Origin of the sequence: Pseudoalteromonas rhizosphaerae, assembly GCF_902498845.1 — a bacterium.
Classification (GTDB): domain Bacteria; phylum Pseudomonadota; class Gammaproteobacteria; order Enterobacterales; family Alteromonadaceae; genus Pseudoalteromonas; species Pseudoalteromonas rhizosphaerae.
Genome location: NZ_CABVLM010000001.1, coordinates 634,383 through 692,053 on the forward strand (window position 1 = coordinate 634,383; position 57,671 = coordinate 692,053).

Below are 57,671 nucleotides of genomic sequence, written 5' to 3' on the forward strand. Positions count from 1 at the left end.
AGCGAGCAAGTGTGGCGCTCTCGCAGCCGTGGTGATTTTTGGCTCTTAAACCTTGAAACCAATAAATTACAGCAACTCGGCGGTGAGCAACCAGAACCTAAAAAACTGATGTTTGCTAAATTCTCACCAGACAGCTCAAAAGTAGCTTACGTGCGTGATAACAACATTTATATGCAAGCGGTTGGCAGCAACAAAGTAACAGCGCTTACAACCGATGGCAGCGCTAAAATCGTTAATGGTAACTTTGATTGGGTTTACGAAGAAGAATTCAGCATTGCTGATGGCTTTCGTTGGAGCCCAGATAACAAATCAATCGCCTATTGGCAGCTTGATACCAACGGCGTTAAGTTTTTCACCATGATCAACAACACCGACGAGCTTTACCCTACTTTAAAAGAGTTTCCTTACCCAAAAGCCGGTGAAACTAACTCGGCAGTACGCGTGGGGGTTGTTAGCCTTGCTGATAAGAAAACCCGCTGGGCCAAACTTGAAGGCGATAATCGCGACCGCTATATTCCTCGTATTAGCTGGGCAGGCACCGGTAAGGAATTAATGATCCAAGACTTAAACCGCCCGCAAAACCACAACAAGGTTTGGCTGTTCGATTGGCAAAAACAGCAATTGACCAAAATTTTAGAAGATAAAGACGATGCTTTTATCGAGTGGTTTTACAAAGCCAACTGGTCAAAAGATGGTAAGTTCTTTATTTGGCACAGCGAGCGCGACGGCTGGCGTCACCTTTATCGTGTATCTCGCGATGGTAAAACCATTATCGATTTAACCCCAGGTGATTACGATATTGTTGATATGCTGGCGCTAAACGAAGATAAGAACGTGATGTATTTTACCGCTTCGCCAGACGATGCAGGTCAACGTTATTTATTTAGTACGTCTTTGGATGGTAGTAGTAAACCTGTACGCGTAACGCCTGCTGAATTTCAAGGTTCAAACAGCTATTACATGTCTAAAGATACCTCATGGGCAATGCACACTTACTCACAATTTGGCACGCCGCCAACTAAAGAGATCATTAAAGTAAGCGATCACAGTAATGTTAAAACCTTAGTTGAAAATAAAGAGCTGAAAGAAAAACTCGCAGAGCAAAGCTTACCAAATCACGAGTTCTTTAAAGTGAATGCGAGCGATGGCACTGAGCTTGACGGCTACATTATGTTCCCTAAAAACATGGATAACAGTAAAAAATACCCAATCGTTTTTTACGTGTATGGCGAACCGTGGGGCTCAACAGTGCAAGACCGCTTTGAAGGTGACAGCTACTTGTATAAATCACTATTAACGCAAAAAGGCTTTATTGTGGCATCGGTTGATAACCGTGGCACGCGAGCACCAAAAGGCCGTGATTGGCGTAAATCGATTTATAAAAAAATCGGCTCAGTCACTGTACAAGACCAAGTTGATGCGCTTGATGCCATGGCAAAACGCTGGGATGTAATAGACACCGACCGTGTTGGTGTATGGGGTCACTCAGGCGGTGGCAGCTCAACCCTTAATTTATTGTTCCGCCATGGCGATAAGTTTAAAGTAGGTATTGCCTCAGCACCGGTGCCAGATATTCGCTTGTACGACACTATTTACCAAGAGCGTTATGCGGGTAACCCAAAGACCGATCCTGAAAGTTACGACAACACCTCGCCAATTACCTTTGCCAAAAACCTAACCGGTAAGCTATTGCTTATTCACGGCACAGGGGATGATAACGTTCATTACCAGGGCTCAGAGCGTTTAATTAACGAGCTTGTTAAGTACAACAAACAGTTTGAGTTTTTCTCATATCCAAATCGCTCACATAGCTTACGAGAAGGCAAAGGTACCACCTTGCACTATCACACTATGATGGCCGATTTTTTTGAAAAGAACTTATTGAATCAATAACTCAATAAGTTAGTTTAGAGACTAAAAAGCCACATACTAATAAATAGTATGTGGCTTTTTTAATCAAAATGTAACGAGGGTTTACAAATTAAATCGAGAGGAAAAACTATCTAGCTTTCCAGTCTTCGACTATTTTCTTAGGGCTACAAATGGAATACACCCATTCTCTTCCATGTTTTTGTTTTGTAAATAATTTTAGTTCGACCAAACCGTTTAAAACATTTGCAGCAGTATTATATGCACATCCTAAATTTTCTTTTACATTCACAGCTGTAAAACTTTGCGCTACACCTCCTCTTGCTACTTGGAACACCGTTTGTTGTTTATCATTTAATTTTTTATATAGGCCTGATTCCCATAACCATTTATTAAATAACTCAGTTTCTTTTAAGGTCTTTTCATAAGACTCTTTAAACTGACTTATTGCTCTGATGATTATATTGCATTGATAATCAAGGAAGTATGTTAGGTCCATTTCATCTGTTTCTGTATATAAATAACTTTTACCATACTGAATTGGTGCAGTTTTTAATAAAACGCTGATAGCAATATATCTAAATGCTGCAAAATCATTTTTAAACATATACCAATAAAATAAGGCCCTAGCTACACGACCATTCCCATCCCTAAAAGGGTGCTCATAGCCGATTGCAAAGTGTAGCGCTATCGCTTTGACTAAAGGATGAAAATAGTTTCTATTATCAATGTCGTGATGGCATATATTTATCCATTTCGATAACTCTTTTATCCTTTTTGTTAACCCTTTTGCTGGGGGAGGTGTATGGACTGTATTTCCTTCAGCATCAACGACTTCAACATCATCATCTTTTCTAAATACGCCTGGTGTGTAATTGTCATTATTAATATTATCCACACCTATTTTGTGTAGTTCTAGGATTAACTCGATAGAAAGCTGTTCATTTCTATTTTCCCAAGCGAATTTCATCATTTTAAAGTTTCCTACGATCATTTTCTCGTCAGGGGAGCGTGGCTTTCTTTTTCTTTTTAGTAAGTCCTTAGCTACTTTTGTGGTTGTTGCTGCGCCTTCTAGTTGACTGCTACTGATCGCTTCATCTTCAACAAGGTCATTTAATAAATATTCTAAGTGCTTTTCTTCTCCAACTTTACTACACATCCACTCTAAAGAGGCATTGGTTGTGTTTCTGTCGGTTTCTGAGATCGCTTTTTGAATTGTTGGGGAGAGATAAAATTTACAAAGCTTTTTTGGATCTCCAACTTCAAATACATCCTGAAGTTGTCTTTCCCTTGCCATTTTTAAAACTGACCAAGATACACTCGAGTCAAGACCTTTAGGAAGACGGTATTTAAATTCATCGAAATGTAGATAACGACCTTTAGAATCAGTTGGTGAAAATAAACTCATATATTCATCTATTTTAGATGGTTCATTTTCTGCAATATACTGAAAAGGACTGGTTTTTAGTCGACTAGGTGGTCTAGTTATCATTTCTATCTCAAAATTGAATACAATTGAAATAGTTATATATCATTAAAGTAGTATTATTTCAAAATCTTTATTTGTTGAAATAAGAAAGTTAGAAAGGACACGGCTAATTTTTATTTTAAAATTACTTCGAACATCCTAACTACATCAATCCAACAACCCTTCTACCCATTCCAAAACTAGGCGAGTATCTCGGGTTTGAAAGCGCTGTTTATTGGGTATGTAGTAGCAAAACTCTGATGCAACTGCCTGAGTATCATAGCTTTTAAGTAACTCGGTATTTAATAGCCGTTGCACAAGTTAATCGCTTTTCTAAACGTCATTTTACTTCGCGCTTGCCTTCATCTTTTGATTTACTTGTATATCTCAAGTTTTAACCATTGTATTTTATACAAGCTTGTTTATCATATGGGGTCTATTTACAAAGGCATGTGAATAATTGAGCTTGATAGGGAATCATGTAGCAATCCTCCACAAAAAGTTCACTGCCTATTTTTAAGGCTTCTTGTTTATGTCATTTTTAACGACACTTAAAAAGTTTGGTAATCATATTGGTGCTTACAAAGTGCACTTGTGCCCTGAGGTGAAAGGCCAAGTTAGTGAAAAGGGCGAGCCTTTATCTAATGTGAGAATAGACAGAGTATTAAATTTTTCTGATGGCAAATGTTATGAAGATTTCACTTACACGGATAAGAACGGAAGTTTCTTACTACCTGAAATTAATATTCGCTCTAATCAACCAGCAGTTCCATTAGCTGAGATTTTTACTTCTCAAGCTATTTATTTATCCTACAATCATGAAGAATATTGCCTTTGGGGTTCTAGATTGTCAGGCGCTAAATACCGAGAGGAATATGCAAAAAAATTAAGGCAATTAATAGCCGATACCACTGATGAAAAGGTTCTTTTTAAATTTGAGAATAAGATAACTGAAGGCTATAAATTTGAAGCTTTAAGTATTTGTCGTTGGTCTGATGATTTTGAAGTAGTGGAAAAAAATGCTTATTTTGACCTTTCAGAAATTGAAACGGATGGTAATTAATAAAACAAAACCTAAATTATAAGGAAATATTGATGAATGTTTTAAGCCCTGCAATAGCTGCTAACTTTGCTGCTATCTCATACGAAAGCCTTGATAAAAGAGGTTTGAGAGCTAACCCATATTTTGAAAGGATTAGCTCTTTATTTTCATTCGAATCAGAATCTATAAAAGGTGTAAGTGGTTCTATTCTTGAGCGAGTTTTTAATCACTCGACCAATTTTGGCTGTATTGCAAAAGGTAAGAAGGGTGCATATGAAGATGATTATGTTTTAGCTTTACGTGGCACGGCTAAAATCCGTGATGTTGTTACTGATTTACATTGTGGTTTAAGTACTTGTAGTAATGACCAACCTGTACATGCAGGCTTCAACCATACATTTAACTCCTTTAAAAATCAGTTAGAGCTATACTTTAAACACAGGACTAAGAAAAAATTAAACATTCATGTTGTAGGTCATAGTTTAGGTGGTGCTTTAGCAAACTTAGCTGCTAACTGGTTAAAGCACCGCTTTGATGCCAATGTAAAATTATATACTTTTGGCGCGCCGCGAGTAGGTTATAATAGTTTTGCAGTAAAAACTGAGTCCGCAACAGATAACAGCATTTATCGTTGTGTACATGCAGCCGACCCTGTTCCTTTAGTGCCTGTGTGGCCATTTATGCATACGGAGCAAGAATATATTTTACACGGTGCTGCCACCATTACTCCAAAAGCACATAGTATGACTAAGGAGACGCCAGGATATTTGCATACAGCAAGCAACTTTAAAAGTTATTCTGCTATTAACAAGGGAATGGAAAAACGGATTCAAGAAGAGGTAAGGCTTGATTATGAGAGACGACTCGAATGTAGCCGCACCTCTAAATGGGCTCGGAAAATTGGTGCAGCTTTAATTACTCATTTACGTGAGACTGGTAAATTATATGCGATACAAAATCATTTTTCGAACGCTCTCACAGTATACGATCAGATAGCTAAAGCATTAGCTGATAGCATCGATTTCTCTAAAAATTGTACCAAAGATGTAAAAGGGATTTTAGGGCATATGCTAACATTCTGTGGCTATCCATTTCAGGTGATTTCTTTTACTTACGCTTCTATTAGGCATATTTTGCAATTAATGCTTAAAAATATTTTTGCACTTGCTGGTGAAGCGATAGCGTTAACCAAATAGATCTAAAAAATCGCCGTCAGGCTAATGCGAACAGTTAAGAGTTTTTTACTGATCATTTGGCTGACCTTCTACAGATATGAAAATCCGATGAGTATTTATCTCATTGGATTTTTTATGGAACTGTCAAGAACTCTGAGATAAAGTGGGAAAATCGTAAAAAACAGAGAACAGAAGAGGTTAAATCTTGACTTCAGACATCACTCTTTTGCCTGAACAGTTATCCTCATTTTTACTATCGAGCAAAGTCTAAAGCAATCGATAGGCCAGTAACCCCTTGCTTTTAACTAATCAGCACTTTAAATCCAACAACCCTTCTACCCATTCTAAAACTAGGCGTGTATCTCGGGTTTGAAAACGCTGTTTATTGGGTATGTAATAACAAAACTCAGATTCAACTGCTTGAGTATTAAAGTTTTTAAGTAACTCGGTGTTTAATAATCGTTGTACTAGCGTGGTTGAGCAAAATACCAGTGCAGAGCCTGTCATGGCTTCTTGAATGCCAAATAGCTCTTGATCAAAGGTTTTAATAATAAATAACGCAGGATCTAAGTTGTTTTGAGTAAGCCATTGTTTAAGTGGTGGCTCACTCAGGGCGGTGTTTTTCCATTTTGTGGTATACAGCGTAACAGGGCCATTTTGCCATGGGGTATTTGCTGCTTTGTATGAGCCAAATAGATTAAATTGTTCGGTTTTAATAATGTCATCAGCGTTTGTATTGTGCTGCTGGCCAAAGCGAATGGGCAAGGTGTGTAATTGTTTATCAACAGCTTCACTGGTTGATATATCAACCTCAAGATTAGGCTGGTTTATAGATAATTCCTGCAATGCGGGAATTAAGCGCAGTGCGGCCAGTGATGAGGTGGTGGTTATTTTAACGGCGGTGCCTTTAGCTTTTACGGTAGCCAGCGCTTGCTCGATGCGGTTAAAGCCGTCACTCGTGGCCGCACTTAAATATTCCCCGGTTGGTGTGAGGGTTATTTTTCTAACTTGGCGGTAAAATAAATCCACATTTAATCGGCTTTCAAGGTTATTTATATGATGCGAAATTGCAGTTGGCGTGAGCGATAGTTCATCAGCTGCGGCTTTAAAGCTGCCTAAACGTGCTGCTGATTCAAAGGCTTTAAGCGCTTGTAGTGAGACTTGCATAATAAATGTTGGCAAATGATAAAATAAATTATAGATGAGTATAACTTATTTATAGCTGAGGTTAACTCGTTTGTGAATCGCCGCTGTTCGTTAGATGATTACATCATATTCACTACGAGGATAAACAGTATGACTACCCTACTACACATTGATGCAAGCGTAAGAGCCGCTAAAAATTACAACCCAGCTCATGATTCAATCTCTAAAAATATTGCTAAGCGTTTTATTGATAGCTTTGCACAGCACCAAGCTATAGATGAGTATATTTATCGTGATGTAGGTGTGAATCCGCCGCCTTTTATTACCCAAGGCTGGATAGGTGCGGTATTTACTCCTGATGATAAAAAGACTACTGAGCAAAAGCAGTTACTGGCGTTGTCTGACTTACTCATTGCAGAAATTGCTGGTGCTGACATTATTGTGATCTCCTCGCCTATGTATAACTACGGTATGCCAGCGCAGCTAAAGGCGTGGTTTGATCTAGTTGTTAGGATCAACAAAACTTTTGATTTTGATCTGGCCCGTGGCGACTTTCCGCTGCTGCCTTTACTTGGCGGTAAGATTTTGGTTGTGATCACCTCAACTGGTGAGTTTGGTTTTGAGCAAGGTGGTATACGTGAGCATATGAGCCATTTAGTGCCGCACTTACGTACGTTGAGCAAATATTTAGGTGTGAGCACCATTCATGAAATTGCCTCTGAGTATCAAGAGTTTGCCGATACTCGTCATCAGCAGTCACTCGATAATGCTTATAGCCAAGCAGCAGCGCTAGGAATACAGTTAAGTAGTAAATAATATAAAAATACCGCATTTGCTATGCGGTGCAATTAAATATTGTTTAGATTTTTTCGGGCTAGTTTTTAAAGCGCAAACGCATCTTAGTATGTCAAATCCTTCAGCTTTATTACGGTAGTCGTGAATAATGGAGGCAAGTCCATTTTACTGATACTAATTATGTTGATGAAAGCGTAATATCTGGGATGTAAGTATCTGTATAAAGGAATTCGCGAGATTGAAAATAACTCTCTAAGCTTTAGATAAGCGGGCTACTTTTAACCTTATTTTGGATTGCCGACATTTTATGTAAAGTCATTACCTTGATATTTATCAATTAGCTTTTGGATAAATTGTTTAACCTTTGCAGGTAAATACGTTTTAGATACGTACAATGCATGCACTGGAAAGCTGGTGAGCGCTAACTCAGGGAGTAATTGAATTACTTCGCCTTTTAAAAGCTCTTCTTTAAAGGCCCATTTTGGACCTATGTGAATTCCTTTATCATCTAAGACGAGTCGTTTAACAGCGCTAACACTATTTACTGTGAAGTTTCCATGCAATTCAGTTTTTAATTCATCTGTAGAGATCGGCGTATCATATTGTGTTTTTTTATAAAGAATAAAATTATGAGTTGCAAGCGATTGTACGTCTAGTGGCGCACCAAATTGGTTTATATAGCCTGTTGAAGCAACTGCAACTCGTGGCACTTCACCTATTTTTCTACAGATAAGACTTGAGTTGGGCAGCTTTCCAATTCTGATGGCAACATCAATGCTTTGTGATTTTAAATCTTCAAATTGGCTCCCTAATACTATCTCAATAGATAAGTCAGGGTAATCCGTAGTCATTTCTTCAAGCACAGGAACAATAAACTTACAACCAAAGTCATGGGGAGCAGCAATTTTTAATAGGCCTGAAGGTTTATTAACCGTGTTTTTAATTAAGTTTTCTAGAGACTCTTGTTCACTCAGTAACCTTTTTAGCCCAGAGTAGTATTGTTGTCCTGACTCTGTTGGAGTGGAATGTTTAGTTGAACGCTCAACAAGCTTTACACCGAGGCGCTTTTCTAAATTAGCTATCCTGCGACTGACCGAAGAAGGATCGGTATTGAGAAGTTCAGCGGCTCTTTTAAAGCTACCCGCTTCAGTAACTCTGATAAACAGCTGTTCATTTGTTATCTCTTTCATATTTACTTATTGTAATTTTCGCATGTATTAAATGAATTATTAGCGGGTTCTTTCTTTATGTACATTAAGGTTATAGTTGTCTGGTGATTAATTCAACAAATAAGGGCAAAATCATGACATCACAAAAACAAGGTAAAGTGGCGGTTATCACGGGGGCAGCACGAAATATGGGACGGGCGTTTGCTGAGGCATTAGCAAAAGATGGCTGTGATATTGTTATTCATTACAACAGTGATGCTTCAGCAAGTGATGCTAAAGTGACTGCTAGTTTAGTTGAGCAAGCAGGTCAAAGAGCTATACTAGTGCAAGGCGAGCTTTCCGAGCCAAGCAATGTCACTGATTTATTTACTCAAGCTAAAGAGGCTTTTGGTCGTATCGATATAGTAATTAATAACGCAGGTAAAGTGATCAAACGACCATTCATAGAGTATACAGAAGATGATTATAATGAAATGTTTAATGTAAATACTAAAGCTGCCTTTTTTGTGATGCAAGAGGCTGCTAAGCATATTGAAGACAATGGTCGAATCATTAGTATGGGCACGTCATTGCTGGCTGCTTTTACAGGAAACTATGCTCTATATGCAGGTTCAAAGGCACCGTTAGAAGACTTTACCAAAGCGTTGGCTAAAGAAATTGGTAGTCGCGGGGTCACTGTTAACACTGTTTGCCCTGGACCAATAGATACAGCGTTTTTCCATGGAGAAGAAAACGAACAATCAACTGCCTATATGTGTGCAGCGAGTGTAGCTAATAGATTAGGTACGATTACTGACATTGTACCGCATATTCAGTTTTTAGCTTCAGCTCAATCACAATGGATGACGGGGCAGACTTTATTTATTAATGGTGGCTTTGTTGCGCGTTAATGTAAGTCAGTGGCTGCATAGCCACTCACTTTTATTAATTATAAAAGTTTCCGTTGTTACTACTTTATCGGCACAAGTCACTGATAGTAAAAATGTAGATAAAATTTATTCGCCAAAGCAAGTTGTTTTAGCATTGATAAGCGCGATGGATGCCAATAAAGGGTCTCTTATCCGCTCATTGTTTGCCAATGATGCAACTCAGAATTATGGGCACTGGTACGCTATTCAAAAAAGAGCTGAAAAGTTTAAGGCATGGCTTGAATCCGACACTATTGAAAGTGCATGGACAAGTAGTTGAGCCTAAGCTAAATGCCAGTGGTGAGCGTGTCATTGTGACTGGTACGTACATTAACAATAATAATTACAAAATAGCTGCTGATTTTCTATTTATAGTAAAAGACGGATAAATTACTAGTTGGACAATGAGGTATGGCTGATATCTACATGCAACGTCGTGAAAACTTTATCTAATCAATGAGATTTTTTAGGTTTTTATTTTTTCTAGTTGCTCTAAGCTATAGAGCTTAGCTTCATTAACAGAGTTAAAATATACGGGCGGGTTAGACTTGTATTTTTTTTCAACTAACTGTTTGTGGGTACTTGTGATATTGCAGTAACAACGTAAAATACATCCACGGCTTTCTTCAATATCGATTACCTTCATAAGCTCTTCTATCGCATCAAATGTACACAACTGATATTCACTCATATCCATTATACGACACCATTTACCTGGATTCTCCAGTTCGGATATTTCCTTAAGTAAATGTTTATTAAATTCTTCAGCCATTTGCAGGTTCCAAGCACCAATTATTTTGTAAATCAATATATTTTTTGCCCGGCTGAACTCGAAATGGCCATGTGATACAAATATAGAACCTAGATGCTGAACCATAATTAGCCTTTTTCTGTTGTTGAGAAGTACGATGAGAGTTTTTGCCCCTGCTGATAAGCATAGATGATATTGCTATATCTCGATAGGCGAGGAAAATATTTTAATGCATGCAAGCGATTTTTACTTTAAAAATCAATCATCAATAAACCTGTTTTTCTTGTGTTACTATCTTCACCATAACACACATTATTAATTCAACGGCCCTTCTACCAGTGCTAAATCTAACTTTGTTACGGCTATATCTTCTTTATTAATTGCGTAGCTTATCCATAAGCTGTTTTGCCAAAGATAACTTTTTGGGTAGCTGTAACCAATGCGTTTGTATTTACCTTGATACTGTATGGTCGGTAGAGTTTGTTGATCACGAAAAGCCATAACCACGTTGTTTGCTTTATTGATAAACCAGCTAGGCTCTAGCTCATCGCTAACATATTTACTAAAAGGTCGGTTGTAAGGCTTTTAAATCCTGTTCAATAACGCCATTTAGTGGCGTGCCTGCTTTATTTAATACCGATTAAAACTCACCCCAATTTATGCCACCTTCACTTTGGCTATATAAAACATGTATATTTGGGCCATCTTCGTCTTTTTTGAGGATTGCCTGAGGTAATTATCGTTATGTATCATTTCGATACTAGCAAGCCATTAACTCAGCGGCTACTGGGTTTGCATAAGCTAGCTTTAAACATTAGTTGCTTGTATTATTTTTATTCAAAACGTAATGGGGGTTTACAAAAGCGATCTTTGTTTACGTGTGGTAAATTCAAAAACTTATATTCTTAATGACAAGCTAACTACCACGCGGCGGCCAAATTCTTCTGCTTTCATTAATGAACTCGCATAGTCGGTTTTAGCTGTGCGGGTGAGTGTTTCATTGGTGGCGTTAAACATGTCTAAGCGCAGGCTGGCATTGGCTGAGTAAAACCAGCTAAAGCTTAAATCTGTGCTGGTGTAGTCTTCAACATAACTACTGGCATTATTACTAATGTCGCGTTGCTCCAAAAAGTCACTACGGTAATTAATATTAAATGCAGCTTGCCATTTTTTATCACTGACTAAAAAGCGCAGGTTACCTGTCCAGTCAGAGACTCCTTCTACTTTAAAGTGATTACCAGCTGAGGTGCTTACATCTGCTTTGTTGATATGGGTGATGCTTGCTGATAATTGGCTTTGTAAGAACCACTGGCTATATTGCGGTAATTGCCACTGGCTACTTGCTTGTAAGCCATTGACTTGAGCTTGGCCATCGTTAGTACGTTGCAAAGAGTTGTAATGCTGGCCTTGATAATTAAAGCTTGCTGCTTGCTCAACAATAAAGTTATTCATGTGGTGATTAAAGCCCAGCAATTGTGCGCTTACGCTTTGTTGTTGCCAGTTAACAGAGAGCGTACTGGTGTTGGCTATAACCGGTTGCAAATTGGGGTTACCAAGTTCTGCATATGGTAGGCCTCCTGAGTTTACATGCAGTTTTGGGTTTAAATCTGAGTAATTTGGCCGATTTAAAGCGCGGTTAAAGCCCGCCCGCCATTGCCAATATTGCGAAGGCTGCCATTTTAAATTAACTGACGGTAACCACGCGCTATCATTATTGCTGCTATTGATAGGCGCCACCCCCCCAGTTTTTGTTAGTTGCGATCCTTGTGTTTCACTTAATGTATTACTGTATCGTAAGCCAGTGCTTAGCGTTACTTGCTCAAATTGCCACTGTGAAGAGATATAACCTTCTTTTGATGCAAAGCTTACTTTGTAACTATTTAATCGGTCACTCTCATTCATTTCTGCGAACGGCAAATCAATATCATAAAGTTGCAACAGGTCACTTTTTGGGATTAACCAAGGTTGTACTTCAGCGTTCATAAATCCTGCTGAAAACTGATTGGCAATTGGCTCAAGCCAACGGCCATCTAAATTAGGTAGTTGCTCTAAAGCTGAGGGCGATAAACTGATATCTTTGCGGGCGTAGTGATAGCTTTGTGTTGAATGTAAAAAGCCGATATCCAGCGCTTGCAGGCCCCAACTATTTTCAGCACTGAAATGACTATCTATGCCCCACTCTTGTACTTCATTAAGCACATTGATAGTGCGTTTACTCATTTGGCTAATATGTGAGTAGCTACTTACTAACCCCAAGTTGCTTGTAAAATTAAAGTTATCAACCGATGTGTTTTGTAAAGCTACGTCTGCTTGCATAGGTGAAGTCGCAACATGAACGCGAGTGATAGGCTCTTTAGTTTTACTGTTTGCTTTACTGCTACTGTAAAATGGCGAAAGCGTTAAGGGTAAATGCGCACTTGGTTGCCAGTTAGCATCAACTTGTATGGTTTGGTTGGCATAATATAAGTTGGATTCTTCACGGCTAGTTTTGGCATTTACAGCGTTAAATACAAATTGGTTTAGGCTATTATTTTCATCGTTAACCTGTGCTTGAGCTGACTGACTTTGTGGGTTAATCGAAATACGGTGCTCATCAAACGAAAAGTCAGTATCTGATCTAAACCACAGAGTATTAAGCTTTAAACGCTCAGTAGCTTGCCAGGCTAAAGCGCCATAATATGTTGCGCGAGTGCGATCTTCGTTTTCTATGGTCAGTGCTAAGCCATCTGTAGGCACCAAGATGTTTTTATTAATATCAGGCCATTGGTAAGGCTGCGGTGCGCCGCCGTTTTCTCCCCAGTGCCAGGTTTCAAACTGAAATTGACGTTGCAGACGGTTCTCATAGTTCATTTTTATCATCACAGCTAAGTTACCATCTGCTGTTTTGGCATTGCCTGTTAATCCAAAGCTTGGTTGAAGGTTTTGTTCACCTTCAAGCGCAGCGGTGGTGAGCATAACTTGTAGGTTATTGTCTTGATAAGCAAGGGGGTCATCGCTAAGCAAGTTAACGGTAGCGCCTACTGCACCACTAGGAAGGCTTGAGTTTGTGGTTTTATACACCGCGATATTTGAAAATAAACCAGCGCTAAATATATCAAAGCGGTGTTGTTGCCCATATTGGTTTGAGTTACGAACGTTTTCGGTATTTGCAAGGCGATGACCATTGAACAGCGTTAATTGATATTCCGCACCCAATCCCATGGCATTAATATTAAGGGCTTCACCGCGATCGCGGGTAATGCTTATGCCGGGTACTGCTTGTAGTGCCTCGGCAAGATTTTCAGCTGGCAGTTGATTGAGCATTGCGCCTACAGCTATTTCGCTTTGCCCTACATAGTTACTCTTTATTTGTTGGGCGTAGTTAATTGCTTGTTGGTAATTGCGGTTATAGGCATCACCATTGGATGGTGTGGGTAACGACTCGGTTACTGTTACTTCTTCAATCACCTGCGTATTGTTAGTTTCGGGTATTGATATTGCCGGTGCTGGTACTGATGTTGCTGTTTGAAAAATAACGATGCCAGAAGCGGTTTTTTGCCAGCTTAATTGCCTAGGAGTCAGCCATAAATCAAGAGTTTGCTCAAGTGTGGTTTGAGTACTGGGCTCAACGGTTAAGCCTGCTAGTAATGAGGTGTTGTATATTATCGCAGTGGAAAACCGTTTAGATAGGTCAGTTAATTGCTCTATTAAACTGGCCGTTGCGGCATCAGCTGCAATAGAAAAAATCGAGAGTGCTACACATAAAAAACTGCTTATACGTAACATCTATGAACGGCCTTGCTACTTCATTAATAAAACGACAGTGTGCAGAATATAAATGAACAATTTATGACAATGCCACCAACTGCAAAAATATGCTCAAACTAGTTTGTTGGCGACAATACAATACTGTCGTCAAAGCGATTAACCTCAAGCTGGTTTAATTGCGCGATTAAAGATGCCGCGCCAACGACATCGGTTGTTTTAAAACGACCGCTGACTCGTAAGTTAGCATCCACATTACTCAGAACTAATGGTTTGTCGGTATAGCGATTAAGTTGAAAAATAGCATCATTAATGGTGACATTTTCTAAATCAAGCCAGCCAAGTTGCCAATCAGGCTGCTGTGCTTTAAATGTACTTACAATAATATGATTATTATGAACGCGAGCTCGCTGCCCTTTTACTAATTCTACTCGCTGTGCGTTATCTGGTGTGGTTACCGCCACCTTGCCATGAAACACATCAATTGTGGTTTCGCGTAGGGTTTTATCGATATTAAAAGCGGTGCCTAATACGCTTATTGTTGCGTTACCGGTATTGATGGTGAACGGGCGATGTTCATCACGTTTTACTGAAAAATAAGCTTCGCCTTTACTCAGGGTTGCTTGTCTGGCTTTATCGTTTTCATTAAATTGCAAATTAGTGTGTGTATTTAATGCAACTTCAGAGCCATCTGACAAAGTAACATCTGTGGCTTGAGTGGCAAAATACTGTTGTGCAGCAACGAGCGAAGAAGCTTCAGGGGTTACCTCTGAGCTTAATTGCATAACGCCAACCACGGCCACAATAATACTGGCTGCAAGCGCACTTCCCCACAACCAAAAAGGCTTTTCTTGGCTAGGTTCTGCCTGTGTTGGCTGATTCACTTGTGTTTGTGAGTCTAATTTTTGTAATGCTGCAATGAGTGCGGCATCTTGCCAAATCGCTTGCTTGAGTGGATCTTTATTTTCATCGTCATGTTTGGATGAGGTGACCATGTTATTTCTCTATCTATCTCTATTATTGATATAACGACTTAACGTTCATTAAGGGGACACTTAGTCGGCAATAAATTCGCTGATTGCGTCTTTGAGCATATCCATCGCGCGGGAAATATGCTTTTTTACCGCTTCTTCTGATAACCCTAAGCTTTGCGCTATTTGTTGGCGGCTTTCGCCATGTAACCGCCTTCGAATAAACACATCACGACGTAGCGCAGGCATTTGTGTGAGTACCTGTTGATATAAACGCAGTCGTTGCTCATGGTCGAGTAAGTTTTCAAGGGAAAGCTCTGTACTTAATGGCTCATGCTCTAGGCACTCGGGATATTTACTTTGCTCTTTGTGATGGTCAATCACTAAATGATGTGCCATCCGATAACCATACGCTAGTGGGTTATCAATATGCTCTGTGCGCTCAATTTTTAACGCTTTTAATAATAGTTTTTGAAATAAATCATCTGCATCGGCTTGTTCACCAACCGCCCGACGAAAGAAACTTTTTAATGCATCTTGATTCGCAATAAAACATTTAACCAATGGTCGATGAGATTGACTTTGCTTGCTTGCAAGCGATAGAGATGTTTGAGTTTGGGGCATCGTTGTATCGATATCTACAGCATTACGTTATTTAACAGACGCTCATACTAAAGCAAAGGTGACACTATTTTTATGATGATTTGATGACACTTTTATGAGTGTGATGTCGCAAAACCGACATAAAAACTTCATCAAATAAATACGTCCCCTATTAAATTTTTGCACCGTCATTAGAAGCGAAATCAATTTAAAGTCGTAATACATACAACAGGACCAACATGATGACTAAGCGAATTTTTACTCTATCACCGTTAGCATTAGCACTTAGCTCGTTATTTGTAGCACCAAGCTATGCACAAGAAACTGAAAAAGAAGATCAAGCGATGGAGCAAATCGTCGTAACCGGTAGTTATATTAAAAGCTTAGAGCAAGCGATTGATTTAAAACGTAGTAATATTGGCTTTTCAGATTCGATAGTCGCTTCAGATATTGCGGATTTTCCTGAGCAAAACTTAGCCGAAGCGCTACAGCGTATGCCAGGGGTGACTATTGAGCGTAATAAGGGCTTAGGTCAAAAGGTGAATGTACGTAGTTTACCGAGTGAATTTACGTTCGTATCAATCAATAATCTTGCTACGGCATCGGGCAGTGGCGGGCGTGATGTTGAATTTGATATGTTTGCCTCTGAAATTATTCAAAGTGTTACAGTAAAAAAATCATCAACGGCTGCGGATGAAGAAGGCGGTATTGCAGGTTCAGTCGCAATCACAACAGCAAGACCATTTGATTATGACGGCCGTAAGTTAGTGGCATCGGTCGAAGGGGCTTATAACGAAATATCAGAAAAATCAGATCCTAAACTAACCTTTTTAGCCAGTGATACATTTGGTGATTGGGGGGCACTTGCCTCGTTTGCATTCTCTCAACGGACTAATCGTACTGATAGTAATTCAGGGATCGATTTTCGCCCCCTTTCTCGATTTTTAGAAAAGAAAGGCTCATCGCAATGGCAATCTGACCAAGCTGTGGACGTATTAGAGCGTGATACCGGTATAACAATTAATGATCGCTTTGATAGCGATGAAACAAGCCGCGTGGTGTTTTTAAATAAAGTAGGCGATCGTTCATACTTAACAGAGCAAGAAAAATGGGGGGCAACACTGTCATTACAATATAAACCTAGCAGCGAATTTAGCTTAACCTTTGATGGCTTACTGGGTAATTTTGATGATCATGAAGACGAATATGATGCATCCGCTTATGCCGCATCAAGTGTTAGCTCTTTAGAACGCATTAATCAATATGATAGCTCTACGCTAGGTGATTACGGTATCACTGTTCTAACCGACGTTGACTATGCGGCTACTCAACACGAATTTTTAAGTAAAGAACACAGTAGTGATACTGACTACCAACAATTTAGCATTGCAATGGACTGGGTTGTAGGTGACTGGGATATATACGGTTTAGTGGGTTATAGTGGCGCAGATAAAACAACCGAATCCACTAATTTAAAACATACAGCCTATCGTGCAACACGTTCACGTTATACCAGCACAGGCGCAGAAACTATACCAAGTAATAATCCTGATACATTTGATATGTATAACTCACCTGAGGCTTATTTATTTGACTATAACGAAGTTAATCTTGAAGCAATCTCAGATGATAAATATGCTGCTCAATTGGATTTCTCTCGCCAATTTAGCTTAGATTCCTTCCCTGCGTTAACCAAGTTGCAGTTTGGGGCGCGGTATACCGACAAATCAAAAGAGCGTAATTATGGTACTAACCGAGCAACAGGTCCATCAGCAGGTGATACCTCTTGGGTAGGCACGCGTACGTTAGCTGACAGTGAACTAACTAATATTTCAGATTTGGTTAATGGTGGCGAGTATCTATCTGACGTACCGTCTAAACAAGGTTGGAGTCAAATTTCTAATCGTTATGCTCGTAACCAACTTAGATATGAAGGCTTTGGTGTTGATTTCGAACCAGACCAATATTATCAAGTAGCAGAAAAAACCACGGCTATTTATGCAATGGCTGATTTTGCTTTTGATATTGGCGATATGCCCGCAACCTTGAATACCGGTGTGCGTTATATTGATACTAAAGTTGATTCATCAGGTTATCACCAAGTACAAAATGATGATGGCTCAACATCTTATACGTCAACACCAGTCTCTAAAAGTGGTGGTTACACTGAAGTACTGCCAAGTATTAACTTTACCCTTGAGCTTAATGATGACTTAGTACTGCGTGCTGCGGCTTCAGAAACATTAATGCGCCCTGCCCTTACCGATATTGCTTATAAACGCACAGTGAGCTTAAACGAGTTTAAATACCGCGATGGTAATCCAGACTTAAAACCAACTTATGCTGATCAATGGGAAGTGGGCCTAGAGTGGTATTTAGAAGATGGCGGCTTATTAGCGGTTTCTTACTTTGAAAAAGAAATTGAAGGCGTCGTACGTGAATCACTCACAGGTGTTGTTAATGGCGTAACTAAGTACAATGATAATGGTACTGTTGACGGTGTTTATGATTTTGATGTTTATCAAAAAGTGAATGCCGAAGGCTCGTATGATGTTAGTGGTGTTGAGTTTATTGCACAAATTCCATTTGCTCGTATTAGTAGCATGTTAGAAGGTTTTGGTGTCAATGCTAACTACACGACATTAAATAACTCCTTAACGGGTGCATCTGACTTAGGTATCCCTACCCCGCCAGAGGGGCTTGCAGATGAAACCTACAACCTGACTTTTTATTATGAAAATGAAAGCTTTGATGCGCGTATTTCATATAACTATAAAGACAAATACGTAGAGTACATTGAGCGTGATATGTATCCAGTTTATCGTGATGCGTATGGTCAAACAGATGTCTCATTTGGTTACAGCATTAATGATTCAGTAAAATTCACATTAGAGGGCATTAATATTACCGATGAAGCGACTAAAGGATATACATTAGATCCAGCTTTCCCATCAATGTATGAGTTCTCTGGAAGACGCTTTGCATTAGGTGTTCGCGCAATATTTTAATATATTATAAAGCTAATAACCGGAAGCATTTTGCTTCCGGTTTTTTTGTTTAAAGTGTTCCAGTCACAGGATATTTAAAATGAAGTTTCTCATTTCATTGCTCATTTTTTTGAGCTGTACACCGCTTTTTGCTGCGCCGGCTACAAACACCCAAATCGCCTTTGTTCCCGACATTCACTTTCACGATATTTATGGGGACTTTTCTGATGCGGGGTTTGCGGGCATACCAGTCGATAAAGCAAAGGATGCGGTGAGCATCCGTAGCATGCAGGCGCAAATTCATTCAACTCGCTTATTTAATGAAAACTACTTTGCGTTAATCGCCACCCTTGATGATATTGCCGCTAAAGGCGTAAAGCTAGTTGCCCTGCCTGGGGATTTTACTGATGATGGCCAACCTGTGCATCTTAATGGTTTAAAAACGATACTAGACGATTATGCAAAAAAGTACGGTATGCGTTTTTTTGCTATTCCAGGTAATCATGATCCGGTTCGGCCATTTAAAACCGCCGGCGGAAAATCAGACTTTTTGGGTTCTAAAGGTCAGCAAATTGGTATTTATTCAACCGATCATCCTCGTTGTGAACATGTAGCTAAAGATAATCACTCATTAGTATGCAGCGATAAAATCGCTCATGCTGGTTATCAAGAAATTGTAGATATAATGGCGCCATTTGGTTTGCAGCCAGATAACCGCGATTTGCTGTGGGAAACACCATTTGGCAAGCAGGCGTTGCTCACTGATCGCAGTTATACCCAATGCTCGCAGAATGACCAATCACGTTGTAAGCAAGTACCCGATACCAGCTATTTAGTTGAACCTGTTGCAGGACTTTGGTTATTGGCTATTGATGCGAACGTGTATATCCCAAAACTGGAAAATGGCCATTTGATCTTTCAAGGCTCGGGCAATGCAGGCTATAACAAAGTGCTGACTGAAAAGCCTTATTTATTAAAGTGGATCACACAAGTAGTGCAAAGGGCAAAAGCACAAGGTAAAACCTTAGTTGCGTTTAGCCATTTTCCGATGGGGGAATTTTACGATGGCCAAACGCAGTCGATTAAATCACTGTTTGGTGATACGGCTTTTCAGTTAGCCAGAGAGCCTAGTCTTGATACTCGAAAATTACTCGCCGAAACTGGTTTGAAACTGCACATTGGCGGGCACATGCACATGAACGACACATCGGTCATTGAGAGCGAGCATAACACCCTATTTAATATTCAAGCACCTTCTATCGCGGCATACCGCCCTGCTTATAAGTTAGTCACACTTAATAAACAGTTAGCAAAGGTGGATACGATTACGATTGATAACGTTGCCCAGTTTGACCAACTGTTTAGCGCCTATCAAAAAGAGTATGACTATCTAAACAAAAATGCCCCAGAGCAGCTGTGGAATAACCGTATTTTGACAGCCAAAAGCTACCACAGTTACAGCAAAATGCACTTACAAGCTTTGGCAAAGTGGCGGTTTATTCCTCGTGAGTGGCCACAAGACTTTCGTGAGCAAGTATTGAATATGTCGTTATTAGAGATCACGGCTCTGTTTAACAATAATAGCCAGCTATCTAAAGTACAGCGCCAAGGCTTACAGGCTAAAACAGTGCTCGATTTTATCGCCGACTTTTACTTAGTGCGTAACGCTGGAACGCTTGCGTTTGCTGATATTAGCCAAACAACTCAGCAAACTTATCAAACAATGGCAAACTTATTAAATAACAACACAAGGTGTGTTGTAAGTAGTGACAATAAAGGTAAAAACATTTGTCAGCTAAAATCAGCCCTAACTCAAGCATTTAGTATTTACGATAACCTTAATCATGCGCTGCCAGATAAATGCTTGATTATTGATATGTCAGAAAATAAGTCGTTGCAAAACTGTGCCGCGGATACTGCATCACAATAACTTAGGCGTTAATCATTTGTATTATGTAATGGGGGTTTACAGCGGCTAGACAGCTCAGTAGTTGTATTAGTTAGATAAAAGCGCGAGCATAAAATATGCTCGCGTCTTCTAGTGCTTTACTTAAATATCAAAGCGGTCGGCGTTCATTACTTTAACCCATGCATTTACAAAGTCTTGCACAAAACGCTGTTTGTTATCGTCTTGAGCGTAAAACTCGGCAAGGGCTCGTAAAATAGAGTTAGAGCCAAATACTAAATCTACGCGAGTGGCGGTCCATTTAGTATTACCAGAGCTGCGCTCAATAATGTTATACGTGCTTTTACTTGCCGGTTCCCAGCGATAGTTCATATCGGTTAGGTTAACAAAAAAGTCATTGCTTAATGTACCCACGTTATCGGTGAATACACCATGCTGGCTGCCACTGTGGTTAGTGCCTAGTACACGCATCCCACCAAGTAGTACTGTCATTTCAGGGGCTGTTAACCCCATCAGTTGTGCTCGCTCTAAAAGTAGCTCCTCGGCTGAAACAGCATAATCTTTTTTCTGCCAGTTTCTAAAGCCATCATGAATTGGTTCTAATACATCAAACGACTCTGCATCGGTCATGTCGTCGCTCGCATCGCCGCGACCTGCTGCAAATGGTACGGTGATATCGACACCCGCAGCTTTTGCTGCCTGCTCAACGGCTGCTGTACCGCCAAGTACAATTAAGTCCGCTAAACTCACCGGTTTGCTTAAACTTGCTTGTACTGTTTCAAGGGCCGTTAACACCTTAGCAAGTTTTTCAGGCTCGTTACCTTGCCAATCTTTTTGCGGGTTTAAGCGAATGCGTGCACCGTTGGCACCACCACGGTGATCAGAGCCACGATAAGTACGGGCGCTATCCCATGCAGTGCTGATCAAGTCACTGGCGCTAATGCCTGCATTTAGCAGTTTGTCTTTAAGTTCGCTAATTTCAGCATCAGATAATGTGTAATCTACGCTTGGGATGGGATCTTGCCAGATCAAATCTTCGCTTGGTATATCTGCACCTAAATAGCGAGATTTAGGGCCTAAGTCACGGTGAGTGAGTTTAAACCAAGCCCGTGCAAACACATCAGTGAAATAGTCAAAATCATTATAAAAACGTTCAATAATTTTGCGATAGCTTGGGTCCATCTTCATTGCCATATCGGCATCGGTCATAATCGGGTTTAAGCGAATTGATGGATCTTCAACATCAACAGGTTTATCTTCCTCTTTAATGTTTACCGGTTCCCATTGGTTTGCACCCGCTGGACTTTTGGTAAGCTCCCATTCGTAATTTAACAGTAGATAGCAATAACCGTTATCCCATTTAGTTGGGTGAGTTGTCCACGCACCTTCAATGCCTGATGTCATAGTATCGCGGCCGATACCGCGTGAGTTGTGGTTATTCCAGCCAAGGCCTTGCTCAAATACATCCGCGGCTTCTGGCTCTGGGCCAACGTTCTCTTCGCTGCCATTGCCATGGGTTTTACCCACCGTATGGCCGCCCACCGTGAGCGCTGCTGTTTCTTCGTCATCCATCGCCATGCGAGCAAAAGTTTCGCGTACTTGTGCTGCCGTTTTTAGCGGATTAGGCTCTCCATTGACCCCTTCAGGATTTACGTAAATTAAGCCCATTTGCACGGCCGCTAATGGGTTTTCCATGGTGTCTGGTTTTGCTACGTTGTCATAGCGTTCATCACTTGGGGCAAGCCATTCTTTTTCAGCGCCCCAATAGACGTCTTTTTCTGGATGCCAAATGTCTTCACGCCCGCCGGCAAAACCAAAGGTTTTTAAGCCCATTGATTCATAAGCCATATTGCCGGCTAAAATAATTAAATCGCCCCACGATAACTTATTACCGTATTTTTTCTTGATAGGCCAAAGTAAGCGACGTGCTTTATCAAGGTTAGCGTTATCAGGCCATGAGTTCAAAGGAGCAAAGCGTTGGTTACCTGTACCGCCACCACCACGGCCATCAGCTAAACGGTATGATCCTGCTGAGTGCCACGCCATACGGATCATCAAGCCACCATAATGACCCCAATCGGCAGGCCACCAATCTTGGCTTTGTGTCATCAGATTTTTTAAATCGGTTTTAACGGCTTCAAGATCTAATTTTTTAAATTCTTCAGCGTAATTAAAGTCATCGCCATAGGGATTAGGTTTAGTATCGTGTTGATGAAGAATGTCTAAATTTAAGGCCTTTGGCCACCAATCAGTATTGGAATTAGACGATTGTGTATTGCTACCATGCATGATTGGGCATTTACCCGCACCTGAATTGCTCATTTTTAGCTCCTTTATCGGAATATAAAACTCGGTCTATAAATCGCTATGTTGAAAAGCTTAGTTCATAACAATTAACTTGCTACTGAATGTAATACTTTGATTGATAAACCTTGTTGAAGTTCATCCCTTATACCAATATAGAATATTAACGATTAAAAACTAGATCTAGATCAATACTTTAAAACGATTGCAGCCATCTATAAATTAGATGCAGTTTCCTAAAGTAAGTTAGCTACAGCCATGCAAAACCCTTTTTTAATGGTGGGCCCTTTTGAAAATTAACATCAGTACTTAAGCTATAAATATAGCGCGCTAATCAACTGTGGCAGTTTGCTTATAAATATTTAAAATTAATCCAATTGTTTAAATTAAAATGTTACTTTCTAAACAGCTATTAAAATAGGGTGGAAAATGCATGATTGACTTTATTGCTGTTTTTATTACTTTTTTTGCTGTTATTGACCCCATAGGCACGGTGCCAGTATTTGTTGCCGTGACCGAAAAGTACGATGCAAAAACGAAACGGCGCATTGCACTAATGGCTACATTGGCTTCGGCCGCAGTGCTGATATTTTTTGTCGTGATTGGCGAAATAATCTTAAAAGCCTTATCTATTCCCTTACCTGCGTTTCAAATTTCAGGGGGAATTGTTTTATTTTTATTTGCATTGAGTATGATATTTGGTGATAGCAAACCCGAAGAAGAACTCAAGCTGCTTGTTAAATCGGATAAAGAAACCGCTATTTATCCGATTGCTGTTCCCTCGATTGCCAGTCCTGGCGCTATTTTAACGGCTGTATTGTTAACAGAAAACGCTATTTTTAGTATTTGGGAACAACTGCAAACAGCGTTAGTTATGCTATCTGTTTTGCTTGTGGTTTATATATTAATGCTGTTATCGGGCTATATCAGTAAAGTGATTGGCAGTAGTGGCGCCAGCGTTATTAGCCGTGTGATGGGGCTAATTTTATCGGCAATTGCTACAACAAATATACTCACAGGGTTTACAGAGTATTATAAATCGGTGGTAGTTTAATGTATGGTTGATATTAAAGTGTAACAAGGACTTATTGTGTACAAACTATTTTATTACCCGCTCAACGCCAGTATGGCGCCGCACTTTATCCTCGAAGAACTGCAAACTGATTTTGAATTAATTTTAGTGGATAGAAAAAACGAGGCTCATAAAGCAGCCAGTTATTTATCCTTGAACCCCGCAGGGCGAATACCTACATTATTGGACGGTCAACAAGTCGTTTTTGAAAGTGCCGCTATCTGTATTCATCTTGCTGAAGCACATCCTGCTAAGATGCTTATTCCGCAAATAGGTGAGCACAATCGAGCTGCGTGCTTGCAATGGATGATGTATCTAACGAATACCTTGCAAGCTGAGCTCATGGTCTACTTTTATCCGCAGCGCCATAGTATCGATAGCAGTCATATCAGTGCCATTGTCGCTGCACAAGAAAAGCGAATTGCCGACATATTTGCTTTACTGGATGCCCAGCTGGAAAATCAAACATTCTTAGTTGGTGAGCAACTTAGCATCTGCGATTTTTACTTGTTTATGCTTGCGATATGGGCGGATGAACTAAAACAACCACCGCTTTCTTTTGAGTACCTCAACAAGTATTTACGTCGCTTAGCTAAGCGAGAGTCGATTATTAACGTGTGTAAAAAAGAAAATCTCAGTTTGGTTGATTATCAATAATAGGAATTACAATGAAAGTTTATGGAAGAACAACCTCGTTTAACGTACAAAAAGTACTCTGGTTTCTGGATGAGCTGGGCATGAGTTATCAGCATATTGAAGTGGGTGGTCGTTTTGGCGGCCTTGATAGTGATGACTTTTTAGCATTGAACCCGTTGCAAAAAGTGCCGGTACTTGTGGATGGCGATAATGTTATTTGGGAGTCGCACAGTGTACTACGCTATTTGGCGGCAAGTTATGGCACTACAGATTGGTATTATGCATCGCCCTATCAGCGTTCGTTATATGAGCGCTGGATGGATTGGTCACAGGTGATTTTTCAACCTGCTTTTATGGCCACATTTTGGGGCTATTACCGTAAAACGCAAAAAAACCGTTGTATGGAGCAAATCACACGGGACATACAAGAGTGCGAGCAATGCTTACAGATAATTGAACAACAGCTAAGTCATGCCCCCTATCTTGCCGGTGGTAAAATGACCCTGGCTGATATTTGTGTGGGAGCCATTTTACATCGCCTAACATCTCAGGGGTTAGCAATAACATTGCCGGAGCGAGTGACTCAGTGGTTTGAATTACTAAAAACCAGAGCTGGCTATCAAAAATGGATTATGAGTGATTTTACTGAGCTCCAAGGGCGTGAAGACTTTTAATTTTGTTTTAACGCTTTTAACTAAACAAGGATTATAGTGAAATATTTATTATTAGCTGCGATGCTACTTATCACTTTTAGTAGCGCGGCCGAACAGGCATTTGAAATACCCAGAAGCTCGGTGGTTAAACTTATCGATCAGCAAAGCAAGCTGAGCTATCCAGTATTTATAAAGCTCCCGCGAAGCTACAGTCGAAATAAGGATAAAACATACCCTGTTGTTTACTTGCTCGATGGCTCGTATGCGTTTCAAGTGGCATCGGGAGCGACAAGTTTTCCTATGAACAGCGGTAAAATGGATGAAGCAATACTCGTTGCCATTGGTTATTCGCAAGGATCTAAAGGCTCATCAAGCCGAATACGTGATTTCACCCCAAGTAAAGCCAAAGATTGGCAGTTAGAGACCGGTAAAGCCGCGCAACATATCGATTTTATAGCTGATGTGGTGTTTGAACATATGAAAGCTAACTACCGAATAAAGCCAAAGCAACGTACTTTAGTGGGAAATTCTCTTGGCGGTTTATTTGCCGCTTATGTGCTTTTTACTCAGCCTAATATGTTTGAAAGTTACATTATCGGTAGCCCGTCGGTGTGGTTTGATAATGAGAGCATACTATCTCAGCCGATTACTAAAGCTAAGCAAAACGTTAGGGTTTACTTATCAGTAGGTAGCAAAGAAACCCCTGAATTTGGCGAAGGGCAAGATATGGTAACGGGAGCGAACAAGCTTGCTGACAAAATACGGCAAAGTAATGATCAGCAGGTGCAATTGCAGTTTTCTATAATAGATGGCGCAAAACATGCGACGGCATTTCCAACCACGTTGATCCAAGGTTTAGATTGGCTTTATGCAAAATAGCGTAGACATTAATACCAATCGACTTAAATATTTAGCCTTTCTAGCGTGCTAAATAAAGCGCTAACGGCGTTATAAATTTTTATGTAGAACAACTACACATCAAAAACATATCAAAATTTATGCCTTGTTATCACTCTATTTATCCGTCGCTATAAACTACCAATGACTTAACACGATTGGTATAAAAAAACCCACGGATAAATTAATATCAGTGGGCTTTTAATACGTTAAAACGTATTAACTAAAACAATCGTTTAGATACAAACGATGTTTTCAGCTTGTGGGCCTTTTTGACCTTGAGTAACAGTAAACTGCACACGTTGGCCTTCAGCTAGAGTTTTGAAGCCGTCACCGCTGATAGCGCTGAAATGAGCGAAAACGTCAGGACCTGACTCTTGCTCGATAAAACCAAAACCTTTAGCTTCGTTGAAAAATTTAACTGTACCAGTTGTAGTAGTAGACATAATAGATATCCTAGATATTAATAAAAGTGTGCCTAAAATCAGGCGGTTTAGCTGAAAAAACAAGTATTTAACTGAGGATAACGCGATGAATTATTACTAATAACAACGTGGTACGTACAAATAAACAGAATTTCTTTCAAACTTATAGTGCATTAACGGGTTATCACTAACCCATTAATTAAAAATTAGATGCAAACGATATTTTCAGCTTGCGGGCCTTTTTGACCTTGAGTAACAGTAAACTGTACACGTTGGCCTTCAGCTAGAGTCTTAAAGCCATCGCTTGAGATTGCGCTGAAATGAGCAAAAACGTCAGGACCAGACTCTTGTTCAATAAAACCAAAACCTTTAGCTTCGTTAAACCATTTTACTGAACCAGTTGTTGTAGTAGACATAATAGAATCCTAAGAATTAATAAAAGTTCGCCTTTAAATAGGCAATTTAGCAGGAAGAAAACAAGTATTTAACTGAGGATAGCGCGAAGGATTATTACTAATAACAACGTGGTACTTACAAATAAACAGGGCTTTCTATCAACCCGATGCAGAGCAGGATAACAGTAACTTAAACCATATAACAAGCTTTATTTACTTTTCTTTTTAAAGCCAAGTTAATTTTGTGAACATATATTGATTAAATAAGAAGAGTCGTAGCCATGCTTACCGTCTCTGCATTCGCTTTGTTAAAGTGATCTAGGTATGGAGTGTAGACTTATTTTTAGTGGGATTAAATTTAGTTGAATGAGATAATATTTTTAATTGGGGAAGTGCGAAATCCCACACTCCCCCCCACGAAAAAAAGGAACTCAGCGCTCATTTGAACAGCGACAGACTCCTTATTTATTCAGCAATTGCGATCGCTATTTCTACTTCAGTTGCGGTTTTATAATATTCATAGTCGCTGGTATAAGTACGAGTGTAACGACAATCATCTGAGCTAAAGTATTGCCAAATTTCACCCCATAAATCAATTATAGCGTCGGGCATTTCGCCTTCGCCACTAAAGACTAAATAACTCCCTGCGTGCGTTGTAACTGTTACTGAATCACGAAGGTTAATTGATTGCTCATCGCTACAGGCAATGACATCAAAATCACCGGTCACATCGCTCTCGTAGTTAGTGTAAACACCAAAGACTTTACTGTCTTTTGTGAGTTTTGAGGTATATTTTTCGCCAAATTTTTGCCAAAGCTCAGCTATCTTTGCTGTGCCAGTATTCATTTCATTGGCATTGCATGTTCTTACTTTTAAGCCGGTTAAGGTCTTACTTGCTAGCTGTTTTACTTCCATTGAGACTATCCTTTAGCATTAATACTCAGTATTAACTTAACAGAAAAAGCATGAAGTATTTAATAAATACGCTATAAAAAGGGTTTATTTTTTGTTGGTGATTAAACCTTTTGTTGCAACGACTTCACTTTTTTGCAAACAGTTACAGCCCAGCTTTGATCACCTCGATCACTTTACTCATTCGTTTTGCCAAAGGCCGATTACGGTGATAACACACATAAATAGATTCGCTGATCGGGTGCTGTAATGGATGGACGTTAATCAACTGTGGTTTACTAAATGCACTCACAGCATGTGCTGGTAGCACAGTAAAACCTAGACCAAGGCTGACAGGTTCAAGAATTAAATTAATTTGGTTTGAAAAACCAGAGCGCTTTATTTGCTCAATGTGTTCAAATTCCGCGTAGTTTTCGCTTAATAATAATTGCGCATGATGCTTTGCATCAGGGTGAGCAATGAAGCCAAGTTCGCATAAGTTTTGCCAGCTTGGAGTTTGGTAATCGATTGGTGTAATTAATAATAGTGCATCTTGGCCGATTTTATGGCTGGTAACCTCGCTGAGTGTTGGGGCTTGAGTTAAAAAACCAATATCAGCATTGTGATTAGCAACGGCCTGTTCCACGCTTTCGTTTGGGGCAAAGCGATAATCAATAGTGAGTGCTTTATGTTGCCCTTGTAAATCAAGTAATTGATTATAAAACTTAAGCCCGCAACTGCCTGGTGATTGAATCTTTATATTGCCACTGTAGGGTGAGTCGTCATGTAGTTGTTGCTCTAAAAACTGCCACTCTTTTAGTAACTGACTTCCTTTTTGATATAAGCCTTGCCCTTGTGCGGTAAGGGTAAACTGCTTGCCATGGCGTTCAAGCAATGCGCAATTAACCTGCTGCTCTAACTTTTTAATGTGTTGGCTTACGCCTGACTGGGTCATATAAAGGCGTTCTGCAGTTTGGGTAAAGTGATTTACTTCCACTAAGGTGCAAAAGGTATGTAACCATGTAGGATTTATCATTATAAAACGTACTCAAAATGATGATTAATGATAATTTTACTTAATACAGGTCGGTTCGTAAACTAACTCCATCAACTAAGCATAGTTAAACAGGAGCATTATTATGAGTCATACCTATCCACGTAGTTTTTCGCACATTGGAATTTCGGTCCCCGATGTTGAAAAAGCCGTTGAGTTTTACACCAAAGTAATGGGTTGGTACACCATTATGGAGCCGACTTTAATTACCGAAGATAAAAGCCCAATAGGCGAAATGTGTACTGAAGTATTTGGTGAACAATGGGAAAAATTTAAAATAGCGCACCTTTCAACAGGTGATCGTATTGGTGTAGAAATTTTTGAGTTTAAAAATCAAGAAAACCCAGCTGATAACTTTGAATACTGGAAAACCGGTATATTCCATTTTTGTGTTCAAGATCCAGATGTAGAAGGCCTTGCTGAGCGTATTGTTGAAGCTGGCGGTAAAAAGCGTATGGAAGCACCCCGTTACTACTATCCAGGTGAAAAACCGTATCGCATGATCTACATGGAAGACCCGTTTGGTAACATTCTCGAGATTTACAGCCACAGTTATGAGCTTATTTACAGCGCAGGTGCATACTAAATTAATTGGCATCAGTGTTAAATTGTAACAGCCGCAGCTTAGTTACTGCGGCCTCTGATACCGAAAATGCACTACTGGGTTAGTAGTGCTAAGCGTTATAACCACACATGTGATTCATTTGTTTTCTTATGCTGGCTCTTCTATGCTATTGCGAGCATTTGTGGTTAAGGCAACAAGCGCTTTTCGCACTGCTTGTGGTGTCTCGCACACGTTTTCAAAGCTAATAAAATAATTACGTTGTTGGCTTTGAATATAAAACCCCTGTGGCAGTATGCCACTCATAACCGGTGCATTATCTGATACGCAATAATGCTGAGCTAATATTAGCGCCATTGCATTTTGATGATCTTCATTCATGTGGTTGATCATGCTTTGTTCTTGATCTTCGTCCCAGCTTTTAGCAGCGCTTTGCCACTCATCTTTTTCAAGCCAAAATATTTTCCCAAAGCCGCCAATAAAGCGAACTCGCACAACATCTAATTGCCATAATTTAAAGTCGTGGGCGTTCCGATAACTGTCAGCTTCTGGGTATAACGCTATGTATTTGTTAAGCAGTATTTCGGCCTGAGGGCCTGCAACTTCACAACCATCGCCCACCAGTGTGACTCGGCCATGCTCGTTTTGGTCGCCATGGTCAGCGGCATCAAAAATAGTCAAGCTCATACGAGAATCGTGCTTTAAGTTTTTAGTGTGTTGGGCTATATCGCTAATAAAAAAGTAGATGCGGCCTTGCTCATCACACATATAAGGGGTTACCGAACCAAACGGATAACCTCTTAAGTTGTAAGAAATAGTCGACATAACACCAGCATGGGTTTTAAAAACCAGCTTTTGTGCATCGCTTAATGCTTGTTCTCTCATGAAAACTCCTGACGTTGAGAAAAAACCATGGGTGCATTGTTATATGGATGAGAATTAACATGCAGTTTCATGGCGTACATTTGTTGTAAATTAGATTCTGTAAGTACTGTGTTTATTGGCCCGCTATCGAGTACTTTTTGATCATGTAATAAAATAGCTTCGGTTGCGTAAAGGCTGGCCAAATTTAAATCGTGAATGGCTATAATGGCACTGTTGCCCTGCTCTACAAATGCTTTAACACAACTCAATAGAGCATGTTGATGGCGCATATCTAGTGCTGATGTAGGTTCATCAAGCAGCATCAATTTAGGCTTGGTATGAGTAGAAAAAGCATCTAACTGAGCCAAAGTACGCGCCATATGAACGCGCTGTTGCTCACCGCCTGAAAGCTTACTGACACGGCGGGATAAGTACTGGGTTAAGTCCATGAGTGCGGCATACTTGTGGACTTTTTCAGCTTGCATTTTAAGAGACTCGGCATAGGGGTAGCGTCCCATTGCAATGAGCTCAAATACACTAAAATCAAAGCCAACAAGATTGCTTTGCATCATTACTGCTCGTTGAGTGGCTAAGTGTGCTTGAGACAATGTACTCAGAGGATAATTATTAAACCGTACTTCGCCTTTAAAGTCATAATGCCCGGCTAAAGCATGCAGCAGTGTTGATTTTCCTGCGCCATTTTCGCCTATCAGTGCTACTAGTTGAGCTTTTGCAATGTGCCCACTTATGTTTTTTAAAACACTGTGATTGCCAAAACCAACACTTAGGTTATTAAAAGTAATCATCATTACCCTCGCTTAGTTTTAATGATCAGATAAATAAACAAAGGTGCGCCAAGTAGCGCGGTAATAATACCAATGGGTAACTCTGCAGGCATAACAACTAAACGTGCTAACCAGTCAGAAAGCAGCAGCACAACAACGCCTAATAACATGCACAGCGGTAACATTTTACGTAAATGCGGGCCAACCATTAAACGGGCAATGTGTGGCACAACTAAGCCAACAAAACCTATCAAGCCAGTAAGTGCTACAACGGCACCAACACCTAATGCCACGAGTATAATTACATACAGTTTAAGCTTGTCTGTGTTGACACCTAAATACTGTGCTTGAGACTCGCCAATCAATAGTAAGTTCATCGGTTCTTTGAGTCGCCACAGACCAAGAATACTCAGTAGCAATAATGGTGTTGCTTGAGTTATGGCATCCCAATTGGCACCACCTAATGAGCCCATCGTCCAGTAGTTAATTAATCTAAGCGCACTATCGTCAGCGAAATAGCTTAATAAGCCAATAACAGCAAAGGATAAAGAATTGATCGCAACCCCCACTAAAATTAGTGTGGTTATATTGACCTGCCTATGCTGCTTAGCAATTAAATACACTAAAGAGGTCACTAACAATGCTCCTAAAAATGCGGCATAAGGTAAATAGTATTGAGCATTAAAATTAAACTGGGCGCTAAATGCTATAAAGGCGACCGCGACCATGGCTGCGCCTGCGCTAATACCAATAATTGATGGATCAGCCAAAGGATTACGACACAAAGCTTGCGTTGCAGCGCCAGTTTGGGCAAGCACTAAGCCAACCAATACAGCTAGTACAAATCGAGGTAGACGTATTTGCGTGACCACATTGATTTGCAGCGCATCAAATTGATTAAAATACTCTGGGGCAATCCATGCGATGGCTAAACGCCAATCCCAGCCTGCGGGGCCATATCCTATGCTCAGTAGTGCTAGAGCAAAAATACACACAGTAATTAGCAGCATCCACTTTTGGTTTGCAGTTATAGAAACAGGCTTAAAACGGCTCAAAGTTAATGTGTTCATAAGGTAGCTTTATAGTCGCTTAATTCTTTAATACCGGTGGCTATGCGCGGCGACATTCCCAGTGATAGCAGGCTATCCATCACCAATAATCGGCACTGCTTTGCAGCTGTTAATAAGCGCAGTGTTGGTTGATTACAAAAAGCCTCTTTACCGCCAAGGCTATAAACAACATGGGCTGGTGCGATTAAAAAATCGGGCTGTTTTACGGCAAGTACTTCGTTATTTATTACTTTAAAACCTTTGTGCGTAGCGCCTAAATTAGTGACTCCAGCATAATCAAGTAATAAGTCAGCAACCGTGTCAGTGCCCGCAGCAACAAGCCCGCGCTCATTAGCTGAGAGTAAAAATAAAGCGCTGTGTGTTTCGGTGCTCGCTTTTGGAGGTAATGAATTTTTTATTTGTGCTACGAGGGCTTGAGCTTTGTCGTTCGCATTTAAGTCTTTACCAAGGCGTTTAACAAGATTTAGTAAGTCATTAATTGAGTTGGGTTTTTTATAGTGGATAAGCTCTACACCAGTGGCTTCTATTTGTGCAAGCGCTTGTGCTCGTCCTGCTCCTTCAAGTGCTAAGAGTTTAGTTGGGCGCACCGAAAGTACACCTTCTGCGGCTAAATCACGGTAATAACCAATTTGATCGAGCTGTGTCGCTTGTTTTGGATATAGGCTCGATTGATCCACCGCGACAAGGGTATCTTGCTTATCTAAGGCAAAAATAATTTCAGTTAATGTACCGCCAGCACTCACTATACGCTCCTGCGCGCTTAGGGGGTGAACAGTCAATAAAATCAATATAAAAAGGTATCTCATAAAAAACTCCAATCATTATTTTCGATTATTATACTCAACTAAATGCAAATGAAAATGATTATCATAAATAATTGATCTTGTTTTTAGTTAGTTGTAACATCCCTCCCCTACTAAATAACAACAATTATCATTTGGAGTTAATGTGAATTTTCCTTATTTTCAACTTACTGCTTTAGCAACGTTACTACTTGGTTCGGGCTCTGCCATTGCCGAGGAGATAATTGGTGAGCATATTGTTGTCAGCGGTTCTCGGTTTGAACAAAAACTTGAAGACGTAACAGGCTCTGTAACTGTGATTACAGAGCAAGACATAGAACGTAAATTGGCTGTTGATTTACAAACAATGTTTCGTTATGACCCCAGTATATCAAGCTCGGGCAGTGGCTCTGCGGCTCAAACGCTTTCAATTAGAGGAGTCGGTGGTAACCGCGTGGTGTTTATTAAAGATGGCCGTCGAACTAACGATGGTTATGCTGGCGGAGACGGCTATTTGGTTGGTCGTAGCTATTTTGATGTCGCTGGGATAAAGCAAGTTGAAGTCGCCAAGGGAGCCGCGTCTTCATTGTATGGTTCAGATGCACTGGGTGGTATTGTGGTGATCACCACTAAAGATCCGAGCGATTATTTATTAAACGAAAATAGTTTTGCTCAAGTGGCGCTTGGATATCAAGGTCAGAGTAATCAAATGTCGGTAGATATTACTGCGGCTAAAGATTTGGGAGATTTAGGTGTTAGTGCCGTTTATAGCCACCGAGATAGCGAAGAAGTACAAAACTTTACTGAAAACCTACCTGGTTATGATGCTAAATCAGATTCGTTATTGGTTAAACTAGAGCAGCAACTTGATGAAAAGCGCACGTTAAAATACACCTTAGATTATTTTAATCAAACTACTGAACAAGTAATCACCAAAGCGAGCCAAGAAACTAAAGACGAAAATACTAATTGGTCGCTAGCGCTGGATTACGACTCAAAAGCGGCCACAGCAGCGTTTGATCAATGGCATTGGCAAGTATCGTTTAGTCGTTATGAGCAGCAAAGTGATCAAATTAGTGCTACAGCAGCGCATACCGATTACAACGACTATGGCTTTGAACAAGATATTTTAGGGTTAAGGGCTGTATTTAATAAAAAAATAGCCTTACAAGATGCGACCCACAACTTTGTTTATGGTGCTGACGTAGATATATACGATACAACACGTCCACGTTATAAAACACGCTTATTGGCTGATGGAACAGTCGATTTTACAGATCAAAAACAAAAAGCTTTTCCTGGCGCTGATACCTCTTTAGTGGGCGTTTTTATGCAAGACAATATTAAATTTGCAAATAGCGCGTGGTCTTTGATTGCAGGTGTACGCTTTGATTATTATTCATTAGCAGCTAAAGATGATGAGCTTTATAGCGATGCTGAGCTTGATGACATTACCGAATCTGCGTTTTCACCAAAACTTGGGATGATTTATCAAGTTAATGATAATTTATCTTGGTATGGGCAATATGTACGTGGTTTTAAAATTCCCCCGCATGATCAAGCGTATCAAAGCCATGGTGTTGAACCATTTTATCAAATATTACCAAACGCAGATTTAGCACCCGAAAGCAGCGACTCATATGAGCTTGGCATGCGCTTTTCTGGTAATGATATCAACGTTACTTTAAGTGCATTTTACGCCGCTTATGATGACTTTATTGATGTTGCAATTGCAGCTGTTGAGCCAACGTTCATACCGAATGTAAATAAAACTTTTTACCAATACCAAAATATTAGTGAAACACAGATCAGCGGAGTTGAAGCGAGCGTGTTGATGCATGTAAGCGATAATGTTTTAGTTGAGGCAAATGTTGCATATGTTGAAGGCGAAAACAAAGAAACAGATGAGCCGTTAACCAGTATCAGTCCATTAAACGGTTCAATACAATTAACAACAGCACTTGGCGATATTGATTGGACCGCAGCATGGCGCTTTGCTAAATCACAGTCTGATGTAGTGCGAGATGCAAGTGGTGATAAAACAACGCAAGGATATGGTTACGGTATTGTGGATTTATACGCAAGTTATGAATGGCAAACATGGCAGCTAAATATTGGTGTAATTAACCTGCTAGATAAAAAATATGTACCCTTTGAACTGATTGCAGGGCAATCTCAGGGGGCTGATTTTAGCCAATATACCCAGCCCGGGCGTAACTTTTCTGCCCGCGTAAGTTATCAGTTTTAAAAGGTAAGCAACGCTGCGCTTAAGTGCAGCGTTTTAACCTTACTGCTTTTTTACTTATTCATTGAGCCTTTGCCTAGATGATATAGAAGAGTCGTGATTTTAAAGTTAATAAAGGCTGTAAAGGGGGTTAACAGTTACTAAACAACATGCATCATATTTGCGCATTAATACTTTTGCAGGCTAGTGAAATTAATCCCTATTCTCTGATGGCTGACTTTATGTTGCCCCATAACTAAAGTGAGACTGTCTTGGTTTATAAAAGTAGCTTTGAGTTATGTTGACTCGATTAATTATTACACTGGCGGCTATGTTTACATCACGTTAGTATAGTGCTTCAAATAAGTTACAAAATGATAATTACATGACTTTAAAAACCAATGCTTTAATTTATTTTTTAGCCTTTAGTAGCGGCTTTAGTATTATGGGAATAGAACTACTTGGCGGGCGAATTTTAGCGCCTTTTTTTGGTAGTAGTGTGCATATTTGGGGCAGTATTATTACTGTGTTTATGCTCAGCTTATCGTTTGGCTATTTATTGGGAGGAAAGCTTTCAATTCGCCAGCCTTCGTTAACCAAATACGGTTTAATATTTTTAGTTGCCAGTATTATGGTGCTGCCCATTGCATTATTTGCCCAGCCAATTATGGCGTATATTTTTTCTCACATAGAAGACAGCCGTTATGGCTCGTTATTGGCCTCTACAGCGTTGTTTTTTGTCCCTACTATTATTTTAGGCATGATTTCGCCTTACTCTGTGCGTTTATTAGTGACCGATAGCGAGCACAGCGGCCAAGTCGCTGGCGGCTTGTATTTTGTCAGCACCTTAGGCAGTGCCTTAGGGACTATTATTACCTCGTTTTACATGGTGCTAGCGTTTGATGTGAATACCATTATTTTGGGTTTCGCGACGACATTAGGGCTATTAGGTTTATTGGCAATTGGCGTAAATCAATTAGCTAACAAGGAGAAACACAATGTTTAAGTATTTACTCGTGACCTTACTGTTAATTGGGTTTAGCAGCCAAGCTAAGGTGATCCATCAAGAGCGGTCGCTTTATCGTAATATTTTAGTTGAAGAGACCGGCGATTTACGCTGTTTAAAGTTTGACGAAAAAGCCCGTAAAAGCAGTCAAAGTTGCATATATAAAAGCAACCCACAAAAGCTAGTGTTTAATTATACCAAACTCACTTTTGCCAGTTTACTACTGATAGACAATCCAAAAAATGTACTCATTATCGGGCTTGGCGGCGGCACCTTATCAAATGTGATCAGCGAGCTATATCCTGACGCAATGATTGAAAATGTTGAAATTGATCCCGCAGTTATAAAAGTGGCGCGTGATTATTTTGCTTTTAAAGAGAACGATAAAGTTACTTCGAAAGTACAAGATGGGCGTATTTTTATTAAACGCGCAGCAATCCAACAAGCCAAGTATGACTGGATTATTCTTGATGCATTTAATGGTGATTACATCCCTGAGCATTTACTTACTAAAGAGTTTTTTGCGGAAGTGAAAAGTGTACTGGCTGATGGTGGCGTAGTAGCGGCAAATACCTTTTCATCAAGCAAACTTTATGAGCATGAATCTGCCACTTATGAAGCGGTATTTGGTGACTTTATTAATGTGAGCACTGAGAAAAATAGTAATCGAATTATTTTAGCTGGCTTTAATAAATTTCCAAGTCCTGTGCAGCTAGCACAGCGAATAGAAAAGCTAACCCCGTTATTAGCCCCCTATCGCGTTGATATCAAAGCGGTGAGCGAAGGGATGATTTCGACCAAAGATAATAAAGACTGGCCTAGCGATACAAAAGTACTCACTGATCAGTACTCACCCGCAAACTTACTCAATTTCTAAAGTTTACGGCCATTTGTTACTACACTTAGGCCAGCTTGCTGGCCATCAAAGCTAACTACTAATTCCCCCTTTTTAAGTTAATACCCGATTAAATTTCTAATCGAATCTTCCCTCATAGATTAGTTTAAGGTTCCTGCTGCTGCACTGATAGATAGTGTGCTTTGAGCGAAAGTTATAGTTAGGCTTGTCTTAAGTATTTCTTAAGAATTGCCTGCTATTGTTAAACTAATTATTTTTCTAGGTATTTTTAGGGGCTTAAAAAGTGGTGATTATTTCTCGGTCTGTATCACGGTTTATGCTTGTGACGGCACTTTTTACTGCTATGGCGAGTGCGCCAGTGTTAAGTAAAGAAACCGTTGTTCCAGTTATCTCCAGTCAGCAACAACTAACCGATAAGTTAGCAGAGCTTAAAGGCCAAGTGATATTCTTAGATTTTTGGGCTTCGTGGTGTACACCTTGTCGTAAGTCTTTTCCTTGGCTTAATGAAATGCAAACAAAATACCAATCGCAAGGCTTTACGGTGTTGGCAGTTAACTTAGATGTTGAGCATCAAGATGCGGTTGATTTTTTAGCACACACTCCCGCTGATTTTCCTATTATTTATGATCCTGATGCACTAATAGGCAAACAATTCGATTTACTCGGTATGCCAAGTAGTTATGTGTACGGCCGTGATGGCAAAATAAAATATCGCCATATTGGCTTTAAGAACAGTAAAAAAGCGCAATATGAGCAAGAAATAACTCAGTTATTAGCCGTTCAGCCTTAAGAAGAGGTAACGATGAAAAAATTAATAAAATAGCCTCCTTATAATGTTACTTGGTTCACAATTCCTCCCCCATTGGATTATTCGCTAATTTGCTCAACACAGTGATATTAAATCGTTTTTAAAGCCCTCTTTGCCGTTATTTTTTTAGAGCGTTTCAATATTTACTTAGCATGCTAAGTAATGTTAAACTAGTTAGCATGCTAAGTAACTAGGTACTATTATGATTTCATCACCTCCTTTTCATGAAACTTTAGATTTAAGTTTATGCGGTAGCATGGGGCGCGTTTTCCGACTCTGTCGCGATGCCGTTACTCTCGCTGTTGAGCCTTTAGGGTTAACACAATCTCGTTGGACTGCGATGATCCATATCCATCATTTAAAACAAGGTGTTACACAACAAGAACTGGCTAGCAGTTTGGGGATTGAAATGCCTTCGCTAACGCGAACAATTAAACAGTTAGAGCAACAAGCGATTATTGTTCGTCGCATTGATAGCGATGATAAACGTAGTCGTAAAATCTATTTTACTGAGCAAGGATTACTATTATTAGATGCGCTCAGAGATATTATGGCTGAGGTTAAAACACAACTTTATGCAGAACTTACAACGCAACAGCTTGATACTATGGCCTATGGTTTAGTGCAAATGGAAGCCAATGCTCGACGTTGTATTAGCCACTTTTCTGGAGAGCAATAATTCATGACACCGGATCAAAAATTTGCCCGCTATGTAAAAATATCATTAGTTGGGTTTATTTTATTGTTCGCTTACTTTGTCGTTGCCGATATGTTTTTACCGGTTACTCCGCAAGCGCGCGTATATCACCCTGTAGTGCAAGTAACGCCACAAGTGAGTGGCCGCGTGAACCAAGTATTGGTGAATAATAATCAAGCGATTAAAACGGGTGAAGCACTATTTTTAATAGAAGCAGCTCCTTTTAAATTAGCACTAGAGCAAGCACAACTGGCTTATGCTGATGCGCAGTTGCAAAACCAGCGCTTAGACAGCAGTGTTAAAGCGATACAGGCTCAGCTAGCCGCTGGAAATGCCAAGCTGCATGAGCAACAGTTGTTATTTGATCGCAGTGAATCGTTATTGAAAAAACGGTCTATCTCGGAGCAAGAGTACGAAACAATTAGCGCTAATTATCAATCAAGTAAAGCGAATGTCGCAGCTATTGAAGCACAGTTAACCGAGGCAAAACTGGCACGAGGGCAATTAGGCGAAGACAACCTAGCATTACGCCATGCGCAAAACCAACTGGCACAAGCGAAACTCAATTTATCATACAGCATAGTGACTGCTGATGCTGATGGTAAAGTCGCAAACTTGCAAGTAAGCACCGGAACATTTGCTAATAAAGGTCAACCGATGTTAGCTGTTGTGGCCAATAAAGCTGATTTAGTGGCTGATTTTCGTGAAAAGTCGTTAGTTAATATTAAAGTGGGCAGCAAAGCAAAAGTAACGTTTGATGCTCTGCCAGGCCAAGTATTTGCTGCTACAGTGAACTCTTTTGAAGCTGGCGTAAGTAATGGGCAGCTCAATGCTAATGGCTTATTAAGCAGTACTGAAAGCAGTAATCGCTGGGTTCGTGATGCGCAGCGCCAACGTATTCACATTGATTTAGAGCAAGCACAGCTATTAAGTAAACTACCTAGTGGTGCACGTGCAACAGTGCAGCTACTGCCTGAGTCAGTAATTGGGCAATGGTTTGGTGTCATGCAAATTCGCTTTATCAGTTTACTGCATTACATTTACTAATAAGGCTTTATTATGTCTGCATCAGTCCCTGTAAAACTAGACCAGAATGGCCTTCGGCAAGCATTACGTATCGCTGGCGGCAGCGCGTTAGGATTTAGTTTATGTAAATTGATGAATTGGCCAAATGGTATTTTCTTCACCGTTTATCCTATGTTGTTATTAGGATTAGTGCCGATTTTAAATGCACATATCATTCGTCAGTTTTTTGCCAGCGCGGCATTTAGTGGGTTATTTGTATTAATAGTACAGGGGTTATTTTCTCATTTACCAGTGGCGATGACCTTGCTGTGCTTTTTAGCGTTTGCATTTTTGTTTTATCAAATGAGCTGCGGTGCTAACTTTTTGTTTGGTGCTTTAAGTGTCGTTAGTTTATCTATTCAACTGCACTTTTCTAGTTATGTTGGTAATGGCACAAGTATTTATCCGTTGATCATCAGCAATGGTTTAGCAGTCGTAGTGACCGTGTTAGCGGCGGTATTAATGCACTTTGTATTTCCTGATGTTGCACCACGCCAAGGTCGGGTGATGCCAACAAAAGCAAAAGAGAGTATTCGCCACGAAGTACTGTTGTGCGCTACGGTTGCTACACTGTCGTTTGTGATTTTTCAGGTATTTGATTTACAAGATTCAATTTCAGCACAAGCGGCATCGATCTTAATTTTGTTTCCATTGTGCTGGAAAGCCGCTGGCATGGCTGGTTGGCAACGAGCAATTGGCACATTAATTGGTTGTAATTTAGCGTTAGTATCGCAGCTGTTTTTGTATAATCACACCGATATTCTGATTTTTCCGGCGCTGATCTTGTGGGTTTTAACCTTTATATTTAGCCGTTATCATATTTTAGGTGGCGGTATCCCTGGTGTTGGATTTGGGGTTATTACCACATTTGGAATTTTATTTGGTCAGTCTCTCGGACCTGGGCAAGACTTGGTTTACAGTGCGCTTTATCGGTTTTCGTCTGTATCGGTTGCGATAATCGTGAGTTTATGTGCGGTGTATATTATGCATCATATTCTTAACCGGTTTAGTGTCACCCGTCATCATACTTTCGACTAATATAATAACCGCCTTAGTCAGTTCCTTATGCACTAGGGCGGTTATTACTTTGTTATACTAACTGTGTTTAAATAATGATCACTTTAGGCGTGAGTTTATAAACCACTAATTAACACAATCGCTACTCAACGATGCGTTAAGCTGATTTATTGCGAGTGTTATTTTCGCGGGATCAACCATAAAGTCAGCGCGCCTAACAATATCCCCCAAAATGCCGAGCCAATAGAAAATAAAGTAAGATCAGAGGCGGTGACCAAAAAAGTGATCATTGCCGCTTCAGTGTAGTAACTATCAGACAAAGCTTGCTGTAAGCTCGAGGCAATGGTGGTGAATAAAGCAATCCCCGCCAAGGCTAAAATAAGTGCTTGTGGCAAACTTGCCACTAAACCTACTAGAGTCGCTGCTCCAATCGCCATCAGGATATAAAAGCCACCGCCCGCGATACTTGCCCAGTAACGTTTTTTAGGGTCGCTGTCGGCATCTTCACTCATGCAAATTGCCGCAGTAATAGCTGCTAAATTAATGGCATAGCCACCAAAGGGGGCAATAAGGATATTACTAAAACCAGTGACATTGAGCGCTGCAGAGATAGGTGCAGGGTAATTATGTGCTTTTAACACTGCAATGCCAGGCAAGTTTTGCGAAGTCATGGTGACGATATAAAGCGGAATACCTATGCTGATCATCGCTTGTAAATTAAATTCAGGAGCGATAAACGCAAACTCGCTCATTTTCCATTGCCAACTGCTAGTATCTATTTGCCCTGTAACGCCAGCCATTACAAACCCAGCAATCAGTACCATAAGCATTGAAAAACGTGGCATTAAACGCTTACAGACTAAATAAACCAGTACCATCGCACCAATTAGCAATGGTTTTTCACCCATAAAGTTAAATACATCTATGCCAAAAGTCACTAAAACACCGCCAAGCATTGCACAGGCAATTTGACTCGGGATACGTTGCATTATTTTTTCAAACCAGCCAGTGATCCCTGATATAAATACCAGTAAAGCACTGAACATAAATGCGCCTACAGCTTGATTTAAACTATAACCTTGGGCACTGGTAATGAGTAAAGCGGCACCGGTTGTTGACCAGGCAATTAAAATTGGGATTTTATAGTAGTACGATAAGCCAATTGAAGTGACACCCATCGCAAGACCTAACATAAGTACCCAACTTGCAACGAGCTCCGCTGTGCCACCTAGCACAATAACGACTTGGTAAATAAGTGCGATAGAGCTGGTAAAACCGATGATCACCGCAACTAAGCCCGCAGTTAAACGGTTTAATAGTTGATTTGATAGTTGCATGTGGTTCCTAAATCGTTGAATTCAATCGTTCTATTTATACACAAATATTACTTTGATGCTAGGGCGTGTTTATCTTTCGAGGTTACTTATGACTAAGGTCTTACTGGTTGGAGAAAGTATTGATGTTCTGAGGTAGTGATAAAGTGTTAGATTTGTAATGGCGACGGTGTAACAGTTTTCACACGTCACCAATGACAGCTTAGTATACAAAGCAATAGTCGTTATTTACGACTAAAATTTTACTGTACTACAGCGCTTAATTTGGGGCTTGGAGTAGGCTGTTCCATCGCTGCTTTACTGTCTTCATCCAAGGCTAAGCTTAAATTCTCTGGGCGGTCAAAAATACCCAAGCGAATGCGAATAAAATGCAAGATTTCACGAGCCACATTGATCCCCAGTGCAGCTTCTAAGCCTTCAAATCCAGGGCTTGAATTTGCTTCGCAAATTTTAAAGTGATTATCATCAAATAATAAATCAATACCAGCAACGTCTAAATTGAGTACATTAGCTGTTTGTGTAGCTAACCATTCAATCTCTGGAGTAATTGGGTGCGGTTTACCAGTGCCACCTGCACTCACGTTCGCTTTAAAGTTTTTACCGCCAGAGTTTCGCTCCATACATGCGACAGCACGGCCACCAATAGTGAGTACTCGCAAATCACGACCATGGCTAGATTTAACAAACTGTTGCAAGATGATATTAGCTTGCGGGTTGGCGGCTTCAATTAATTGCATTAAATCGTCAAATTCGCTTTTTGACTTTGATAAAAATACGCCACTGCCCTGCGAGCCTGAAAGTGTTTTAATCACCACTGGAAAGCCTATTTGCCTATCTACTAAGTCTATATTTACTGGAAATTTTACCAGCATAGTATTTGGTGTAGGTAAGTTACGCTCAGCTAAAATTTGCTGTGCAAACAGTTTATCTTTTACCGTCTCAATTGATTGTGAGCTATTAACGCAGTACACCCCTAGTCGCTCGAGATGGCGAATAATTGCTAGTGCAAAATAGGTGGTGCTGGCGCCCATGCGAGGAATAACAAAGTCAGGCAAAGTTGTGGTTACACCGTCAATTAGAATGCTTTTGCCATCTTCGCGGGTGATAGTTAAATCAAATTGATCGGGAGAGAAAACTTGTAAATCGATACCTTCTTCTTTTGCTGCGGCCAGTAAACGCTCTACTTCGTAGGTCTCTTGTTTTAGTAATCCAGCACTGTCTTTATAAATGATCCAGCCACGCATGGTATTTCCTCTTGAGTATTGATCCGCAGCTCACAGAAAAAATAGGCTCACTACGTTATAGATGTTCACAGTCTCTTATGATGATGAGAGTCTGCGGCAAAAGACGCGGAGTATGAGGTTCATCAGATGTGCAGTAAAACAAATAAATTTTATCGTCACGATAATATTATTTTTCAGATCTCATTTTGGTTAATCAATAGTCGGTGTTTTTTTATTGCAATAAAGTATGTAACTGTAAAAGGTATAATTGATAAGTTAATGTTAACTTAAAAGGTTGTGTTATGAGGGTGAAAGTTAGCTTTTAATAGGTTTTGTTTGATGAAATTATTAACCATAAGATTAATATGATAAATATTTAAAAAGACTGTTTTTATTTTCGGTAACAAATTTATGCTTGCGCTTTAATTTACTCTGATGTAAAAATAACAATATATTAACTTTTAGATCTAAAAGAGAGACAAATGAAAAGGGCTATTGCATTTATAATTGTCGTTCCGATCAGCGCTTTTTTGCTATATGAGTTTGTTATCTACAAAGAAAGCAATGTCACCCATTCGGTTGCTGCGAGTGACGTTCAGTTATCGGGTATAGCGCCTAAGAAGCTAGCCGCTAAAGTATCAGCTGATATATCGTTGCCAAGTGTGTCAGCTACACAGCCAGCTGTAGTAGATCAAACGTATGATGAATTTGATGCTATTAATCGTCTCTCAGAGAAAGCAGAGCAAGTTCTCAAAGCCTCAGGATTATTGCCTACAGATTTACATAACGAAGCTTATATCGAGTTCGATTTAGTGGCGCTCAGAAAGCTCAAGCAAGGTGATAATTTTGATCTAGCTATTCCACAAACTGCTGAAACTTTTAGTGCAGAGGTGACTAATATTATTGCAGCAAGCAATGGTGATAAAAGTATTTTTGGCCGAGTGCTTGGTGCTGATGGGCGATTTCACACCACCGTAATGACTATTGGCGAAGACGCTATATATGGTCAATTAACTGCACCAAGCGGTAATTATGTATTTGAAAGTAAAGGTCAATATGGTTGGCTTGCGGCAAAGCGAGATCTTTATAAAAATCATATGGAACATCAAGTAACGAAACAACCAACCCCTCAACCAAGTAATGGTGAAGATCCATTTGCGCCAAAACCTACGGGTAATAATTTATAGAAATTTAGCAAAATAAATTTTTATAAGGCAATAAACACAACCAAAAAGGAACTAACATGAATAAACGACTAATTCCCTTAGCTGCATTTTGTGCATTAGGTATGACAGCAACTAGCCACGCTGCGACAATTGATATTGCGATTTTATATACAGATCAAGCGGCGGCTGCCACTGCAAACATTAATACTAAAATTAACCAGTATATTGCCTTTAGTAACCAAGTTTACAGTCAAAATGGTATTGATATTACGCTTCGATTAGTTGGTAGCGAAAACTTAGGAAATCATGCGATTACACCTTCAAGTAGCTGGTTAAATTCAGTCACTAACAGTAGCTATATTCAAGGCTTACGCAATAGCTGGGGTGCTGATATGGTCGCGGTACTTGGCACCGGTCAAAGCGCTGGCAGTAACTTAATTTCGTGTGGTATTGCGTGGGTTGGCAGTGGCAGTAACGGCAATTTATATAGCTCAGTAAGTAACAGTATGTACAGCATTACAGCGGTAGATTGTGGAGCAACAACCTTCGTACATGAATTAGGCCACAATCAAGGCTTAGCGCACTCTCGTAAGCAAGGCGATACCGCCGGTGGTGTTTATGTTGATGGTATGGGCCATGGCGTACAAAATCAGTTTGCCAGTATTATGGCGTACCCTCATGTGTTTGGAAGTGCCACGCAATACGATTACTTTTCTAACCCTAGCTGGGATGTTAATGGTATCCCCTATGGTGTAACTGGTGAGTCGTTTGCATGGCGTACAGTAAATGCCACTAAAGACAGTATTGCTAACTTTAAATAGCGTTTATTTTTAGTACATAGTTTTTTCCCTTTTGAGCGCATTTGCGCTCTTTTTATTATTTAATTAAACCAAACCTAATTATGATAGATTTATTACTCAAAGATCAGCTTAGTTAGTTTAAAGCAGGCCAAAGTGTTGCACCATCGCCATCGATTGTATTGAGCACTTTAATTCCCAGTACTTTGGCAATAAGTGGATATATATCTAAATTATTTACTTCATCGATTACTAATGAATTTTTAAATGCTGGGCCATTGGCAATAAAGGTTGCCGCCATATCTTCGCTATACGCATAGCCATGGGTACCTAAATAGCTTACTTTACCGGTATCAGCAAAACTTCTTGGTGCTGTGGTTTGTAAAATAATATCACCAGTTCGGCCATTGTTAGCATAGTGATAAAGCTTACGTTGTTCATCACTTAGTACGGTATAGCGCCCTTTTGCTGCTTTCGTTAAGTGTTGTTTATATGCTGTGATCTCAGCTTTTGTAGTGTCTTTATTAGCATAGATCAATACTCTAGGTCCGGTATTTTTAACCATAAACTTGTCGTCTTTCGGTAAGCTGCTGATAGCAATACTTTGGTTTGGCTCAACGGTACTCATACCATGATCGGAGACAATCACTAAGTTAACATTTTGCTCTAGTTCATTAAGGCGTTGCTGTAATTGCCCCATTAATACATCTACTTCTTTTACCGCTTGCTTGGTTTGCTCAGCATCAGGCCCATATTCATGGCCCATACTATCTACCAGTGAAAAATAACTAACAACTAATTGCGGGCGCTGCGCTGCTGGCAATGTTAGCCATTGAATAATTTGATCAACACGATTTTGATAATCACTGTATTTTGAATAATGGTAAAAGTAATCCGGCAGCATGCCATTAAATCGCGCATCTGATTCTGGCCAAAAATAAGCGGCTGATTTTAATCCCTGCATCGACGCCAAATTCCACAGTGGAATACCGTTGAACCATGTGCTGTCGTCTTTCCCTTTTCCCATGCTATAGCATTCATTTCTTTGTGTATCGCAAAAGCGGTTATCTACTACGCCATGATTAATTGGCAATAAACCTGTAATAATAGATATATGATTAGGAAACGTTTTAGTCGGATATACCGGGCGCATTTTAGTTGCGCGAACTCCCGATTTAGCTATTGCGGCTAAATTTTTAGCACCGTGTTTTTCGATGTAATCCCAGCGGAATCCATCAAGAGAAACAAGTACTACGGTATTACTTGCAGAGTTTTTATCGTCTTTAGCGTGGCTAAAAGAGCTATAAATGAGCAATGCTAATAACAGAAAACTTAAAATAGGCTTCATTGTATTACTACCTTTGTTGGGCATTATTGGTAATCAGAAAATAAACAAATACGTTACGATATGCTTATGTTTAATATGCAGTGTACCGCTATTTTATGACCGTGATAATTATTAATAGATAAATTTATGTGCGAACAGCAGTCATGGATATTAATTTAGTAAACAAGCTGTTAGATTAAAAGTAGACAATAAAAGGAGCGTCTATGATCGATTTCAGCAAAAAAATAACGTCAGCGCGTGAGCTGCGCTCAACCCCTAATTTACAGATGGCGTTAGAAAGCGATCGTGGCCGTATCATCAATAGTGCCGCAATTCGCCGCTTACAACAAAAAACGCAAGTGTTTCCGTTGGAGCGTAATGCTGCGGTACGCTCGCGGTTAACTCACTCTCTCGAAGTACAACAAGTTGGGCGTTTTATAGTGCAACGCATCTTTGCGAATTTAACGGCCAAACAACAAGCTGAATATGGCCTAACAGGGTTAGAGAGGCCGCTAGAAAGTCTGGTTGAAATGGCCTGCTTGATGCACGATATAGGTAATCCACCGTTTGGTCATTTTGGTGAAGCGGCGATTAATCACTGGTTTAACGCAAATTTAGCAACGCTTACCCCTCAGCGCTGCGCCGATCCACACACGGGAATTGGCTTAATATTTAAACATTTAGCACAAGATATTTGTAACTTTGAAGGTAATGCGCAAGGTATCCGTATTGTACACTCACTGTTATCACTTAATTTAACCTATAGCCAAACGGCTGGTATTTTAAAATACACGCGTCCGGCAAGTATGGCTAAAGAAGATATACCGCGAACTAAAAATTATTTGATGAAAAAAGTAGGCTTTTACTACAGTGAAAAAAACTTTGTTGAAAGATTGCAAAAAGAGCTATTCATCGAACCACAATGTCGCCATCCCGCCAGTTATATAATGGAAGCGGCTGATGATATTTCATATTGCTTAGCTGATATTGAAGATGCCGTAGAAAAGGGCATCATTACTGTTGAGTTATTATGCGATAAACTCAAACAGCATTATCAAAAAGTGTTAACTAATCTTACCATTGACGATGTAGAGCATCAGCACGTGGTTGAAAAAGCAGTTAACTATGCCCTCGATAAGGCCGCTCAGCAACCTTATAACTTTAATAGCGAGTTTTTTATTTATTTACGGGTAACTCTACTCCACCCTCTGGTTAATTATGCGGCCAAACGTTTTATAGATAATATTGAAGCGGTTTATCATGGTGATTTTAATCAAGCCTTGTTAGAAGACCGCAGTCATTTACACGCTATAACCACCACTTTGAAACAAGTGGCGTTTGAGTATGTGTTTTCACATAAGGAAGTCGGTAAACTTGAATTACAAGGCTATCGAATTATCAATGGATTACTTGATTGTTATAAGCCATTACTGCTGTTAAGTCATGATGACTTTAAACGGGTGGTCAAAGGGGATGGTCGCTTCTTAATTGAAACACGGTTGCTCAAAAAACTTTCGAAAAAGCATTTAAATAGCTATTTACAAGCCATTGAAGCGATGCAAGCTGAACCCGATCATGTACTCGCTTATGAGTTTTATTATCGCTGTCGATTTATTCAAGATTATATCAGCGGCATGACAGATCAATTTGCTTACGATGAATACCGTACCTTGATGGTAATTGATTAGCAAAACACACTGCTAGATAAATTTGCGCACAACTATTAAACTGGGTTTATTGTGTTATTTTGTTTAATAGATTTATGATGGCTCACGTATTACGACTTTGCTTATTTATTTTATTTACTTTTAGTTTCAATAGCTTTGCTAAATACAGTGAAGCTATGTGCATTTTGTACAAACAACAAATGCAACAATACAGCGATAATACAAGTAGCCGTAGTTATCGAAATGCGGCAAAAGATTATAAAAACAACTGCAGTAACCCACCTCCAGCGTCTCAAGCGAAACCAACACCTGTAGTGGTTGCACCAAAAACACATGTTGATAATAAAATAAAATCTACATTAGAGACGCAAAACTCGACTGTAAACCCCCTTGACAGCAATTCGTCAGTAGCCAAAAATGAGCCAGCAGAAGTTCAAAGGGAGGCGTCTGTAATTGTTGAAAATGTTGAGAATGTCCAAAGTATTGAAGTTGAGCAAAAGAGCAGCGCAGAAACCACAGTCGAACAGCCGCTTGGGCAAAACAATGATGAAGTTGACGCTACACCCGAAGCCGTAATAACAAGCGAACCTGCGACGATAAAGGTAACAGCCCCAGAACCAGTGCGCACTGAGTCGGATTCGTTATTGATGCCAAGTTTATTGTTGTTAGTAGTTTTATTATTAGCTGCAATGTTGCTGCTGCGCTTACGGGCTAACAAAAAAGCAGCAGTTGAAACTGTATCGCTAATTCCTGCAACTGATGAGGCTTCAAGTACAGAAGCCGCTGTATCAAAATTAACCCCCGCAAAGGCTGAGCACGCAGCAAGCGAATCCACTGTTGCGCCAAAAAAAGCGGTTATAGCAGAGCAAGTAGTCATTGCAACTCCACAAACTGAAGTGATAAGTGCAGACGATGTAAACGTAAAAGTTGAGCTAACGCAGCGGCTTTTTAAAAATGAGCATGATTTTAAAGAGCCTGAAGTGCGTATGTTTGATCCTGATGCGCCATTACCAGGTCAGAAACCACAACAACCTAAAGATGTCATAAAGTCTGCGACGATAAATGTTGAAGCTGATCTTGAAACTAATTTAGAACCACACCAAACGACCACAACAGAGCTCGATAGCGAAGCTGAGCAATTACCTAAAATGGATGATGAAAACGTTATTCATTGCGCAACGAATGAAGTAGCAAATGAAATTGTCCATTCGGATGCTGTTAATAGTAGTGGCCAAGTGCTCACATCAGGCCTTTCGCAAATGAGGGAAGTTGAGCTATCAACGACCGTGGATGTTCAACCACAAGCTGATACTTTAACGGTAACTGACAGTGATGATGAAATAGCACAGGCGCTTGCTGCATTAAACGATGAATTAGCAGCAGAGCAGCATAGTGCATCAGAGCAAGATGAAAGAGATGATATATCTGGCGCATCTGTAGCAGATCCAAATCAGAGTAAAGCTAATCCATTTGCTAATTTATCACTCGACCCTACTTGGGATCCAAATTCAAAAGAAAAGCCGACGATTGTCCCGAAAAAAACAGTGCCAAAATCAGCCAAATTAATTGCAGCACAAGAGCGTGCAAAACAGTTAAAAACCGACGATTAATTTATTAATTGTCGCTGGGGGTTGTTTATTCTCCAAAGCTCAGACTATTTCGTTTAGTAGCAGCCTGCTCTGGGCTGTTACTTGCTGCTATAAATTACTTTATTGGTATGAGTTAAGATTACGAACCGCTTCACCCTTTTAGCATGTCGCCAACTAAAAAATAAAATCAAAACGGTAATAAACAAACAAATACAGACAATCCCCATTAATGAAGAAGCATGTTGTAATAAGCTTGTTTGGGGGAGTGACTTTACGTTTTTAGTAGCTAAACTAATCGATTGCATGCCTTTTCTGGGTAGGATGATTTCATAGACATGATCATTAGGTTGTACTTCGGCACGTTGTAAGTTGCCCGCTGTTTGCCATTGTAATTCAAACTGTTGGCGTTTTTTGCGCTGATGCTCAGTACACCAAAGTGCATTAATGGTGGCGTTTTCTTTAGTTTTACAGCGCGCTGGCAACTCATAAAAATTGCGCCATGCAGTCTGTTTTGCCGTGTTGTTATATGAGTGTAGATAAAAACCAGCTGTTATTGGTGATTCAATTATATTCGTGAAGCTGTCTTTATCGGTTGATGTTGTGATGTTTTCTCTGCGATTACAAAAATCAGCTAGTCGAGTTAATAGTGTTGTGTCAGGTTGTTCTAATTGCGGTTGTGTCAAAGGGGAGTAAACAGCGGATGCAGTACATAGCGGGCTGAAACTGAGGGAGATTAATATAAAAATCCATTTTTTCATTAGTTACGTCCTGTAAAAGATGAACTTACAGCCTACCATTATTTTTTGTTATTGCAAACTTTATAGGTACAACCAAATAAGACGGTAACCGTTAAAAGCTTATATTTGGCTTAAAAGCACATGAAAAAATTATTATTGATTCTAAGTGTGTCAGTACATTGTTGTTAGTGGGATGATACACAATCCCAAGTAATGGTGGTTTTATTAGACCTAATACGAGTCTATTTGGTTAGGGTAAGATATTGAAAAATAAAGTGTCAATATTAAAACCGTTAACCAGCGTTGGGTAAACGGTTTTAAAAATGCTTTAATGCATGTCTAGGAAGTAATACAGCATTGTGAAAGGTAAATTATTAGTTTACGTTTAGCGTTTTTGTGCCACATAACCACTAAAACCAAGTGTTTTAAAATACAACTTGCCACTATTGAAGCCTGTTTCATCGAGTAAGTCGGCAAGACGAATTCTATCAAGTGGGAAAAACTCATGCTCAAAATTATGCTGCATGCGCTCTACCCCTGTTTCAGTTAAGCCTAATTGTTTGCTGAGTATCAATTGGGCATCACGCTCAAAAAGTGTTTCTGGACGCATTAAATCGGCTAAATATAATTGCCCATGTGCTTTTAGCTGTGTGCTAATTGCTTGCAACATGGCTTTTTTATCGCCGTTATCTGCCACAAAGTGCATCACTAATAAGCATAATGCGGCATCCGCTTGTTGTTTAAGTTCGGATGGCGAGCCTAAGTGTAAAGTAACCCGCTCACTGATCCCAAGCTCAACAAATCGTTGCTTTGCGATATCGAGCATGTCTTGTGAGGTATCTTGTGCAGTAAAATGCCATTTAGGCTGCAAGGCAGCAAGGAGGGCGACTTCTTTACCGGTACCGGCGCCTATTACCAAAATATGTGCTTCATCGCCGAGCGTTGCTTGTAGTTGCGCTGCGGTACTGTTGTGCAGTAATTCATACCCCGGTACTAAACGAGGAATGCGAGAATCATACTGCGTTGCTTCGTCTTGTGTAAATGTTGGCATTACTATTCCTTAAATAATTGTAACAGTCGAATAGCCACCAGGTTTCTTGGCGACATGAACTTGGGTAGCAACCCGTTCTGTCATTTGAGATACATGGGAGATCACGCCCACTTTGCGCCCCTGCGCTTGTAATGAATCAAGTGCATCCATGGCAATGCTTAATGTTTCACTGTCTAACGTACCAAAGCCTTCGTCAATAAACAAAGAGTTAATACTTACTTTATTGGATGACAAAGATGCAAGGCCCAGCGCAAGTGCCAACGAGACTAAAAACGACTCGCCGCCGGATAAGGTATTAACTGAACGTTGCTCATCAGCCATGTCCTTATCAACAATGGCGATATCCAAGGTTTGTTCAATAGCTGTAAGTTCATAGCGTTTGTTTAACGTTCGTAAGTGGCTGTTTGCATAGTGTAATAATATTTTTAGCGTTTGCGTTTGTGCTAAGTTACGCATGGTTTTACCCGTTGCATCACCCAACACTTTATTAAGTACATGCCATTGCTCGACGTGTTTTTGCAAGGTTGCCAATTCATTTTGTTTGCCTTGCAGCGCCTGACGGTTTTGATTGTGCTGTTCAAGTACAGTATTGGTTGCAAGCTGTGCTTTGTGCTGCGCAGCTTGCTGATCGTTTAAATTGGCTAACTGTTGAATAAGCTCAGCATGGCTTTGCTTAGGTTTATTGCTGTTTTGATGCTGTAGGTAAGCGTGTTTGTGCTGCTTTAACGCGGCATTTTCATCTATTAAAGCTTGCGCTAATTGTTCATGTTGCTTTAAATGCGTTTTAATTTCATCGCTACTTAGTGTTAGTAAAATTGCGACCTGTTCGTGGCTTGCATCGCTGTAGCGGCTTTTAAATTCAGCAAACCATTGATTATAGCGAGTATCGAGGTCGGCTTGTTCTTGCGTATTTTCAAGTAGCCGTTGCTCGAGGCCTTGCAGCGTTATCGCGTGCTCGTCGCGTTGTTTTATCGCGTTATCGTGCGCTTTTTGGCTGTGCTGAAGCTGTGCTTGGCATTGCTCTTGTTGAGCAGCTAGCTTCGTTTGGTAGTCGTCAGCACTAATGTGTTCATTATTAAATAGCGCTAAGCGCTCACTTTGCGAGCTACTATGTTGTTGCTGTGCTTTGGCTAAATCATCATTTAGGTTTTTTAAGATTAGCTCAGCATCACTGATCAGCGGTGTAAACTGCTGCATCTGTTGGTCAGCGCTATCGAGTTGTTTTTGCGCTTGCTCAAGCTGCTCTTGGTTGTGCTGATATTGCTCAACTTGCTGGTTTAACTCAGTTAAATCAAGTGTATTATTTTGTAGTTGTTGCCAAAATTGAGCCTCTTGAAATTGTGAACCAAGGGTCGCGGTTAGCTCATTAATTTGTGTGCTTAGCTCACTTAGCTTGCTATTGAGCTGGCTTTGTTGATTGCTTAGTTCAAGGTGGCGTGTATGTAACTGTTGTTGAGCTTGCTGCTCATTTTTAAAGATACTTTGCAGTTGGTTTACCTGCTCTTGCAAGTTGCGCTGTTGTTTTTGTGTTGCATAATACTGTGTTTTTTGTTCATTGAGCGCAATGTAACTGGCCTCCAATTGCTCTGAGGTTAAGTCATTAAGTTCAGTGCGGGCCGCTTGCATGGTATGTTTTATTTCAAGCTGTTTAGTCTGTGCAGTCTGTACCGCTTGGCTGTGTTGTTTGTGTTCAGCAACGAGCACAGCATGCTGAGTTTGATGCGAGTGAAGCTCTGCTAGGGCATTTTCGTAGTGCTGTTTTGCAGTTTTATAGTCATTTTCAAAAGCAGCGATTAAGTTAGTTAATTGCTGATCTGCGAATGGATGTTCGGTTGCCCCACATACCACACAAGGTTCATTTGGCGTAAGTTGAGCACGTAAATGTTCGACACTTTCGCTGGCACGCAAGCGAGCTTGATTTAGTGCGTATTCACTGTGTTTAAGCGTTTGTTCTCGTGTTACAAGGTTTTGGGTTAGCGTTGTTTGTGTTTGCTCGCCCTGACTTAGTTTGCTTGCAATAACACTTTGTTGTTGCGTGCTTTGCTTTAGCTCTTGATTAAACTGTTTGTAACGCTCGCGTTGCTCTTTTAAGTAATCGATACTTTTAAGTTTGGCATCACATTGCTCAATATTAAATTGGCCGTGTTGCTTGTTGAGTTGATCAAGCTTTTTTTGTTCGCTTAAAAGTGTTTGTTCGCTTAGCGTCAGTTTTTTAGTTTGTGTTTCCAGCTGCTCGTTTTGCCGTATAAGCTCAGCTGCTAACTGTGTACTTTGCTCAGTCGTTGTTGCAAATTGCTGCTTAGCGTGCAAAAACTGATTAAAGCTATGCTGATAGTAATTCCAATCACTCGCTAGCTGCTTAAGTTGACTATGCTGGGTTAGCCATTGCTGATGTTGCTCGGAATGTTTTTTTGCTTGTTGATGGCTTGCTTGGCTTTGTTTAAATTGCTGCTGTAAATGAGTAAGTTGTTTTTGCTCTTTTTCATTTTGCCTTGTAATGCTGGTTATTGTTTGTGTTTGCATCGCAAGTTGATTGTCGAGCTCACGCGCTTTAGCAATGATTGGTTCTGCGCTTTTTTGCTGTTGTTTCGCCGTTTGCAAGCTCTCGTTGTGCTTTTCAAGTGCGCTGGCAAGATCAGTAATGAGTGCCATATGATCGATACTCTTTAAATCATTTACCTTGGTATTTAGTTCATTATTTTGCGCCGTTAAGCTTTTAAAGCGATTGCGATTGTCTTTAATTTCCAGTGCACTTTGCGCTTGTTTAGCCTGTTCACTTTGTGTTGCAATGGCTTTAAGCGCTGTACTGGCTTGTTGTTGATTTTGTTGTGCTAGATTAAGTGCTTGCTCTAAGCTATTGGCTTGCTTATACCAGTTTATACCCTGCTCGATGCCAGCTAAGGTTTTTGTAGTATCTTCAATTTGCTGTTTTAAATCATCAAGTAGTTGAGTTTTCGCGGCAAGTTCTTCGTCAGTGAGTAAGGTATAACTGGCTAAACTGGCTTTGAGCAATTCGAGTTTATTTAGCTGTTCTTTATGGCGCTCAAAAATACGTTTACCAATCAAGCTAAATTTATCTGTGCCAGTTAAGCATTCTAAAAGCTGGGCTCGTTCATCACCCGTGGCCTTTAAAAATGCCGCAAACTCATGTTGCGCTAATAATACCGCCCGCGAGAATTGTTCAAAGTTGAGCCCTATTTTACTTTCGACTTCTTTTATGGTGTTGCTTTTATCAGCTATTAGCGTTTCGTCTGGCAAAGTATAGAGGCTGTGCTCAGCTACTTTTAACTTGCCGGTTATTTTTTTATGAGTTCTTTGAATGGTATAGCGCGCGCGATAGAGCTGTTTATCTTGGCCTAAAAAATCGACCTCGGCAAAACCTTCCCATTTACCCTTACGTAATAAGTTACGTGGGTCATTTAACTTTATACTGTCGCCATTAAAATCTATTAAGTTACCTTTATCACCTCTTAATCGAGCTGTTTTGGTATAAAGGGCTAAGCAAATCGCATCTAAAAAAGTGCTTTTTCCTGCACCGGTGTCGCCCGTTATGGCAAATAAACCAGCATCCCTTAACGGTGCTTTGGTAAAGTCGATTTCGGCGTCAACAATTGAGGCTAAGTTATGGATGCGTACTGCGGTTATTTTCATAGTTGTTCTTGCTCCGCAAGTTCGCTTATTACATCGTTTAAAAGGGTTTTTAGCTCATCCGGGACAGCTTGCCCCGCCATGTCTTTGTTATTGGCAAACGCTTGCTCTAATAACATTTGCGGGTTGAGCATCTCGACTTGGCTTAAATCTTCAAAGACAGTTAAACGCTGCTCTTTATTTTGCTGACGAACGCGTTCTATGCCACAAAAGCGCACTTCTTTGTTCTCTAGTGCTTTTTCAATTTGCTCTCGAAAAGTTGTATCGGTATCACCTGCACTAAGCTTTACTCTTACATACGGAGCTTGGCTATATTGGCTTAGGTCTAGGCTCGATAGTTGTTGGCATAATTGTTCAAGAGGTACGCACTCTCCTTCAGGTAATAAAATCACTTCTGTTGGGCGAGGAATGTAAAGGGGGTTTACAGTCACTGCAATCGTATCATCAGTGGTGGTTGTAAACTCAGCAACACATACTTGGTGTTTATAGTTGCGCTCTGAAAACGACATCGGCATTGGTGTACCGCTATAGCGGATTGTCTCGGACTTTGCGACTATTTGCGCTTTATGCAAGTGGCCCAGGGCAACGTAATCAGCATGATTGCTAAACACGTTTGCTGTGACTGATTCTTCTCCGCCAATTATCAAATTTCGCTCAGAATCACTAGAGATATCGCCGCCCTTGGCATGTAAGTGCCCCATCACTATTAGCGGCGTTGTTGCAGGCTTATCAATGAGCGCATGCTCAATACTTAGCTGGTACGCCTTAGCTATGCCTTGAGCGTAATCGTGACCGTTTTCAGTGTGACTAAGTGAACTAACATCACTGGCACGTAAAAATGGCATTGCAACGATATGAGCTGTTACAGGGTTGCTATTTAAACGCAGTACCACATCTGCTGGACTATTCGCATCAAAACGGCCTACGACCTGAGTATCAAACTGAGCAAGCAGCGGCTGGGCGGCCATTATGCGATTTGCAGAATCATGATTACCGGCAATAAGCACTATTTGTAATGCAGGGCAGTGTTTTTTAGCATCTTTTATAAATTGGTAGAGTTGATTTTCACTGCTAGCAGGCGGGGTAGCTGTGTGATAAATATCACCAGCGACTAACAGCAGATCTATTTGTTGTGTGATGAGCGTGTCTATCAGCCAACTGAAAAACACCTGATGCTCTTGGCAGCGATTGTGTTCGTAAAATTGTTGGCCTAAATGCCAATCTGAGGTATGTAAGACTTTCATGTCACGCTCTTAAAAAACAGTTAAGAGCGTCAATATACCCAAGCTAAATTAAGATGCAAGGGCACAAGCTGAATCTTTAACTTGTTAGGTTATACCAAGCAAAGATCACCATGGGTAAAGCTAACAATGCCAGCACTAATGGTACTTTGAGTGCTTTGGTTTGTTTGGCCTGCAGTACTTTTAACGCATTCGTTTCGTTACAGGCAGCTACTTTATCAATATAAAAATAACCTGAATCTAAATACTGTTTACAACTTTGTTCATCTGCTGGAATTGCAATTACTTCTTGTTGTTTTTTTAGGATATAAAAATCCATATGCCCACCGCATTTTACTAGTATGTTGAAACACTTTTGAGGAGAAAAGCGATGCTTTTAACCCCCTCAAATCAAAAAAGTGGGCGATTTTAAATACAAATGACTATAAAGGTCAACTAAAGAATTCATTATTTAGCCATTAATACAAAAATAGCCGAAATTAAGCTAAAAGTTATGCTTATAACCACCAAACTACTGCATAAAACAAGCCACTTTTTACGTTTTTTACTATGTTTTGGAAAGCGATCGAGTGCGTCGTTTTTATCGCAAGCCGCAACGACTTCAACAAACTCGAAGCCCCGCTTTTGATATTCATTTAGTTGCTCAGTCTGAGCTGGAATTACCGCAACACTATTATCTTTTTTTACAATGTAAAATTTCATTGTTTACCCCTGCAAGCTGTCAGCTAGCTTATTCAATACTATGATAAGAGGGTTTACTACTCATCGTTTAGGTTAACGTGTTTACAAACTGTAAAGTTAACTGTAATAGACTTGCATTAATTAAGCCTGAATTTCGTACAAAAGTTGCTGTAAACCCCCTTTACAATAATTGCCTTGTTGTTAATCATCAGTATTTAAGAATAAGTTATTTTTTACCCTATAAATGCGGCGGTTTATCGCTATTTCATTGAATATATCTGACTATTTTGACAAAGTATGCTTACGAAAAATTAACAGGATTAATTATGAAAAAAGCAGTTGTAACTTTAGGGGCTATATTTTTACCGTTAGCTCTCTCAAGTACTGTTATGGCTTCTGCAGTTGAGCAAACAAAAGGCAGTTATGTTGATAAGTTTCGCCAACTTGATGAAGTGCTGCCTACACCGAATGTTTATCGTAGTGCAGCAGGTGAGCCTGGTGAAAAATATTGGCAGCAGCATGTTAATTACGACATCGATGTAAAGCTTGATGAAAATGCACGTCGCTTAACAGCAAGTCAAACCATAGAGTATAAAAATAATTCACCGCACAC

The 57,671-nt window shown here is 40.0% G+C and carries 51 protein-coding genes (2 of these 51 cut by a window edge); 25 read left to right on the forward strand and 26 right to left on the reverse strand.

Annotated elements, in window-relative coordinates; translation table 11 throughout:
- Positions 1 to 1,893, forward strand: partial view of a S9 family peptidase gene (locus tag PSR9079_RS02585; RefSeq protein ID WP_149980308.1) — the 3' portion only. 450 nt of this gene lie to the left of the window's left edge; only the last 1,893 of its 2,343 coding nucleotides appear in the window; the start codon falls outside the window, past its left edge; the stop codon is at positions 1,891 to 1,893.
- Between the two features lie 106 nt (positions 1,894 to 1,999).
- Here PSR9079_RS02585 and PSR9079_RS02590 read toward each other — a convergent pair whose 3' ends face one another.
- On the reverse strand, positions 2,000 to 3,361 hold the full coding sequence (locus PSR9079_RS02590; protein WP_149980309.1) for a Fic family protein: 1,362 nt from the start codon (positions 3,359 to 3,361) through the stop codon (positions 2,000 to 2,002).
- Positions 3,362 to 3,869: 508 nt separating this feature from the next.
- On the opposite strand from PSR9079_RS02590, the gene PSR9079_RS02600 reads away from it, so the two are divergent.
- Positions 3,870 to 4,400, forward strand: a complete 531-nt coding sequence (locus PSR9079_RS02600; RefSeq protein WP_149980310.1) for a DUF6795 domain-containing protein — start codon at positions 3,870 to 3,872, stop codon at positions 4,398 to 4,400.
- Between the two features lie 32 nt (positions 4,401 to 4,432).
- Positions 4,433 to 5,575: a lipase family protein gene (locus PSR9079_RS02605; protein WP_149980311.1), complete on the forward strand. Its 1,143-nt coding sequence runs from the start codon at positions 4,433 to 4,435 to the stop codon at positions 5,573 to 5,575.
- Between the two features lie 288 nt (positions 5,576 to 5,863).
- On the opposite strand, the gene PSR9079_RS02610 is transcribed toward PSR9079_RS02605, so the two are convergent.
- Entirely contained in the window at positions 5,864 to 6,721 is an 858-nt protein-coding gene (locus PSR9079_RS02610; RefSeq protein ID WP_149980312.1) for a LysR family transcriptional regulator, read from the reverse strand.
- A 129-nt stretch (positions 6,722 to 6,850) separates the two neighbouring features.
- On the opposite strand from PSR9079_RS02610, the gene PSR9079_RS02615 reads away from it, so the two are divergent.
- Entirely contained in the window at positions 6,851 to 7,516 is a 666-nt protein-coding gene (locus tag PSR9079_RS02615; RefSeq protein ID WP_149980313.1) for an FMN-dependent NADH-azoreductase, read from the forward strand.
- 284 nt (positions 7,517 to 7,800) lie between these two features.
- Here the strand turns inward: PSR9079_RS02615 and PSR9079_RS02620 are convergent, their stop codons facing one another.
- Positions 7,801 to 8,685: a LysR family transcriptional regulator gene (locus PSR9079_RS02620; RefSeq protein ID WP_149980314.1), complete on the reverse strand. Its 885-nt coding sequence runs from the start codon at positions 8,683 to 8,685 to the stop codon at positions 7,801 to 7,803.
- A gap of 113 nt (positions 8,686 to 8,798) precedes the next feature.
- Here PSR9079_RS02620 and PSR9079_RS02625 point away from each other — a divergent pair, with 113 nt between their 5' ends.
- On the forward strand, positions 8,799 to 9,554 hold the full coding sequence (locus tag PSR9079_RS02625; protein ID WP_149980315.1) for an SDR family oxidoreductase: 756 nt from the start codon (positions 8,799 to 8,801) through the stop codon (positions 9,552 to 9,554).
- Positions 9,544 to 9,852, forward strand: a complete 309-nt coding sequence (locus tag PSR9079_RS02630; RefSeq protein WP_149980316.1) for a hypothetical protein — start codon at positions 9,544 to 9,546, stop codon at positions 9,850 to 9,852. The genes PSR9079_RS02625 and PSR9079_RS02630 overlap by 11 nt, the downstream gene beginning before the upstream one ends.
- Before the next feature lie 186 nt (positions 9,853 to 10,038).
- On the opposite strand, the gene PSR9079_RS02635 is transcribed toward PSR9079_RS02630, so the two are convergent.
- The 5 genes from PSR9079_RS02635 to PSR9079_RS02655 all read right to left on the reverse strand — a co-directional run bounded on the left by PSR9079_RS02635 (position 10,039) and on the right by PSR9079_RS02655 (position 15,662).
- Positions 10,039 to 10,449: a hypothetical protein gene (locus PSR9079_RS02635; protein WP_149980317.1), complete on the reverse strand. Its 411-nt coding sequence runs from the start codon at positions 10,447 to 10,449 to the stop codon at positions 10,039 to 10,041.
- A gap of 189 nt (positions 10,450 to 10,638) precedes the next feature.
- Positions 10,639 to 10,824 carry a hypothetical protein gene (locus PSR9079_RS02640; protein WP_149980318.1) on the reverse strand — a complete coding sequence of 62 codons (186 nt, stop codon included), beginning with the start codon at positions 10,822 to 10,824 and terminating at the stop codon, positions 10,639 to 10,641.
- Between the two features lie 396 nt (positions 10,825 to 11,220).
- Complete coding sequence (locus PSR9079_RS02645) at positions 11,221 to 14,088, reverse strand: TonB-dependent receptor (RefSeq protein WP_149980319.1); 2,868 nt, start codon at positions 14,086 to 14,088, stop codon at positions 11,221 to 11,223.
- Between the two features lie 98 nt (positions 14,089 to 14,186).
- The gene (locus PSR9079_RS02650) at positions 14,187 to 15,062 is read right to left on the reverse strand and encodes a FecR family protein (protein WP_149980320.1); all 876 of its coding nucleotides are present in this window, start codon (positions 15,060 to 15,062) and stop codon (positions 14,187 to 14,189) included.
- A 60-nt stretch (positions 15,063 to 15,122) separates the two neighbouring features.
- The gene (locus tag PSR9079_RS02655) at positions 15,123 to 15,662 is read right to left on the reverse strand and encodes an RNA polymerase sigma factor (protein ID WP_149980321.1); all 540 of its coding nucleotides are present in this window, start codon (positions 15,660 to 15,662) and stop codon (positions 15,123 to 15,125) included.
- 218 nt (positions 15,663 to 15,880) lie between these two features.
- Between PSR9079_RS02655 and PSR9079_RS02660 the strand changes: the two genes are divergently transcribed.
- Both PSR9079_RS02660 and PSR9079_RS02665 read left to right on the forward strand, forming a co-directional pair.
- Positions 15,881 to 18,649 carry a TonB-dependent receptor gene (locus tag PSR9079_RS02660; protein WP_246175476.1) on the forward strand — a complete coding sequence of 923 codons (2,769 nt, stop codon included), beginning with the start codon at positions 15,881 to 15,883 and terminating at the stop codon, positions 18,647 to 18,649.
- A 79-nt stretch (positions 18,650 to 18,728) separates the two neighbouring features.
- Entirely contained in the window at positions 18,729 to 20,558 is a 1,830-nt protein-coding gene (locus PSR9079_RS02665) for a metallophosphoesterase family protein (RefSeq protein WP_149980322.1), read from the forward strand.
- Between the two features lie 120 nt (positions 20,559 to 20,678).
- On the opposite strand, the gene katG is transcribed toward PSR9079_RS02665, so the two are convergent.
- Positions 20,679 to 22,856, reverse strand: a complete 2,178-nt coding sequence (gene katG, locus PSR9079_RS02670) for a catalase/peroxidase HPI (RefSeq protein WP_149980323.1) — start codon at positions 22,854 to 22,856, stop codon at positions 20,679 to 20,681.
- Between the two features lie 415 nt (positions 22,857 to 23,271).
- Here katG and PSR9079_RS02675 point away from each other — a divergent pair, with 415 nt between their 5' ends.
- The 4 genes from PSR9079_RS02675 to PSR9079_RS02690 are packed head-to-tail and all read left to right on the forward strand — an operon-like array spanning position 23,272 to position 26,078.
- Complete coding sequence (locus PSR9079_RS02675; RefSeq protein WP_149980324.1) at positions 23,272 to 23,892, forward strand: MarC family protein; 621 nt, start codon at positions 23,272 to 23,274, stop codon at positions 23,890 to 23,892.
- A 36-nt stretch (positions 23,893 to 23,928) separates the two neighbouring features.
- Positions 23,929 to 24,567: a glutathione S-transferase family protein gene (locus tag PSR9079_RS02680; protein WP_149980325.1), complete on the forward strand. Its 639-nt coding sequence runs from the start codon at positions 23,929 to 23,931 to the stop codon at positions 24,565 to 24,567.
- A gap of 11 nt (positions 24,568 to 24,578) precedes the next feature.
- A complete protein-coding gene (locus tag PSR9079_RS02685) occupies positions 24,579 to 25,220 on the forward strand; it encodes a glutathione S-transferase family protein (RefSeq protein WP_149980326.1) in 642 nt (213 codons plus the stop codon).
- 36 nt (positions 25,221 to 25,256) lie between these two features.
- The gene (locus tag PSR9079_RS02690) at positions 25,257 to 26,078 is read left to right on the forward strand and encodes an alpha/beta hydrolase (protein ID WP_246175477.1); all 822 of its coding nucleotides are present in this window, start codon (positions 25,257 to 25,259) and stop codon (positions 26,076 to 26,078) included.
- 254 nt (positions 26,079 to 26,332) lie between these two features.
- Here the strand turns inward: PSR9079_RS02690 and PSR9079_RS02695 are convergent, their stop codons facing one another.
- The 4 genes from PSR9079_RS02695 to PSR9079_RS02710 form a co-directional block, all read right to left on the reverse strand.
- The gene (locus PSR9079_RS02695; RefSeq protein ID WP_016706518.1) at positions 26,333 to 26,542 is read right to left on the reverse strand and encodes a cold-shock protein; all 210 of its coding nucleotides are present in this window, start codon (positions 26,540 to 26,542) and stop codon (positions 26,333 to 26,335) included.
- Between the two features lie 185 nt (positions 26,543 to 26,727).
- Entirely contained in the window at positions 26,728 to 26,937 is a 210-nt protein-coding gene (locus tag PSR9079_RS02700) for a cold-shock protein (protein WP_149980327.1), read from the reverse strand.
- Positions 26,938 to 27,381: 444 nt separating this feature from the next.
- On the reverse strand, positions 27,382 to 27,831 hold the full coding sequence (locus PSR9079_RS02705; protein ID WP_145238947.1) for a GyrI-like domain-containing protein: 450 nt from the start codon (positions 27,829 to 27,831) through the stop codon (positions 27,382 to 27,384).
- 142 nt (positions 27,832 to 27,973) lie between these two features.
- Positions 27,974 to 28,843 (reverse strand): LysR family transcriptional regulator, encoded by an 870-nt coding sequence (locus tag PSR9079_RS02710; protein ID WP_149980328.1) that lies wholly within the window; start codon positions 28,841 to 28,843, stop codon positions 27,974 to 27,976.
- Positions 28,844 to 28,946: 103 nt separating this feature from the next.
- Between PSR9079_RS02710 and PSR9079_RS02715 the strand changes: the two genes are divergently transcribed.
- Entirely contained in the window at positions 28,947 to 29,447 is a 501-nt protein-coding gene (locus PSR9079_RS02715; protein WP_149980329.1) for a lactoylglutathione lyase family protein, read from the forward strand.
- A 126-nt stretch (positions 29,448 to 29,573) separates the two neighbouring features.
- Here the strand turns inward: PSR9079_RS02715 and PSR9079_RS02720 are convergent, their stop codons facing one another.
- The 4 genes from PSR9079_RS02720 to PSR9079_RS02735 are packed head-to-tail and all read right to left on the reverse strand — an operon-like array spanning position 29,574 to position 32,948.
- Positions 29,574 to 30,308 carry a HugZ family pyridoxamine 5'-phosphate oxidase gene (locus PSR9079_RS02720; protein ID WP_149980330.1) on the reverse strand — a complete coding sequence of 245 codons (735 nt, stop codon included), beginning with the start codon at positions 30,306 to 30,308 and terminating at the stop codon, positions 29,574 to 29,576.
- The gene (locus PSR9079_RS02725) at positions 30,305 to 31,096 is read right to left on the reverse strand and encodes a heme ABC transporter ATP-binding protein (RefSeq protein ID WP_246175478.1); all 792 of its coding nucleotides are present in this window, start codon (positions 31,094 to 31,096) and stop codon (positions 30,305 to 30,307) included. The genes PSR9079_RS02720 and PSR9079_RS02725 overlap by 4 nt, the downstream gene beginning before the upstream one ends.
- Complete coding sequence (locus PSR9079_RS02730; RefSeq protein ID WP_145238934.1) at positions 31,096 to 32,142, reverse strand: FecCD family ABC transporter permease; 1,047 nt, start codon at positions 32,140 to 32,142, stop codon at positions 31,096 to 31,098. The genes PSR9079_RS02725 and PSR9079_RS02730 overlap by 1 nt, the downstream gene beginning before the upstream one ends.
- Entirely contained in the window at positions 32,139 to 32,948 is an 810-nt protein-coding gene (locus tag PSR9079_RS02735) for a heme/hemin ABC transporter substrate-binding protein (protein ID WP_149980331.1), read from the reverse strand. The genes PSR9079_RS02730 and PSR9079_RS02735 overlap by 4 nt, the downstream gene beginning before the upstream one ends.
- A 142-nt stretch (positions 32,949 to 33,090) precedes the next feature.
- Here PSR9079_RS02735 and PSR9079_RS02740 point away from each other — a divergent pair, with 142 nt between their 5' ends.
- From PSR9079_RS02740 to PSR9079_RS02770, 7 genes are all read left to right on the forward strand, one after another.
- The gene (locus PSR9079_RS02740; RefSeq protein WP_149980332.1) at positions 33,091 to 35,172 is read left to right on the forward strand and encodes a TonB-dependent hemoglobin/transferrin/lactoferrin family receptor; all 2,082 of its coding nucleotides are present in this window, start codon (positions 33,091 to 33,093) and stop codon (positions 35,170 to 35,172) included.
- Between the two features lie 361 nt (positions 35,173 to 35,533).
- Positions 35,534 to 36,154, forward strand: coding sequence for a fused MFS/spermidine synthase (locus PSR9079_RS02745; protein ID WP_145238924.1), 621 nt, complete (start codon positions 35,534 to 35,536; stop codon positions 36,152 to 36,154).
- Positions 36,147 to 37,031, forward strand: a complete 885-nt coding sequence (locus PSR9079_RS02750) for a spermidine synthase (RefSeq protein WP_149980333.1) — start codon at positions 36,147 to 36,149, stop codon at positions 37,029 to 37,031. Before PSR9079_RS02745 ends, PSR9079_RS02750 begins: the two co-directional genes overlap by 8 nt.
- Before the next feature lie 295 nt (positions 37,032 to 37,326).
- Positions 37,327 to 37,800 carry a TlpA disulfide reductase family protein gene (locus tag PSR9079_RS02755; RefSeq protein ID WP_179959137.1) on the forward strand — a complete coding sequence of 158 codons (474 nt, stop codon included), beginning with the start codon at positions 37,327 to 37,329 and terminating at the stop codon, positions 37,798 to 37,800.
- Positions 37,801 to 38,020: 220 nt separating this feature from the next.
- Positions 38,021 to 38,497, forward strand: a complete 477-nt coding sequence (locus tag PSR9079_RS02760; RefSeq protein WP_149980334.1) for a MarR family winged helix-turn-helix transcriptional regulator — start codon at positions 38,021 to 38,023, stop codon at positions 38,495 to 38,497.
- Positions 38,498 to 38,500: 3 nt separating this feature from the next.
- The gene (locus tag PSR9079_RS02765) at positions 38,501 to 39,562 is read left to right on the forward strand and encodes an HlyD family secretion protein (RefSeq protein WP_149980335.1); all 1,062 of its coding nucleotides are present in this window, start codon (positions 38,501 to 38,503) and stop codon (positions 39,560 to 39,562) included.
- 12 nt (positions 39,563 to 39,574) lie between these two features.
- A complete protein-coding gene (locus PSR9079_RS02770; RefSeq protein ID WP_149980336.1) occupies positions 39,575 to 40,618 on the forward strand; it encodes a DUF2955 domain-containing protein in 1,044 nt (347 codons plus the stop codon).
- Between the two features lie 158 nt (positions 40,619 to 40,776).
- On the opposite strand, the gene PSR9079_RS02775 is transcribed toward PSR9079_RS02770, so the two are convergent.
- Both PSR9079_RS02775 and PSR9079_RS02780 read right to left on the reverse strand, forming a co-directional pair.
- Positions 40,777 to 41,934: a benzoate/H(+) symporter BenE family transporter gene (locus tag PSR9079_RS02775; RefSeq protein WP_149980337.1), complete on the reverse strand. Its 1,158-nt coding sequence runs from the start codon at positions 41,932 to 41,934 to the stop codon at positions 40,777 to 40,779.
- Positions 41,935 to 42,173: 239 nt separating this feature from the next.
- A complete protein-coding gene (locus tag PSR9079_RS02780; protein WP_149980338.1) occupies positions 42,174 to 43,175 on the reverse strand; it encodes an ATP-grasp domain-containing protein in 1,002 nt (333 codons plus the stop codon).
- Between the two features lie 461 nt (positions 43,176 to 43,636).
- Between PSR9079_RS02780 and PSR9079_RS02785 the strand changes: the two genes are divergently transcribed.
- Both PSR9079_RS02785 and PSR9079_RS02790 read left to right on the forward strand, forming a co-directional pair.
- Positions 43,637 to 44,341, forward strand: coding sequence for a hypothetical protein (locus tag PSR9079_RS02785; protein ID WP_149980339.1), 705 nt, complete (start codon positions 43,637 to 43,639; stop codon positions 44,339 to 44,341).
- Between the two features lie 56 nt (positions 44,342 to 44,397).
- Positions 44,398 to 45,141: a zinc-dependent metalloprotease family protein gene (locus PSR9079_RS02790; protein WP_149980340.1), complete on the forward strand. Its 744-nt coding sequence runs from the start codon at positions 44,398 to 44,400 to the stop codon at positions 45,139 to 45,141.
- 112 nt (positions 45,142 to 45,253) lie between these two features.
- Here PSR9079_RS02790 and PSR9079_RS02795 read toward each other — a convergent pair whose 3' ends face one another.
- Positions 45,254 to 46,465, reverse strand: a complete 1,212-nt coding sequence (locus tag PSR9079_RS02795; protein ID WP_149980341.1) for an alkaline phosphatase family protein — start codon at positions 46,463 to 46,465, stop codon at positions 45,254 to 45,256.
- Positions 46,466 to 46,668: 203 nt separating this feature from the next.
- Between PSR9079_RS02795 and dgt the strand changes: the two genes are divergently transcribed.
- Complete coding sequence (gene dgt / locus PSR9079_RS02800) at positions 46,669 to 48,132, forward strand: dGTPase (protein ID WP_149980342.1); 1,464 nt, start codon at positions 46,669 to 46,671, stop codon at positions 48,130 to 48,132.
- Positions 48,133 to 48,206: 74 nt separating this feature from the next.
- Positions 48,207 to 49,721, forward strand: a complete 1,515-nt coding sequence (locus PSR9079_RS02805) for a hypothetical protein (protein WP_149980343.1) — start codon at positions 48,207 to 48,209, stop codon at positions 49,719 to 49,721.
- 77 nt (positions 49,722 to 49,798) lie between these two features.
- On the opposite strand, the gene PSR9079_RS02810 is transcribed toward PSR9079_RS02805, so the two are convergent.
- From PSR9079_RS02810 to PSR9079_RS02835, 6 genes are all read right to left on the reverse strand, one after another.
- On the reverse strand, positions 49,799 to 50,458 hold the full coding sequence (locus PSR9079_RS02810; RefSeq protein WP_149980344.1) for a hypothetical protein: 660 nt from the start codon (positions 50,456 to 50,458) through the stop codon (positions 49,799 to 49,801).
- A gap of 364 nt (positions 50,459 to 50,822) precedes the next feature.
- Positions 50,823 to 51,488 carry a class I SAM-dependent methyltransferase gene (locus PSR9079_RS02815; protein WP_149980345.1) on the reverse strand — a complete coding sequence of 222 codons (666 nt, stop codon included), beginning with the start codon at positions 51,486 to 51,488 and terminating at the stop codon, positions 50,823 to 50,825.
- A gap of 9 nt (positions 51,489 to 51,497) precedes the next feature.
- Positions 51,498 to 55,139, reverse strand: coding sequence for an AAA family ATPase (locus tag PSR9079_RS02820; RefSeq protein ID WP_149980346.1), 3,642 nt, complete (start codon positions 55,137 to 55,139; stop codon positions 51,498 to 51,500).
- Positions 55,136 to 56,380 (reverse strand): exonuclease SbcCD subunit D, encoded by a 1,245-nt coding sequence (locus PSR9079_RS02825; protein WP_149980347.1) that lies wholly within the window; start codon positions 56,378 to 56,380, stop codon positions 55,136 to 55,138. Before PSR9079_RS02825 ends, PSR9079_RS02820 begins: the two co-directional genes overlap by 4 nt.
- A 76-nt stretch (positions 56,381 to 56,456) precedes the next feature.
- Entirely contained in the window at positions 56,457 to 56,696 is a 240-nt protein-coding gene (locus PSR9079_RS02830; RefSeq protein ID WP_145238872.1) for a hypothetical protein, read from the reverse strand.
- 128 nt (positions 56,697 to 56,824) lie between these two features.
- Positions 56,825 to 57,079, reverse strand: a complete 255-nt coding sequence (locus PSR9079_RS02835) for a hypothetical protein (RefSeq protein WP_149980348.1) — start codon at positions 57,077 to 57,079, stop codon at positions 56,825 to 56,827.
- Positions 57,080 to 57,384: 305 nt separating this feature from the next.
- Between PSR9079_RS02835 and PSR9079_RS02840 the strand changes: the two genes are divergently transcribed.
- Positions 57,385 to 57,671, forward strand: the beginning of a protein-coding gene (locus PSR9079_RS02840) for a M1 family metallopeptidase (RefSeq protein WP_149980349.1). Its footprint extends 2,155 nt past the window's final position; 287 of the gene's 2,442 nt are visible here — the first part of the coding sequence; it begins with the start codon at positions 57,385 to 57,387; its stop codon lies beyond the right edge, outside the window.

Coding starts and splice junctions, on each gene's coding strand:
- PSR9079_RS02635 (WP_149980317.1), bottom strand. CDS start 10,449: ATGGTTCAGCATCTAGGTTCTATATTTGTATCACATGGCCATTTCGAG.
- PSR9079_RS02820 (WP_149980346.1), bottom strand. CDS start 55,139: ATGAAAATAACCGCAGTACGCATCCATAACTTAGCCTCAATTGTTGAC.
- PSR9079_RS02650 (WP_149980320.1), bottom strand. CDS start 15,062: ATGGTCACCTCATCCAAACATGACGATGAAAATAAAGATCCACTCAAG.
- PSR9079_RS02795 (WP_149980341.1), bottom strand. CDS start 46,465: ATGAAGCCTATTTTAAGTTTTCTGTTATTAGCATTGCTCATTTATAGC.
- PSR9079_RS02645 (WP_149980319.1), bottom strand. CDS start 14,088: ATGTTACGTATAAGCAGTTTTTTATGTGTAGCACTCTCGATTTTTTCT.
- PSR9079_RS02710 (WP_149980328.1), bottom strand. CDS start 28,843: ATGATAAATCCTACATGGTTACATACCTTTTGCACCTTAGTGGAAGTA.
- PSR9079_RS02660 (WP_246175476.1), top strand. CDS start 15,881: ATGATGACTAAGCGAATTTTTACTCTATCACCGTTAGCATTAGCACTT.
- PSR9079_RS02770 (WP_149980336.1), top strand. CDS start 39,575: ATGTCTGCATCAGTCCCTGTAAAACTAGACCAGAATGGCCTTCGGCAA.
- PSR9079_RS02600 (WP_149980310.1), top strand. CDS start 3,870: ATGTCATTTTTAACGACACTTAAAAAGTTTGGTAATCATATTGGTGCT.
- PSR9079_RS02825 (WP_149980347.1), bottom strand. CDS start 56,380: ATGAAAGTCTTACATACCTCAGATTGGCATTTAGGCCAACAATTTTAC.
- PSR9079_RS02685 (WP_149980326.1), top strand. CDS start 24,579: ATGAAAGTTTATGGAAGAACAACCTCGTTTAACGTACAAAAAGTACTC.
- PSR9079_RS02830 (WP_145238872.1), bottom strand. CDS start 56,696: ATGGATTTTTATATCCTAAAAAAACAACAAGAAGTAATTGCAATTCCA.
- PSR9079_RS02655 (WP_149980321.1), bottom strand. CDS start 15,662: ATGCCCCAAACTCAAACATCTCTATCGCTTGCAAGCAAGCAAAGTCAA.
- PSR9079_RS02735 (WP_149980331.1), bottom strand. CDS start 32,948: ATGAGATACCTTTTTATATTGATTTTATTGACTGTTCACCCCCTAAGC.
- PSR9079_RS02700 (WP_149980327.1), bottom strand. CDS start 26,937: ATGTCTACTACAACAACTGGTTCAGTAAAATGGTTTAACGAAGCTAAA.
- PSR9079_RS02775 (WP_149980337.1), bottom strand. CDS start 41,934: ATGCAACTATCAAATCAACTATTAAACCGTTTAACTGCGGGCTTAGTT.
- PSR9079_RS02720 (WP_149980330.1), bottom strand. CDS start 30,308: ATGAGAGAACAAGCATTAAGCGATGCACAAAAGCTGGTTTTTAAAACC.
- PSR9079_RS02715 (WP_149980329.1), top strand. CDS start 28,947: ATGAGTCATACCTATCCACGTAGTTTTTCGCACATTGGAATTTCGGTC.
- PSR9079_RS02730 (WP_145238934.1), bottom strand. CDS start 32,142: ATGAACACATTAACTTTGAGCCGTTTTAAGCCTGTTTCTATAACTGCA.
- PSR9079_RS02625 (WP_149980315.1), top strand. CDS start 8,799: ATGACATCACAAAAACAAGGTAAAGTGGCGGTTATCACGGGGGCAGCA.
- PSR9079_RS02835 (WP_149980348.1), bottom strand. CDS start 57,079: ATGAAATTTTACATTGTAAAAAAAGATAATAGTGTTGCGGTAATTCCA.
- PSR9079_RS02615 (WP_149980313.1), top strand. CDS start 6,851: ATGACTACCCTACTACACATTGATGCAAGCGTAAGAGCCGCTAAAAAT.
- PSR9079_RS02780 (WP_149980338.1), bottom strand. CDS start 43,175: ATGCGTGGCTGGATCATTTATAAAGACAGTGCTGGATTACTAAAACAA.
- PSR9079_RS02745 (WP_145238924.1), top strand. CDS start 35,534: ATGACTTTAAAAACCAATGCTTTAATTTATTTTTTAGCCTTTAGTAGC.
- PSR9079_RS02610 (WP_149980312.1), bottom strand. CDS start 6,721: ATGCAAGTCTCACTACAAGCGCTTAAAGCCTTTGAATCAGCAGCACGT.
- PSR9079_RS02765 (WP_149980335.1), top strand. CDS start 38,501: ATGACACCGGATCAAAAATTTGCCCGCTATGTAAAAATATCATTAGTT.
- PSR9079_RS02590 (WP_149980309.1), bottom strand. CDS start 3,361: ATGATAACTAGACCACCTAGTCGACTAAAAACCAGTCCTTTTCAGTAT.
- PSR9079_RS02725 (WP_246175478.1), bottom strand. CDS start 31,096: ATGATGATTACTTTTAATAACCTAAGTGTTGGTTTTGGCAATCACAGT.
- PSR9079_RS02605 (WP_149980311.1), top strand. CDS start 4,433: ATGAATGTTTTAAGCCCTGCAATAGCTGCTAACTTTGCTGCTATCTCA.
- PSR9079_RS02815 (WP_149980345.1), bottom strand. CDS start 51,488: ATGCCAACATTTACACAAGACGAAGCAACGCAGTATGATTCTCGCATT.
- PSR9079_RS02675 (WP_149980324.1), top strand. CDS start 23,272: ATGATTGACTTTATTGCTGTTTTTATTACTTTTTTTGCTGTTATTGAC.
- PSR9079_RS02755 (WP_179959137.1), top strand. CDS start 37,327: ATGCTTGTGACGGCACTTTTTACTGCTATGGCGAGTGCGCCAGTGTTA.
- PSR9079_RS02760 (WP_149980334.1), top strand. CDS start 38,021: ATGATTTCATCACCTCCTTTTCATGAAACTTTAGATTTAAGTTTATGC.
- PSR9079_RS02790 (WP_149980340.1), top strand. CDS start 44,398: ATGAATAAACGACTAATTCCCTTAGCTGCATTTTGTGCATTAGGTATG.
- PSR9079_RS02810 (WP_149980344.1), bottom strand. CDS start 50,458: ATGAAAAAATGGATTTTTATATTAATCTCCCTCAGTTTCAGCCCGCTA.
- katG (WP_149980323.1), bottom strand. CDS start 22,856: ATGAGCAATTCAGGTGCGGGTAAATGCCCAATCATGCATGGTAGCAAT.
- PSR9079_RS02640 (WP_149980318.1), bottom strand. CDS start 10,824: ATGGCTTTTCGTGATCAACAAACTCTACCGACCATACAGTATCAAGGT.
- PSR9079_RS02665 (WP_149980322.1), top strand. CDS start 18,729: ATGAAGTTTCTCATTTCATTGCTCATTTTTTTGAGCTGTACACCGCTT.
- PSR9079_RS02695 (WP_016706518.1), bottom strand. CDS start 26,542: ATGTCTACTACTACAACTGGTACAGTTAAATTTTTCAACGAAGCTAAA.
- dgt (WP_149980342.1), top strand. CDS start 46,669: ATGATCGATTTCAGCAAAAAAATAACGTCAGCGCGTGAGCTGCGCTCA.
- PSR9079_RS02750 (WP_149980333.1), top strand. CDS start 36,147: ATGTTTAAGTATTTACTCGTGACCTTACTGTTAATTGGGTTTAGCAGC.
- PSR9079_RS02620 (WP_149980314.1), bottom strand. CDS start 8,685: ATGAAAGAGATAACAAATGAACAGCTGTTTATCAGAGTTACTGAAGCG.
- PSR9079_RS02805 (WP_149980343.1), top strand. CDS start 48,207: ATGATGGCTCACGTATTACGACTTTGCTTATTTATTTTATTTACTTTT.
- PSR9079_RS02705 (WP_145238947.1), bottom strand. CDS start 27,831: ATGGAAGTAAAACAGCTAGCAAGTAAGACCTTAACCGGCTTAAAAGTA.
- PSR9079_RS02785 (WP_149980339.1), top strand. CDS start 43,637: ATGAAAAGGGCTATTGCATTTATAATTGTCGTTCCGATCAGCGCTTTT.